Origin of the sequence: Actinophytocola sp. (genome assembly GCF_035634895.1) — a bacterium.
GTDB lineage: Bacteria > Actinomycetota > Actinomycetes > Mycobacteriales > Pseudonocardiaceae > Actinophytocola.
In genome coordinates this window covers 1-56634 of record NZ_DASQCC010000150.1, presented here as the reverse complement: position 1 = coordinate 56634, position 56634 = coordinate 1, and the positions used below count along the sequence as shown (strand labels likewise).

Annotated in this window: 57 protein-coding genes and 1 riboswitch (1 of these 58 only partly in view); of the genes, 34 read left to right on the top strand and 23 right to left on the bottom strand. The window is 71.1% G+C overall.

The window, feature by feature from the left end:
• Positions 1 to 1931 carry the 3' portion of a YhgE/Pip domain-containing protein gene (locus tag VET29_RS22265; RefSeq protein WP_324923552.1) on the top strand. Its footprint begins 10 nt before the window's first position, so only the last 1931 of its 1941 coding nucleotides appear in the window; its start codon lies beyond the left edge, outside the window; it ends in the stop codon at positions 1929 to 1931.
• Here VET29_RS22265 and VET29_RS22260 read toward each other — a convergent pair.
• Positions 1921 to 2175 (bottom strand): DUF167 domain-containing protein, encoded by a 255-nt coding sequence (locus tag VET29_RS22260; RefSeq protein ID WP_324923549.1) that lies wholly within the window; start codon positions 2173 to 2175, stop codon positions 1921 to 1923. The two genes, VET29_RS22265 and VET29_RS22260, sit on opposite strands and share 11 nt — an antisense overlap.
• 428 nt (positions 2176 to 2603) lie before the next feature.
• Between VET29_RS22260 and VET29_RS22255 the strand changes: the two genes are divergently transcribed.
• Complete coding sequence (locus tag VET29_RS22255) at positions 2604 to 4088, top strand: potassium/proton antiporter (RefSeq protein ID WP_324923547.1); 1485 nt, start codon at positions 2604 to 2606, stop codon at positions 4086 to 4088.
• Between the two features lie 93 nt (positions 4089 to 4181).
• Here the strand turns inward: VET29_RS22255 and VET29_RS22250 are convergent, their stop codons facing one another.
• From VET29_RS22250 to sthA, 4 genes are all read right to left on the bottom strand, one after another.
• Positions 4182 to 5249 (bottom strand): alpha/beta hydrolase family protein, encoded by a 1068-nt coding sequence (locus VET29_RS22250; RefSeq protein ID WP_324923545.1) that lies wholly within the window; start codon positions 5247 to 5249, stop codon positions 4182 to 4184.
• 69 nt (positions 5250 to 5318) lie between these two features.
• Positions 5319 to 5966 carry a response regulator transcription factor gene (locus VET29_RS22245; protein WP_324923543.1) on the bottom strand — a complete coding sequence of 216 codons (648 nt, stop codon included), beginning with the start codon at positions 5964 to 5966 and terminating at the stop codon, positions 5319 to 5321.
• The gene (locus VET29_RS22240) at positions 5963 to 7330 is read right to left on the bottom strand and encodes a sensor histidine kinase (RefSeq protein ID WP_324923541.1); all 1368 of its coding nucleotides are present in this window, start codon (positions 7328 to 7330) and stop codon (positions 5963 to 5965) included. The genes VET29_RS22245 and VET29_RS22240 overlap by 4 nt, the downstream gene beginning before the upstream one ends.
• 59 nt (positions 7331 to 7389) lie before the next feature.
• A complete protein-coding gene (sthA, locus tag VET29_RS22235; RefSeq protein WP_324923539.1) occupies positions 7390 to 8793 on the bottom strand; it encodes a Si-specific NAD(P)(+) transhydrogenase in 1404 nt (467 codons plus the stop codon).
• Between the two features lie 70 nt (positions 8794 to 8863).
• Positions 8864 to 8979: riboswitch (SAM riboswitch) on the top strand.
• Between the two features lie 32 nt (positions 8980 to 9011).
• On the opposite strand from sthA, the gene VET29_RS22230 reads away from it, so the two are divergent.
• The 4 genes from VET29_RS22230 to VET29_RS22215 all read left to right on the top strand — a co-directional run bounded on the left by VET29_RS22230 (position 9012) and on the right by VET29_RS22215 (position 12358).
• Entirely contained in the window at positions 9012 to 10328 is a 1317-nt protein-coding gene (locus VET29_RS22230) for an aminotransferase class V-fold PLP-dependent enzyme (protein WP_324923537.1), read from the top strand.
• Positions 10329 to 10351: 23 nt separating this feature from the next.
• Positions 10352 to 10951 (top strand): signal peptidase II, encoded by a 600-nt coding sequence (gene lspA, locus VET29_RS22225; RefSeq protein WP_414636566.1) that lies wholly within the window; start codon positions 10352 to 10354, stop codon positions 10949 to 10951.
• Positions 10948 to 11877, top strand: a complete 930-nt coding sequence (locus tag VET29_RS22220) for an RluA family pseudouridine synthase (RefSeq protein ID WP_324923536.1) — start codon at positions 10948 to 10950, stop codon at positions 11875 to 11877. Before lspA ends, VET29_RS22220 begins: the two co-directional genes overlap by 4 nt.
• Before the next feature lie 67 nt (positions 11878 to 11944).
• Positions 11945 to 12358, top strand: coding sequence for a hypothetical protein (locus tag VET29_RS22215; protein WP_324923534.1), 414 nt, complete (start codon positions 11945 to 11947; stop codon positions 12356 to 12358).
• On the opposite strand, the gene VET29_RS22210 is transcribed toward VET29_RS22215, so the two are convergent.
• The gene (locus VET29_RS22210) at positions 12355 to 13356 is read right to left on the bottom strand and encodes an AsnC family protein (protein WP_324923532.1); all 1002 of its coding nucleotides are present in this window, start codon (positions 13354 to 13356) and stop codon (positions 12355 to 12357) included. The two genes, VET29_RS22215 and VET29_RS22210, sit on opposite strands and share 4 nt — an antisense overlap.
• Positions 13357 to 13459: 103 nt before the next feature.
• Here VET29_RS22210 and VET29_RS22205 point away from each other — a divergent pair, with 103 nt between their 5' ends.
• The 5 genes from VET29_RS22205 to VET29_RS22185 all read left to right on the top strand — a co-directional run bounded on the left by VET29_RS22205 (position 13460) and on the right by VET29_RS22185 (position 19192).
• Positions 13460 to 14719, top strand: coding sequence for a CehA/McbA family metallohydrolase (locus VET29_RS22205; RefSeq protein WP_324923529.1), 1260 nt, complete (start codon positions 13460 to 13462; stop codon positions 14717 to 14719).
• A 156-nt stretch (positions 14720 to 14875) separates the two neighbouring features.
• Positions 14876 to 16270: an extracellular solute-binding protein gene (locus VET29_RS22200; protein ID WP_324923527.1), complete on the top strand. Its 1395-nt coding sequence runs from the start codon at positions 14876 to 14878 to the stop codon at positions 16268 to 16270.
• 102 nt (positions 16271 to 16372) lie between these two features.
• Positions 16373 to 17266: a sugar ABC transporter permease gene (locus tag VET29_RS22195; protein ID WP_324923524.1), complete on the top strand. Its 894-nt coding sequence runs from the start codon at positions 16373 to 16375 to the stop codon at positions 17264 to 17266.
• Positions 17263 to 18084 (top strand): carbohydrate ABC transporter permease, encoded by an 822-nt coding sequence (locus VET29_RS22190; RefSeq protein WP_324923523.1) that lies wholly within the window; start codon positions 17263 to 17265, stop codon positions 18082 to 18084. Before VET29_RS22195 ends, VET29_RS22190 begins: the two co-directional genes overlap by 4 nt.
• Positions 18085 to 18130: 46 nt before the next feature.
• Positions 18131 to 19192: an ABC transporter ATP-binding protein gene (locus VET29_RS22185; protein ID WP_324923520.1), complete on the top strand. Its 1062-nt coding sequence runs from the start codon at positions 18131 to 18133 to the stop codon at positions 19190 to 19192.
• On the opposite strand, the gene VET29_RS22180 is transcribed toward VET29_RS22185, so the two are convergent.
• Positions 19119 to 20264, bottom strand: coding sequence for a glycosyltransferase 87 family protein (locus tag VET29_RS22180; protein ID WP_324923518.1), 1146 nt, complete (start codon positions 20262 to 20264; stop codon positions 19119 to 19121). The two genes, VET29_RS22185 and VET29_RS22180, sit on opposite strands and share 74 nt — an antisense overlap.
• 68 nt (positions 20265 to 20332) lie before the next feature.
• The gene (locus VET29_RS22175) at positions 20333 to 20959 is read right to left on the bottom strand and encodes a LysE family translocator (RefSeq protein ID WP_324923516.1); all 627 of its coding nucleotides are present in this window, start codon (positions 20957 to 20959) and stop codon (positions 20333 to 20335) included.
• A 191-nt stretch (positions 20960 to 21150) separates the two neighbouring features.
• Between VET29_RS22175 and VET29_RS22170 the strand changes: the two genes are divergently transcribed.
• Positions 21151 to 21687, top strand: coding sequence for a DUF6891 domain-containing protein (locus VET29_RS22170; RefSeq protein WP_324923514.1), 537 nt, complete (start codon positions 21151 to 21153; stop codon positions 21685 to 21687).
• Here VET29_RS22170 and VET29_RS22165 read toward each other — a convergent pair.
• From VET29_RS22165 to VET29_RS22155, 3 genes are all read right to left on the bottom strand, one after another.
• On the bottom strand, positions 21656 to 22195 hold the full coding sequence (locus tag VET29_RS22165; protein WP_324923512.1) for a GNAT family protein: 540 nt from the start codon (positions 22193 to 22195) through the stop codon (positions 21656 to 21658). The genes VET29_RS22170 and VET29_RS22165 overlap by 32 nt on opposite strands.
• A gap of 524 nt (positions 22196 to 22719) precedes the next feature.
• A complete protein-coding gene (locus VET29_RS22160; RefSeq protein WP_324923510.1) occupies positions 22720 to 23145 on the bottom strand; it encodes an OsmC family protein in 426 nt (141 codons plus the stop codon).
• 116 nt (positions 23146 to 23261) lie between these two features.
• On the bottom strand, positions 23262 to 23882 hold the full coding sequence (locus VET29_RS22155) for a uridine kinase (RefSeq protein WP_324923508.1): 621 nt from the start codon (positions 23880 to 23882) through the stop codon (positions 23262 to 23264).
• Positions 23883 to 24034: 152 nt separating this feature from the next.
• Here VET29_RS22155 and dnaE point away from each other — a divergent pair, with 152 nt between their 5' ends.
• Together dnaE and VET29_RS22145 are read left to right on the top strand one after the other, a co-directional pair.
• Positions 24035 to 27631 carry a DNA polymerase III subunit alpha gene (gene dnaE, locus VET29_RS22150; protein ID WP_324923506.1) on the top strand — a complete coding sequence of 1199 codons (3597 nt, stop codon included), beginning with the start codon at positions 24035 to 24037 and terminating at the stop codon, positions 27629 to 27631.
• 519 nt (positions 27632 to 28150) lie between these two features.
• A complete protein-coding gene (locus VET29_RS22145; protein WP_324923504.1) occupies positions 28151 to 29527 on the top strand; it encodes a phosphodiester glycosidase family protein in 1377 nt (458 codons plus the stop codon).
• Positions 29528 to 29711: 184 nt separating this feature from the next.
• On the opposite strand, the gene VET29_RS22140 is transcribed toward VET29_RS22145, so the two are convergent.
• The gene (locus tag VET29_RS22140) at positions 29712 to 30371 is read right to left on the bottom strand and encodes a sulfotransferase family protein (RefSeq protein ID WP_324923502.1); all 660 of its coding nucleotides are present in this window, start codon (positions 30369 to 30371) and stop codon (positions 29712 to 29714) included.
• A 102-nt stretch (positions 30372 to 30473) separates the two neighbouring features.
• On the opposite strand from VET29_RS22140, the gene VET29_RS22135 reads away from it, so the two are divergent.
• A complete protein-coding gene (locus tag VET29_RS22135) occupies positions 30474 to 31370 on the top strand; it encodes an NADP-dependent oxidoreductase (protein ID WP_324923575.1) in 897 nt (298 codons plus the stop codon).
• Between the two features lie 24 nt (positions 31371 to 31394).
• On the opposite strand, the gene VET29_RS22130 is transcribed toward VET29_RS22135, so the two are convergent.
• Complete coding sequence (locus tag VET29_RS22130) at positions 31395 to 32654, bottom strand: adenosylmethionine--8-amino-7-oxononanoate transaminase (RefSeq protein ID WP_324923500.1); 1260 nt, start codon at positions 32652 to 32654, stop codon at positions 31395 to 31397.
• A 16-nt stretch (positions 32655 to 32670) separates the two neighbouring features.
• Positions 32671 to 32970: a glutaredoxin family protein gene (locus tag VET29_RS22125; RefSeq protein ID WP_324923499.1), complete on the bottom strand. Its 300-nt coding sequence runs from the start codon at positions 32968 to 32970 to the stop codon at positions 32671 to 32673.
• Positions 32971 to 33039: 69 nt separating this feature from the next.
• On the opposite strand from VET29_RS22125, the gene bioD reads away from it, so the two are divergent.
• The 4 genes from bioD to VET29_RS22105 all read left to right on the top strand — a co-directional run bounded on the left by bioD (position 33040) and on the right by VET29_RS22105 (position 35773).
• Entirely contained in the window at positions 33040 to 33759 is a 720-nt protein-coding gene (bioD, locus tag VET29_RS22120; RefSeq protein WP_324923497.1) for a dethiobiotin synthase, read from the top strand.
• Between the two features lie 102 nt (positions 33760 to 33861).
• Positions 33862 to 34896, top strand: a complete 1035-nt coding sequence (bioB, locus tag VET29_RS22115) for a biotin synthase BioB (RefSeq protein ID WP_324923494.1) — start codon at positions 33862 to 33864, stop codon at positions 34894 to 34896.
• The gene (locus VET29_RS22110; RefSeq protein ID WP_324923492.1) at positions 34893 to 35123 is read left to right on the top strand and encodes a hypothetical protein; all 231 of its coding nucleotides are present in this window, start codon (positions 34893 to 34895) and stop codon (positions 35121 to 35123) included. The genes bioB and VET29_RS22110 overlap by 4 nt, the downstream gene beginning before the upstream one ends.
• A 50-nt stretch (positions 35124 to 35173) precedes the next feature.
• On the top strand, positions 35174 to 35773 hold the full coding sequence (locus VET29_RS22105; RefSeq protein ID WP_324923490.1) for a DUF2567 domain-containing protein: 600 nt from the start codon (positions 35174 to 35176) through the stop codon (positions 35771 to 35773).
• Positions 35774 to 35788: 15 nt separating this feature from the next.
• On the opposite strand, the gene VET29_RS22100 is transcribed toward VET29_RS22105, so the two are convergent.
• On the bottom strand, positions 35789 to 36475 hold the full coding sequence (locus VET29_RS22100; RefSeq protein WP_324923488.1) for an LON peptidase substrate-binding domain-containing protein: 687 nt from the start codon (positions 36473 to 36475) through the stop codon (positions 35789 to 35791).
• Positions 36476 to 36484: 9 nt separating this feature from the next.
• On the bottom strand, positions 36485 to 37201 hold the full coding sequence (locus tag VET29_RS22095) for an NUDIX hydrolase (protein WP_324923486.1): 717 nt from the start codon (positions 37199 to 37201) through the stop codon (positions 36485 to 36487).
• Positions 37202 to 37409: 208 nt separating this feature from the next.
• Between VET29_RS22095 and nadA the strand changes: the two genes are divergently transcribed.
• The 3 genes from nadA to nadC are packed head-to-tail and all read left to right on the top strand — an operon-like array spanning position 37410 to position 40902.
• Positions 37410 to 38420 (top strand): quinolinate synthase NadA, encoded by a 1011-nt coding sequence (gene nadA / locus VET29_RS22090; RefSeq protein ID WP_324923573.1) that lies wholly within the window; start codon positions 37410 to 37412, stop codon positions 38418 to 38420.
• Positions 38417 to 40045: an L-aspartate oxidase gene (locus VET29_RS22085; protein WP_324923484.1), complete on the top strand. Its 1629-nt coding sequence runs from the start codon at positions 38417 to 38419 to the stop codon at positions 40043 to 40045. Before nadA ends, VET29_RS22085 begins: the two co-directional genes overlap by 4 nt.
• A complete protein-coding gene (gene nadC / locus VET29_RS22080) occupies positions 40042 to 40902 on the top strand; it encodes a carboxylating nicotinate-nucleotide diphosphorylase (protein WP_324923483.1) in 861 nt (286 codons plus the stop codon). The genes VET29_RS22085 and nadC overlap by 4 nt, the downstream gene beginning before the upstream one ends.
• 7 nt (positions 40903 to 40909) lie before the next feature.
• Here the strand turns inward: nadC and VET29_RS22075 are convergent, their stop codons facing one another.
• Together VET29_RS22075 and VET29_RS22070 are read right to left on the bottom strand one after the other, a co-directional pair.
• Positions 40910 to 41251, bottom strand: a complete 342-nt coding sequence (locus tag VET29_RS22075) for a hypothetical protein (protein ID WP_324923482.1) — start codon at positions 41249 to 41251, stop codon at positions 40910 to 40912.
• Entirely contained in the window at positions 41251 to 41826 is a 576-nt protein-coding gene (locus tag VET29_RS22070) for a TetR/AcrR family transcriptional regulator (RefSeq protein WP_324923480.1), read from the bottom strand. Before VET29_RS22070 ends, VET29_RS22075 begins: the two co-directional genes overlap by 1 nt.
• A gap of 49 nt (positions 41827 to 41875) precedes the next feature.
• On the opposite strand from VET29_RS22070, the gene VET29_RS22065 reads away from it, so the two are divergent.
• On the top strand, positions 41876 to 43183 hold the full coding sequence (locus VET29_RS22065; RefSeq protein WP_324923478.1) for a cytochrome P450: 1308 nt from the start codon (positions 41876 to 41878) through the stop codon (positions 43181 to 43183).
• Between the two features lie 52 nt (positions 43184 to 43235).
• Here the strand turns inward: VET29_RS22065 and VET29_RS22060 are convergent, their stop codons facing one another.
• A complete protein-coding gene (locus VET29_RS22060) occupies positions 43236 to 44000 on the bottom strand; it encodes a carbon-nitrogen hydrolase family protein (protein ID WP_324923476.1) in 765 nt (254 codons plus the stop codon).
• A gap of 74 nt (positions 44001 to 44074) precedes the next feature.
• Between VET29_RS22060 and VET29_RS22055 the strand changes: the two genes are divergently transcribed.
• The 7 genes from VET29_RS22055 (at position 44075) to VET29_RS22025 (ending at position 50662) form a co-directional block, all read left to right on the top strand.
• Positions 44075 to 45598 carry an ABC transporter substrate-binding protein gene (locus VET29_RS22055; protein ID WP_324923474.1) on the top strand — a complete coding sequence of 508 codons (1524 nt, stop codon included), beginning with the start codon at positions 44075 to 44077 and terminating at the stop codon, positions 45596 to 45598.
• Between the two features lie 113 nt (positions 45599 to 45711).
• Positions 45712 to 46878, top strand: a complete 1167-nt coding sequence (locus tag VET29_RS22050) for an aminotransferase class V-fold PLP-dependent enzyme (RefSeq protein WP_324923472.1) — start codon at positions 45712 to 45714, stop codon at positions 46876 to 46878.
• Between the two features lie 181 nt (positions 46879 to 47059).
• A complete protein-coding gene (gene hisD, locus VET29_RS22045; RefSeq protein ID WP_324923469.1) occupies positions 47060 to 48382 on the top strand; it encodes a histidinol dehydrogenase in 1323 nt (440 codons plus the stop codon).
• Positions 48379 to 49476 (top strand): histidinol-phosphate transaminase, encoded by a 1098-nt coding sequence (locus VET29_RS22040; RefSeq protein WP_324923467.1) that lies wholly within the window; start codon positions 48379 to 48381, stop codon positions 49474 to 49476. Before hisD ends, VET29_RS22040 begins: the two co-directional genes overlap by 4 nt.
• Positions 49473 to 50072, top strand: a complete 600-nt coding sequence (gene hisB, locus VET29_RS22035) for an imidazoleglycerol-phosphate dehydratase HisB (RefSeq protein WP_324923465.1) — start codon at positions 49473 to 49475, stop codon at positions 50070 to 50072. Before VET29_RS22040 ends, hisB begins: the two co-directional genes overlap by 4 nt.
• A 10-nt stretch (positions 50073 to 50082) precedes the next feature.
• Positions 50083 to 50241 carry a hypothetical protein gene (locus tag VET29_RS22030; RefSeq protein WP_324923463.1) on the top strand — a complete coding sequence of 53 codons (159 nt, stop codon included), beginning with the start codon at positions 50083 to 50085 and terminating at the stop codon, positions 50239 to 50241.
• Between the two features lie 16 nt (positions 50242 to 50257).
• The gene (locus VET29_RS22025) at positions 50258 to 50662 is read left to right on the top strand and encodes a DUF1992 domain-containing protein (protein WP_324923461.1); all 405 of its coding nucleotides are present in this window, start codon (positions 50258 to 50260) and stop codon (positions 50660 to 50662) included.
• 446 nt (positions 50663 to 51108) lie between these two features.
• Here VET29_RS22025 and soxR read toward each other — a convergent pair whose 3' ends face one another.
• Positions 51109 to 51570: a redox-sensitive transcriptional activator SoxR gene (soxR, locus tag VET29_RS22020; protein ID WP_324923459.1), complete on the bottom strand. Its 462-nt coding sequence runs from the start codon at positions 51568 to 51570 to the stop codon at positions 51109 to 51111.
• A gap of 78 nt (positions 51571 to 51648) precedes the next feature.
• Here soxR and VET29_RS22015 point away from each other — a divergent pair, with 78 nt between their 5' ends.
• The 4 genes from VET29_RS22015 to priA all read left to right on the top strand — a co-directional run bounded on the left by VET29_RS22015 (position 51649) and on the right by priA (position 54684).
• Positions 51649 to 52320, top strand: a complete 672-nt coding sequence (locus VET29_RS22015) for a thiamine pyrophosphate-dependent enzyme (RefSeq protein WP_324923457.1) — start codon at positions 51649 to 51651, stop codon at positions 52318 to 52320.
• Positions 52321 to 52323: 3 nt separating this feature from the next.
• Positions 52324 to 53211 (top strand): transketolase, encoded by an 888-nt coding sequence (locus VET29_RS22010; protein WP_324923455.1) that lies wholly within the window; start codon positions 52324 to 52326, stop codon positions 53209 to 53211.
• Between the two features lie 94 nt (positions 53212 to 53305).
• Entirely contained in the window at positions 53306 to 53935 is a 630-nt protein-coding gene (hisH, locus tag VET29_RS22005) for an imidazole glycerol phosphate synthase subunit HisH (protein WP_324923453.1), read from the top strand.
• A 14-nt stretch (positions 53936 to 53949) separates the two neighbouring features.
• The gene (gene priA, locus VET29_RS22000; protein WP_324923451.1) at positions 53950 to 54684 is read left to right on the top strand and encodes a bifunctional 1-(5-phosphoribosyl)-5-((5-phosphoribosylamino)methylideneamino)imidazole-4-carboxamide isomerase/phosphoribosylanthranilate isomerase PriA; all 735 of its coding nucleotides are present in this window, start codon (positions 53950 to 53952) and stop codon (positions 54682 to 54684) included.
• A gap of 2 nt (positions 54685 to 54686) precedes the next feature.
• Here priA and VET29_RS21995 read toward each other — a convergent pair whose 3' ends face one another.
• From VET29_RS21995 to VET29_RS21985, 3 genes are read right to left on the bottom strand one after another with little or no spacing between them, the layout of a single operon-like run.
• Positions 54687 to 55067: a PPOX class F420-dependent oxidoreductase gene (locus tag VET29_RS21995; protein ID WP_324923449.1), complete on the bottom strand. Its 381-nt coding sequence runs from the start codon at positions 55065 to 55067 to the stop codon at positions 54687 to 54689.
• A gap of 58 nt (positions 55068 to 55125) precedes the next feature.
• On the bottom strand, positions 55126 to 55860 hold the full coding sequence (locus tag VET29_RS21990) for an ABC transporter permease (RefSeq protein ID WP_324923447.1): 735 nt from the start codon (positions 55858 to 55860) through the stop codon (positions 55126 to 55128).
• A complete protein-coding gene (locus tag VET29_RS21985; RefSeq protein ID WP_324923444.1) occupies positions 55857 to 56582 on the bottom strand; it encodes an ABC transporter ATP-binding protein in 726 nt (241 codons plus the stop codon). Before VET29_RS21985 ends, VET29_RS21990 begins: the two co-directional genes overlap by 4 nt.
• Positions 56583 to 56634 lie beyond the last annotated feature (52 nt).

Below are 56634 nucleotides of genomic sequence, written 5' to 3'. Positions count from 1 at the left end.
CACGATTGGCGTGGTTCGAGATCAAGCGGTTCCGCACCCCACTGCAACGGCTCGCGCTCGCGTTCGTCGTGCTGGTCCCGCTCCTCTACGGCGGCCTTTACCTGTGGTCGAACTGGGACCCGTACGGGAAGCTCGACCAGATCCCGGTCGCGGTGGTCGACGAGGACGAGCCGGTGACCGTCAACGGCCAGGAGGTCAACGCGGGCAAGCTGTTCGTCGACGAGCTGCGGAAGGACCGGATCTTCGACTGGCACTTCGTCGACCGCGCCGAGGCGGCCCGCGGCCTCCACGACACCGACTACTACTTCGAGATCTCCGTCCCCTCGGACTTCTCCAGGAAGCTGGCCAGCGGCGCCGACGCCAAACCACAACGCGCCCGCATGCTGATCACGCTCGACGACGCGGGCGGCTACATCGTCGGCAAGATGGCCCAGACCGTCCAGGCGTCGCTGGAGAACAAGATCAGCGCGGCCGCGGTCAGCGCGTACTTCCAGTCGGTGTTCGACAACCTGGAGAGCCTGCGCGGCGGCATCGCGCAGGCCGCGGACGGCGCCGTCCAGCTGCGGGACGGCGCCGCGAGCGCCGAGCAGGGCAGCGCGTCGCTGTCCAGCGGCCTGACCGACCTGAAGGCCGGTGCGGACAAGCTGGCCCCGGGCGCCCAGCAGGTGTCCGACGGCGTGTCCGCCATCGCCGACGTCGTGGTGCCCGCCGCCAACACGATCGCCGACGCGCTGCCGTCGCTCACCCAGGACGCGGCGAACGCGACAGCGGCGGCCGACGCCCTGGCCGGCACGGCCGCACAGGCCGCGAGTGCGGTCGCGGGCGGGACCGGTTCGGTGCTGAGCCAGGTGACCGCGCTCGGCCAGGCACATCCCGAGCTGCGGTCGGACCCGACGTACCAGGAGCTGGTGCGGGTGACCGGGTCGGCGGCCGGTTTCGCCAACCAGGTCAACGGGTCCGCGGCCGCGCTGAAGACCACGACCGCGTCGGTGAACGGCGACGCGCAGCAGCTCGCGCAGAACGCGCCGCAGCTGCAGGCCAGGGTCCGCGACGCGGCGACGAAGATCGCCACGCTCGACGCGGGCGCCAAGGAGGTGGCGTCCGGCGCGGCGCGACTGGACAGCGGGCTGGGTACCGCGGCCGCCGGTGCGTCGACCCTGCACGACGGCGTCGCGCAGCTGTCGTCGGGCGCGTCCTCGCTGGCGAGCGGCCTGGCCGACGCGGAGGCCCGGATCCCCGTGCTGTCCGACGACCAGAAGAAGAGCAACGCCGCGACGCTGGCCTCCCCGGTGGACGTGGCGACGGAGAACCTGCACCCGGCGGTGACCTACGGGCGCGGGCTGACGCCGTTCTTCTTCGCGATCGCGCTGGTGGTCTTCGGCATCACGGCGTTCCTGATCCTGCGGCCGGTGTCCGGACGGGCCCTCGCCTCCCGCGCGGGCGACGTGACGGTCGCGCTGGCGGGCTGGCTGCCCGCGGCGACGTGCTGCGTGGTCGGCGGGCTGGTGCTTTTCGTGGTGCTGGACGTGTTCCTGGGCCTCGATCCGACGATGGCGTGGGCGATGATCGGCCTGGTGGTCCTGGCGGCGGCCACGTTCACGGCGATCGCGCACCTGTTCCGGACGTGGCTGGGCGGGGTCGCGAGCGCGGTCGTGCTGGTGTTGCTGCTGCTCCAGCTGACGACGTCGGCGGGGACCTATCCGTACGAGACGCTCCCGGGCTTCTTCCGTGCCCTGCACTGGGTCCTGCCGATGAGCTACTTCGTCGACGGGCTGCGGGTGACGATCACCGGCGGCAACGACGCCCATCTGGTGCGGGATGCGTTGGTACTGGCCGGTTTCCTGGTCGTGTCGCTGGTGCTGACCACGTTGGTGGTGCGGCGCCGACGTGAGTGGACGATCTCCAAGCTGAAGCCGGAGCTCAGCATCTGAGCAGTTCGTCGAGCCGGTCGGGCGCGTCCGGGACCTCGATGACCTTGTCCCGGCCGCGTTCCCCGGCGACGATCGTGACGTCGTGGCCGCGAATGCCGAACGCCTTGGCGATCGCCTTGCACACGGCCGCGTTCGCCCGGCCCTCGATCGCCCGCGCCGTCACCGCGACGACCAGCGCGTCACCGTACCGGCCGCCGACGGCCTCCCGCCTGGCACCGGGCTTGACCCGCACCGCGAACCTCAACTGGCACGCCTCCAGTGACAACGCCTCCAGTGGCCTCCGGTGGCCTCCGGCCCCCGGTTCCATGGTCTCACGGGGCACCGACGGTTCCGGGGGAGTTGTCCACAGGGGACGGACTCATCCACACACCGCCCGCGACTCTCGATCTTTGTCGGCCCGCCACGGTAGGCTTGCGACCGGGGGCCGGAGGCCAAACCCCAAGCTCAGCCGGGCCGTGGTGACTCAGGAGTGCCGAACCGCACGCGCGAGTCCACCGGACCGCGAACGCAACTCGGCGCAGCCCGAACAGACTCGCGCCATGACGACTGCCGTGCCAACGACGGTGCGTTGGATCCGTGATGCCGACCGGCGTGTGCCATCGAACCCCGGCACGCGCTAGGTTTTTCGTCGGGTTTTTCCGAATCGATCAGGTGCGTGGTCAGGAGGAAGGTGTGGCCCAGGAGTTGTCGGTCGTGCTCGGGGCGATCGCCGCGGTCCTGCTGGTCTCGGTGGTCGCGGTACGGGTGTCCGTGCGCCTCGGCTTCCCGTCCCTCGTGCTCTACCTCGCCATCGGCGTCCTGCTCGGCGAGGCCGGCATCGGCGTCGAGTTCGAGAACGCCTCGCTCACCGAGTCGCTCGGGCTCGCGGCCCTGGTCCTGATCCTCACCGAGGGCGGGCTGACGACCCGCTGGTCGGAGGTCCGCGCGTCCTTCTGGCCCGGCGTCGTGCTGTCCACGGTCGCCGTCGTGGTCAGCATCGCCGTCACCGGCGCCGCACTGCACCTCATCCTCGGCTTCGGCTGGCGCCTCGCCCTCCTGTGGGGCGCGGTCCTCGCCTCGACCGACGCCGCCGCCGTGTTCAGCGTGCTGCGCAACATCTCGGTCAGCCGCAGGCTGGTCGGCGCGCTGGAGCTCGAGTCCGGCATGAACGACGCGGCGGCCTACCTCGTGGTCGTGCTCCTCGCCGCCGGCAGCACGGCCACCTGGGTCGACCCGCTCCTGGCGGTCTACGAGCTCGTCGTCGGCGGCCTGATCGGCGTCACGTTCGGCTGGCTCGGCGCGTGGGCGCTGCGCCGCGCCGCCCTCCCCGCGACCGGCCTCTATCCACTCGCGACGGTCTCGGTCGCGGTCCTGGCGTTCTCCGCGGGCTCGTTCGTGCACGCGTCGGGACTGCTGGCCGCGTACATCGCCTCGCTCGTGCTCGGCAACTCGAAGCTGCCGCACCGCACCGACACCCTCTCCTTCGCCGAGGGGCTGGGCTGGCTGTCGCAGATCGGCCTGTTCGTCCTGCTGGGGCTGTTCATGTCGCCGGACCGGGTGCTGGACGCGGTCGTGCCCGGCCTGGTCGCGGGGCTGGTCGTCACGTTCCTCGCCAGGCCGATCTCCGTCGCGCTCTCGCTGACGCCGTTCCGCGTGCCGTGGCGTGAACAGGCGTTCCTGTCGTGGGCGGGACTGCGGGGCGCGGTGCCGATCGTGCTGGCGATGATCCCGATCACCGAGGGCGTCGAAGGCGCGCACCAGCTGGTCGACGCGGTGTTCGTGCTGGTCATCGTGCTGACGGTCGTGCAGGGCAGCACCCTGCCGCTGATCGCGAAGGTGCTCGGCCTGTCCAAGCCCGGTGAGACCCGCGAGGTGGAGGTCGACGCAGCGCCGCTGGACGAGCTGGGCGCGGTCCTGCTGACCTTCACCGTGCCGGACGACTCCCGCATGCACGGCGTGTACCTGCGGGAGCTACGCCTCCCGACCGGCGCGACGGTCAGCCTCCTGGTCCGCGGCGGCGTCGGCCACACCCCGGCCCCGACGACCCGCCTGCAGGAGAAGGACCAGCTGCTGGTCGTGGCCACCGAACAGGCCCGCGGCGAGACCGAACGCCGCATCCGCGCCGTCGACCGCGCCGGCCGCTTCGCCCGCTGGCGCGGCGAGACGGGCAAGGACTAGCGGCGCGATGGCGCGGTGTCGGGGTTGGCTGTGGCCGGGCGCCGTCACCTGCCCCGAGGCAGCTGTCGTGGGGCACGGTCCTCGCACGAAGACCTAGATCAGTTCCACCTCCGGGTAGGCGGGGTGGTCGAACACCGTGGTCGGGCGGCCGCGCAGGTGCAGGTCGAAGAACGCGGCGAGGTACTTTCGTTGCACCGCAAGGCTTCGCTCGGGCGCGATCGTGCCGATCGACGCGGTGAAGTCGCCGTCGAGCTGGGGCAGCAGCACCTGCGCGTCGGTGAAGCTCAGGTGCTCGGCCGTCGGCACGTACACGTCCCGCCGCCAGCCCGTCGACGCCGACCAGAACGACGCCCAGTCGTCGCTGTGTGCGTGGTTGTGCGGCACGCCGCTCGACAACCCGCCGCCCAGCAAGAGGAACGGCCGGGTCACGCCATGGACGGCGGCCTGGCCGTACCGCGGGTCCATGCTGCCGTCGAGGTTCACGCCCGCGGCGATCCGTGGCTCGGTGAGCATGGCCTCGGCGGTGGTGAACCCGCCCATCGAGTGGCCGACCATGCCGGCCTCGGTGATGTGCAGCTCGTCGAGCACGAAGTTCGTGTCCCGCACCCGTTCCCGCATCACGACCGCCGCGTCCACGCCCGGCCTCGGCGCCTCGAACCGGTCGGGGAACTGGACCGGGCTCGCCGGCGTGTGGTCCATGCCCACCACGACGTACCCGCGGCTCGCGAGGTCCTCGACGAGCGTCGTGCCGAGGAACCGGGAGTGGCCGCCACCCGGCGAGTACAGGATCACCGGCCAGCGGCCGGGCAGCCGTCCCGCACCGCTCCGGGAGTGCGTGAGGGTGCCCGCGAAGGCGGCGGTGCCGGGCGCCACCCCGGCGTGCAGGTCGTAGAAGGCGGCCACCGCGGACGGGAACTGCGGTGCGCGCGTGCCGTCGCGCACCGCCGGGTACCAGACCGACACCATCAGCTCTCGCGGCTCACCGGTCCACGGGTCGGTCCGGTCATGGTCGACGAGGTGCAGTTCCCTCGTGCCCACCGGGTACGGCCCGGTCGGCGCGGGCAACGTCATGGACACGGGCTCGGCCGCGGTCGACACCGCGGTAGGCGCCGCGAGTCCGGCGGCCACCGCGAGCCCGGCGGCGATGATCAGGGTTCTCATGGCGGCAAGCCTTCGGCACGTCCGCGCGCCGATCATCTGGCGAAAGGGAACGGCTCTGGTTGCCGAAAGTCATACGAGCCCGGCCTCGTACGCGACGATCGCCGCCTGGACCCGGTTCGCCACCGCGAGCCGGCGCAGGATCGAGGTGACGAACACCTTCACCGTGCCCTCCACGACATGCAGCCGGCGGGCGATCTCCGCGTTGGGCAGCCCGGCGCCGACCAGGGCGAGCACCTGCCGTTCGCGGGGGGTCAGCGTGTCGACGAGGGTGCGCGCGCGTGCCGCGCTGGCCAGCCGGTCGCCGCTGACCTGCTGGATGACCCGGTGCGCGACCGCGGGCGACAGGAACGCCGCGCCGCCGGCGACGGCCCGGATGCCGGCGAACAGCTCGCGTGGGTCGCCGGTCTTGAGCAGGAACCCGCGGGCACCACCACTGAGCGCGGCCGCGATGTGCTCGTCGGCGGAGAACGTGGTGAGCATCAGGACGCCGGTGCCCGGGGCGGTGCGGGTGATCTCCGCGGCCGCGGCGAGCCCGTCGAGCACGGGCATCACGATGTCGAGCAGCGCGACGTCCGGCCGGTGCGCGGCGACCAGCTCGATCGCCTCGCGCCCGTCCGCCGCCTCGGCGACCACCTCGAGCTCCGGCTCGGCGGCGAGGACCGCGCGGATGCCGGCCCTGGTCAGCGGCTCGTCGTCGGCGAGCAACACGCGGATCATCGTGGGACGGTCTCCAAGGTGGTGAGCCGGCCGTCGAGGAAGCAGAGCCGGTAGAAGAGGCGGTCGTCGGTCTGCTCGGTGGCCCAGTAATGCCGGCAGTCGGCGCCGGGCGGTGGGGCGGGCAGCGAGTGTTCCGGGTCGCCGAGGATCTGGAAGCGGGGCAACACCTTCTCGACGTCGTCCTGCGGCTGTCCGATGCGGAGCGTGGCGTAGACGGCGGGGTCGAGCCGGTTGTCGGAGCCGACGAGGAAGTACAGGCCCGCGCCGAGAACCAGGACGACGGCGGCGGCCAGTAGCGGCACCCGGACGAGCCGCCATGCCCGGGAGGGCGCGCGGCGGGTGGACGGCGGGTCGTGGGGGAGGGTCGCGGTGAGCACGAACCGCCCGTCCCTCCTGCCGGCGTCGAGCTGTGCGATCTCGCGCAGCCCGGCGAGTCCGGACCCGTTGCCCGGCCTGGCTTCCCCGTCGGACAGGCCGTTCTCGACGGTCAGTGTCGTGTGGTCGCCGGTGGTGTCGATCCGAACGGTCACCCGTTGGCCCGGCGCGTGCTTGGCCGCGTTGGTGAGCCCTTCGCGCACCACCCGATGGGCCTGCCGGGCGACCCGGGCCGGCGCCGTGCCGGTCAGCTCGACCTCCTGCCCGGCCGCCCTGGCATGGGCGACCAGGCCGACCAGGTCGTCGTCGGACTCACCGAGCAGCCGCACGATGTCATCCAACCGCTCCGTGGCCGCCGCGACCCCGGCACGCAGCTCGCCGACCCGCGCCCGCGCCCGCTCGTCAAGCCCCGGCGACACCTCCAGCGCCGCGGCCCGCAACGCGAGAAGCCCCCACTCGTGGCCGAGCGAGTCGTGCATCTCCCGCGCGATGCGGTTGCGCTCCACCAGCGCCGCCCGCTCAAGCCCGGTCGCGACCATCTCCGCGCCCTGCCGCCGGTACCGCCCGGCGAGCCACGGCACTCCCGCGACGACCAGCAGGACGAGGGCGGCCAGGAACCAGTCGTACAGCCCGAAGACCAGCCCGAACCCACCCCGTTGCACGACGTCCGCGACCACGCCGGCCAGGAGCCCGGCGACCAGCGTCCCACCGAAGGCCGCGACCACCGGCGGAACCGCCACCCGCCGCCCCGCCAGGTACGCGAGGACCGCACACGCCACGAAGGGCCACACCCGCACCGGGTCGGTGACGGTCGGGGCCAGCACCAGCGAGGGCACCAACACCCCGGCCACCGCGACCGACACCACCACGACCGGAAGGCGCCGAAAGACCGCGAACACCACCCCGACCACGGCGAGGCTCAGCGCCAGCTCGACCCACCGCCCCCAGACCTCGACACACAACGGCACGGCCACGAGCAGGAAGACCACGCGGCCATCCTAGGGAGCCGGGCCAGCGTCCGACGATCCTCGACACCGTCCCGCGCCGATCACTCCGTCAGCAGGCTGATCTGCCGCATCTTGTTCGTGGCGTCCAGCGCCGCGACCTTGTACGACTCGGCCAGCGTCGGGTAGTTGAACACCGTGTCGACCAGGTAGTCGACCGTGCCGCCGCAGCCCATGACGGCCTGTCCGATGTGGACCAGCTCGGTCGCGTTGGTGCCGAACACGTGCACGCCCAGCAGCGACCGGTCCTCCGGTGACACCAGCAGCTTCAGCACCCCGTACGAGTCGCCGATGATCTGCCCGCGCGCCAGCTCCCGGTACCGGGACACGCCGACCTCGAACGGCACCCGCTGCTCGGTCAGCTCGTCCTCGGTCCGGCCGATGTAGCTGATCTCCGGGATCGTGTAGATCCCGATCGGCTGGAGCTCGTGCATCTCGTGCACGGGCTCGCCGCACGCGTGGTGCGCGGCCAGCCGACCCTGCTCCATCGACGTCGCCGCCAGTGCGGGGAAGCCGATGACGTCGCCGACCGCGTAGATGTGCGCCACCTCGGTGCGGAACGAGCCGTCCACCTTGATCCGGCCGCGCTTGTCCGCCGCCAGCCCGGCCGCCTCCAGGTTCAGCCCGTCGGTCATGCCCTGCCGGCCCGCCGAGTACACCACCGTGTCGGCGGGGATCTTCTTGCCACTCTCCAGGATCACGACCGTGCCCCGCGGATGGCGCTCCACCGCGGTCACCGTCTCGCCGAACCGGAACGTCACCGCCAGGTCCCGCAGCTGGTACTTGAGCGCCTCGACGACCTCGGTGTCACAGAAGTCGAGCATCCGCATCCGCTGCTCGATCACCGTCACCTTCGTGCCGAGCGCGGCGAACATCGACGCGTACTCGATGCCGATCACCCCGGCGCCGACCACGATCATGGTGCGGGGAATGCGGTCCAGGCCGAGGATGCCGTCCGAGTCGATGATCGTCTGCTCGTCGAAGTCCACCGTGTCCGGCCGGGCCGGGCGGGTGCCGGTGGCGATCACGATCTTGTCGGCCGTGACCTTGCGCTCCTGCCCGCTGCCGTCGGACACCTGGATCGTGTGCGGGTCGACGAACCGGCCGAGGCCGGGCAGTATCGCGACCCCGTTGCGGGTCAGCTGGCTGCGGATCACGTCCACCTCGCGACCGACCACATGCGACGTGCGCGCGGTCAGGTCGCCGATCGTGATGTCCTCCTTGACCCGGTAGCTCTGCCCGTACAGGTCCCGCTGGGACATGCCCGTCAGGTACAGCACGGCCTCACGCAGCGTCTTCGACGGGATCGTGCCCGTCTGGATGCACACGCCGCCGATCATGTTCCGCCGCTCGATCAGCGCCACGGACGCGCCGAGCTTCGCGGCCGCGATCGCCGCCTTCTGTCCACCTGGTCCGGAGCCCAACACCAGCAGGTCGTAGTCCGCCATGCCGTCAGTCTGGCAAGGGTCACAACCGTTGGACAGTTCTGCGGGCCATCGGCTACCTTTTCTTCACGAAGGTCATGAGAGCCAGCGCGAAGCCCCGGCTAGCTGGACGGCAACCCTCCAACCGCGGTGGGGTGCCCCGGGTGAGGACCAGGCCTCCCGCGACCTGCGGGTGGGCAAGCGCGGACCCACCGGGGTCCCCGAGCCAGGAGAGCGCCTCGATGACGCTTGCGATCCCCCATGCCCGAGCCGCGGTCGAAGCACCGAGCAGCGAGCTGCCCACGGTGGCCGGCAGCCGGCTCACCGTGCCGCTGGTGGACGGCCGGCACGTCCAGTACGCCAACCTCGACCACGCGGCCAGCGCACCCTGTCTCGACGCCGTCCGGGACGCGGTGGACGAGCTGCTGCCCTGGTACGCGAGCGTGCACCGGGGCGCCGGGTTCGCCTCCCAGGTGTCCACGAAGGTGTACGAGCAGGCCAGGGAGGCGGTCCGCGACTTCGTCGGCGCCCGCCGCACCGAAGAGGTGATCTTCACCCGCAATACGACCGACGCGCTGAACCTGCTGGCCAGGGCCGTGCCGCAGCGCACGTCCGTGATCGTCTTCGACACCGACCACCACGCCGCGATCCTGCCGTGGCGCGGCCCGTACGTGTACCGCGTCACCCCGACCGCGAACGTCGAGCGCGACCTCGACGAGGCACTCGCGCGGACGCCGACCGGGCCGCGGCTCGTCGTGGTCACCGGCGCCGCGAACGTCACCGGTGAGCTGTGGCCGGTCGCCCGCCTGTCCGCCGTCGCCCGCCGGCACGGCGCCCGGATCGTCCTCGACGCCGCCCAGCTCGCCCCGCACCGCCCGGTCGACATCCACGCGCTGGACGTCGACTACGTCGCGATCTCCGGGCACAAGCTGTACGCCCCCTTCGGCGCCGGCGCGCTGGTCGGGCGGGCCGACTGGCTGCGTGCGGCGCACCCGTACCTGGCAGGCGGCGGCGCGACCCGCCAGGTCACCGAGCGGGCCGTGTCGTGGCACTACGGCCCGGAGCGGCACGAGGCCGGCTCGCCGAACGTGGTCGGCGCGCACGCGCTGGCCGTGGCCTGCCGGACGTTGAGCAGGCACTGGGACGTGGTGTTCGCGCACGAGGAGGATCTGCTCGACCGGCTGCGTACCGGGCTCGCCGCCATCCCCGGCGTGCGGCAGCTGTCGATCTTCGGCGACGACTCGCCGCGCGTGGGCGTCGTCAGCTTCACCGTCGACGGCCACGACCCCGGCCTGGTCGCCGCGTACCTGTCCGCCGAGCACGGCATCGGTGTGCGGGACGGCGCGTTCTGCGCGCACATCGCGGTCCGGCGGCTGTCCGGTGACCGCGCGTTGCGGGCGAGCGTCGGCCTCGGCAGCACCGCCGAGCACGTCGACCGCCTGCTCACCGCGCTGCGCAGCCTGGTCAGCCACGGCCCCGGCGTCGGGTACACGCTGGTCGACGGCCGGTACGCACCGGTCGACGATCCCCGTGAGCTGCCCGCCTTCCTGAGTGAGTGACCGGACCGTGGACAATGGGTTTCGTGAGCGAGCTTGCGAGCGATTCATCATCCTCGCCCGACGAGACCAGCGCCGACGCGGAGGCTGACACCGAGACACCGGTGGTGCCGCCCCTGCCGCCCCGGCGGGCATGGCTCGTCGCGATCGTCGCGCCGATCGTGCTGGCCGCCGACCTGATCACCAAGCAGGCCGCGCTGACCGCGCTCGAGGGCGAGCAGCCGGTCCGCGTGCTGGGTGGGCTGTTCTACCTGCAGATCGTGCGCAACCCCGGTGCCGCGTTCGGCATGGCCACCGGCATGACCTGGGTGCTCACGCTGATCGCGCTCGCGGTCGTCGTCGGGATCATCTGGGTGATGCCCAAGCTGCGGTCCGTCGGCTGGGCCATCGGCCTGTCGCTCGTGCTGGCCGGCGCCGTCGGCAACCTGGTCGACAGGTTCTTCCGCGCGCCCGGCGCGCTGCACGGGCACGTCGTCGACTTCCTGTCGCCGTTCGCACCCAACGGCGACGTGTTCCCGGTGTTCAACGTGGCGGACTCGTCGATCGTGTGCGGTGGCGCGCTGATCGTGCTGATGGCGTTGCTGGGCCGCGACTACGACGGCCGGCGGACGGCGGGGAAGAAATGAACTCACGCACCCTGCCCGTCCCGGACGGGCTCGACGGCATGCGCGTGGACGCCGGCCTGGCCAAGCTGCTCGGCCTGTCCCGCACGACGGTCGCCGCGATCGCCGAGTCCGGTGACGTGAGCCTGGACGGGCGTCCCGCCGGCAAGTCCGACCGCCTCACCGCGGGCGCGTGGCTGGAGATCACGCTGCCCGAGCCGGAGCGCGAGGGCGAGCCGGTGCCCGCGATCGAGGTCCCGGGTCTGGCGGTCATCCACGAGGACGACGACATCGTGGTCGTGGACAAGCCGGTCGGCGTCGCCGCGCACCCGAGCCCCGGCTGGACGGGCCCGACGGTCATCGGCGGACTGGCGGCCGCGGGCGTGCGGGTGTCGACGTCCGGCGCGGCCGAGCGGCAGGGCGTCGTGCACCGGCTGGACGTGGGCACCACGGGGGTCATGGTGGTGGCCAAGAGCGAGCACGCGTACACCGTGCTGAAGCGCGCGTTCAAGGAGCGGACGGTCGACAAGGGTTACCACGCCCTGGTGCAGGGCCACCCGGACCCGTCCGCCGGCACGATCGACGCGCCGATCGACCGGCATCCCAAGCACGACTACAAGTTCGCGGTCGTCGCGAGCGGGCGGCCGAGCGTCACGCACTACGAGACGCTGGAGGCGTTCCGCGCGGCGTCGCTGGTGGCGATCCGGCTGGAGACCGGGCGGACACACCAGATCCGCGTGCACTTCGCGGCACTGCGCCATCCGTGCGTCGGCGACCTGGCCTACGGCGCCGACCCGGTCCTGGCGAAGCGGTTGGGCATGGCCCGCCAATGGCTCCACGCCAGGAGACTCGCGTTCCACCACCCGGCGGACGGCCGGTGGGTGGAGTTCACCAGCGAGTACCCGGCGGACCTCCAGGCGGCGCTGGACCTGCTGACCGACGAGAGCTGAGAATCTCCCACAAACCCTCGCGTTCGCGTACTTTGGGCGACAACCCAACGAGGGGCGGTGGTGCGGCGTGCCGAGCGAGAAGGCGGACGGCGACCCGGTGGAGCACTTCCTCGTGGACGGTGTCGCGCCGCCGGTGATCGGCGGCGGCCCGCCGGCGCCGCCCTCCGACCTCGAACCGGACGGCCGTCGCGCGGACGACGACGCACCGAGCGAACCCGGCTTCGCCACTGGGCCGCGCCACGCCCCGGGTCGCTACGGACAACCCGCGCCGGCACAGCCCAACCACCACCAGCCGGCCGGCTTCGCGTCCGCGGGCTCCTATCCGCAGGCAGATGAGCACCGCACCGAGCCGCCGACCTCGCCGATCCCCGCCATCCAGCCACCCGGGCAGCAGCAACCCGAGAAGCGCAGATCATGGGTGTCGCGGGTGTTCCGGCTGTCCGGTGACCAGTCCGACCAGAGATCCCGGGACAGGTATTAGTTCTCGACGGTCCACGTGAGGGCGCGGGACTCCTCGTCCGGGCGCGGACTCCAGCGCACCGAGGTGACCTCCGTGTGCTCCGGCACCACGTAGACCGTGTGGCCGCCCTGCGTCTCGCCGGGTGGCACGCCGATCCGGTGCGGTGGCCGCGACGACAGCGACACCGGCGCCTTCGAGATGGTCTTCCCGTCCGGCGTCACCAGCACCAGGTACAGGTCCGGCAGCGACTGGAACGCCACGTTGCCGCGGTTGGTCAGCTCCGTGTGCACGACCACCGACCGCTCACCCTCCTGCAGCCGGTAGCCGGCGGCGGTGAACAGGTAGTCGGCCGGGTCGACGACCTCCACGAGCGTGATCGACAGCCGCTCGCCCTCCAGCCCCTCGGTCTGCAGGGCCGTGCCGACCCTGCCGTGCCGCACGTCCGGCTTCTCCGCGCGGACCGTGGGCTGTGTCACATCCTGCGGTGGTCCGTCCCCCCGGGCCCACGTCGACGTCTGCGGCGGGCCCCACATGCTGATCGGGGCCTCCACCTGAGGCATGGGCTGCTGCTGTGGAACCGGCGACTGGAACGGCTGGCTGGGTGGTCCGGTCTGGGCGGGGAAGGGGGAGCTGGGTGGTCCCGTGCGCGGCATGACCGGCTGTGGCACCGAATGCGGGCCGGACGGTCCCTGCTGCGGCTGGCCGTACGGACCGGGAACAGGGCCCGGCACGGGCATCGGCCCGGAGGGCGGGTACGGCCCGGTCGGCGTGCCCTGCACGCCGTAGGGCATCCCGTACTGCGGTGACGACGCGGCCATCATGGCCGCCGCGGCCTGGCGGAGGCGGACGGGGTCACATTCGACCCCCACGAGCAGCGGCAACCCGGTCGCCGAGAGCGCCACCAGGCGTGACGCGACCTCCCGCGGGTCCATCCCCAGTCGGGCGGCCACCTCGTGCACCGCTGCTCTGCCCATCTCGGCAACCAAGCCAAGGAGGCGGACGTCTACCGGATCCGTCACGGCTCGCACGCTACCCCGTCCACTCGACCATCGCGGCGGAAGCCGCGCCCAGCGGATGCATTCTCCTCTCTCCTGTCCCATCCGTTACTGGCAGGATCTACCCATGGGCGCCCCCAAGATCCACAGAGGCTTCTGGACCCGCGATCTGAGAGCTGACAAACACTGGCCACTGCTTCCGTTCGACGTGCCGCCGGGCTGCCGGTCCATCGCCGTCGAGCTGGAGTTCGACCAGGCGGCAGGCGCCGTGATCGACCTGGGCTGCGAGGGCGCGCGGGGGTGGCGCGGCTGGTCCGGCGGCGCCCGGCGGAGCTACGTGATCACCCCGGACGCGGCCACGCCCGGTTACGTCGCCGGCGACCTGGAGCCAGGGGAGTGGCACGTGGTGCTCGGCCTGCATCGCCTGCCCGCCAACGGCATCGACGTCACCGTCACGATCCGCACCGACGAGGACGTCGAACTGCCCGCGAAGCGCCTCGACCCGCCCGTGCCGGCGAAACCGCGGCCGCGCGGCCTGCCCGCCGCCGCCGGCCTGCGCTGGGTCGCTACCGACCTGCACGCCCACACGCTGCACTCCGACGGCACGGCGACCGTCGCGGAGCTGGCCGCCGCGGCCGTCGCGGCGGGCCTGGACGCGCTGGCGGTCACCGACCACAACACCGTCAGCCACCACGCCGAGCTGGCCGAGGTTGGTCGCAGGTATGGCATCGCGCTGATCCCCGGCCAGGAGATCACCACGGAGTTCGGCCATGCCAACGCCTTCGGCGACATCGGCTGGGTCGACTTCCGCGAGCCGGCGGCCAACTGGGTGAAGACCGTCCGCGAGCGCGGCGGCCTGCTGTCGATCAACCACCCGCTCGGCGGCGACTGCGCGTGGCGGCATCCGCTGCCGGAACACCCGCCGCTGGCCGAGGTGTGGCACTCCAGCTGGCAGTCACCGGAGTGGGGCGGCCCGGTGGCGTGGTGGCAGGCATGGGGAACGGCGGCGACCCCCATCGGCGGCAGCGACTGGCACGGCCCCGACGCCGGTGTCCGCCTGGGCGCCCCGACCACGTGGGTGGCGGTCGACTCCCACGCCCGCAACGCCGAAGAACTGGTCCCGGCCGTACTGGAAGGCCTGCGAGCCGGCCGCACCGCCGTCTCGGCGGACCGCACCGGCCCGGTCCTGCTCCCGGTCGACGGCAAGTTGATCGCACTGGACGCCCCGGGCACCCTGCTCATCGGCCCCGAGGCCACCCACAAGGTCCGCTTCGACCGCGACACCTTCGACCCACCCGGCGCCCACGGCCACATCCTGTGCAGCCACGACGGCGCCACCCTGGCCCTGGCCGGCACCCCCCGCGAGTCGCGCGTTCACACACACTGAGTCGCGCGTTCACACACAATGAGTTGCGGTTTCGTGCCGATCTTCGTGCCGCGTCGGCGTCATAGTCGCGCTCGCCACCGCGCCGGGCTAATCTCCGTCCTGTTCGGACCGCTGTTGGTGAAAAGCCAACGAACTCGATGACGAGAGGTGCCGGAGATGCGAGCTCGGCGAACTTTGGCGATTACCGCCGTCGCCACGATGGCGCTGGGGGGCTGCCTCGGGCAGCAGCAGGACTCGGACAGCGGCCGCAACGCGGACGCCAAGGACGTGACCCTCACCATCACGGCGAACGCGGTCGCCGGCGGCAAGAACGACCTCATGGCGAAGTGGATCACCGACTGGGTGATCCCGGAGTTCACCAGGCAGCAGAAGGCCAAGGGTGTCAACGCCACGGTCAAGTTCGACGGCAGCGGCGTGGACGACGGCGAGTACAAGGCCAAGATCGCCCTCGACTTCAACACCGACGTCGGCGGTGACGTCGTCGAGATCGACGGCATCTGGCTCGGCGAGTTCGCGGAGGGCGGCCAGGTCAGGCCCCTCGACGACCTCGTCGGCAAGGGCAAGGTCGACGCGTGGGACGGCTGGCCGCAGATCCCCGACGCGGTGCAGAAGCTCGGCGAGTTGGGCGGCAAGCGGTACGGCATCCCCGTCGGCACCGACGGACGCGTGATCTTCTTCAACAAGAAGCTCTTCGCGCAGGTCGGTCTGCCGGCCGACTGGCAGCCGACGAGCTGGGACGACATCACCGCCGCGGCCGTCAGCCTCAAGCAGCTCCCCGGCGTCACCCCGATCCAGCTCAACGCCGGCACCGCCATGACAGAGGCGACGACCATGCAGGGCGTCCTCCCGCTGCTCGCCGGCACCGGCACCGAGATCTACCAGGGCGGCAGGTGGCAGGGCGCCACCAAGGAGATCAAGGCGGTCCTCAACCTCTACCAGCAGGTCTACCGCGGCAACCTCGGCGACCCGGTGCTCGCGCAGGAGGCCAAGGGCCGCGACAAGTCGTTCGAGGAGTTCGCCCAGAACAAGATCGGCATCCTGTTCGAGAGCGACTACTTCTGGCGTTCGGTCGTCGACCCGACCGTCGGCGTCGCGAAGATGGCCGACCGGGACACCGCCGTCGGCTGGGCCAAGATCCCCGCCATGAACCCGGGCGCGGGTGTCGGCGGTCAGGACTACGTCAGCATGTCCGGCGGCTCGATCCGCGTGATCAACCCGAAGACGAAGTACCCGCAGCAGGCGTGGGAGCTGCTCCAGTTCATCAACTCCGCCAAGGCCACCAAGGAGCGGCTCGGCGACACCGCGCAGATCACGCAGCGCCAGGACGTCAACGAAGAGGTGCTGAAAAACGACCCGATGCTGGGCTTCATCGCCGAGAAGGTCCTGCCGATCACCCGCTACCGGCCGGGGCTCGCGGATTACCCCAAGGTGTCGACCGCCCTGCAGCAGGCGACCGCCGACATCATCGCCGGCAAGAGCGCCGACGAGGCGGCCGCCGCCTACCAGGACGCGCTGATCAAGGCCGTTGGCGAGGACAAAGTTGCGAAGTAGGGAGAGAAGCGAAGGAGCCGCCGCCGGACTGAGCGAGGAGCAGGGCTCGGGAGCGAGGAACGAGCGTCGAGCTCTGCGACGAGGGAGGGAGGCGGCCCGCGGATGAGCGGAGCGACCCATCCAACACAGCGGGACGCCTCCGGCCTCGGCGTGGCGCGGGCGGTCGGGTTCGTGTCGCCCGCGCTGCTGCTCATCGGCCTGTTCCTGGTCTTCCCGGCCCTCTGGACCATCTACATAGGACTGACGAACTACACGCTGACCGGGCCGAACTCGGTCGCGCCGTCGTTCGTGGGCCTGTCGAACTTCATGGCCGGCCTGGACGACGCGCTGTTCGGCAACGCGGTCTGGCTGACGCTGCTGTTCGTCGCCGGCTCCGCGGTGCTGGGCCAGAACCTCCTCGGCTTCGCGCTCGCGTGGGTGCTGCGGTCCGCCCGTCCGGTCGTCCGCCGCACGGTCGAGACCTTCGTCCTGCTGGCGTGGATCCTGCCCAGCGTGGTCGTCGCGTACCTGTGGACCGCGGTGCTCGACCGCGACGGCGGCACACTGAACACCCTGCTGGGCGACGGTTCCACGGCGTGGCTCGTCGAGTACCCGATGGCCTCGCTGATCGTGTTCAACACCTGGCGGGGCACCGCGTTCTCGATGATGCTGTACGGCTCGGCGCTGGCCGCGGTGCCGCCCTCACAGCTGGAGACGGCGAAGACCATCGGCGCGAGCGGCTGGCAGACCGTGCGGGACGTCGTGTTCCCGCACATCCGCGGGCACGTGCTCACCAACACGCTGCTCATCTCCCTGTGGACCGCCAACGACTTCACGCCGTTCCTGCTCACCGCGGGCGGCCCGAACCACGAGTCGGAGACGCTGCCGGTCTTCATCTACCAGCAGGCCATCGCGAACGGGGAGCTCGGCTACTCGGCGGCGATCTCGTTCCTGCTGCTGATCGTGAACCTGCTGGTGTCGCTGGGGTACCTGCTCCTGCTACGGAGGCGCGCGTGAGCTTCAACGCGATGCTGCGCCGTTCCCTCTACACCGTCCTGATCGCGGCCCTGCTGGCGTTCTTCGCGGTCCCCACGCTGTGGCTGGCGTCCGCGCCGTTCGACAGCGACCCGGGCGTCGGCCTGCGCTGGCCGGACTGGACGCTCGACAACTGGCGCGTCACCTTCTCCCACCCGTACGCGCTGGGCTCGCTGCTCAACTCGGTCCTCCTGTGCGCGGTGGCGACGATCGTGACCACGGCACTGGGCACCCTTGCGGCCTATGCCCTGTCCCGCGTCCGCATCCCGGGCCGGGACGCCCTGCTGTACGTGCTGTTGCTGCTGTCCAGCGTGGTCACCGGCACCGCGGCGATGGTGCCGATCTTCGTGATGATGCTCCAGCTCGGCCTGATCAACTCGCAGTACGCGACCGGCCTGGTGATCGCGGGCGGCATGCTGCCGGCGGCGATCTTCATCCTGAAGGACTTCATCGACTCGGTGCCGCGCTCGTACGAGGAGTCCGCGCGGGTGTTCGGCGCGTCGCCGGGCCAGGTGCTGCGGCACGTGGTCCTGCCGGTCGCGCGGCCGGGCATCGCGACGATCACGGTGTGGGCGTTCGTGCAGGCCTGGGGCAACTTCCTACTGCCGTTCCTGCTGCTGCGCGACGTGTCCGAGCAGCCGGCCGCCGTGCTGCTGCGCACGCTCAAGGACGAGGGCGGCAGCGCGAACCTCACGGTGATCCCGGTGTTCTCGCTGCTCTACGCGGTCCCGGTGGTGGCGTTGTACCTGTTCGTCAGCAAGCGGTACGGGTTCCGCTTCCACGGAGGGATCAAGGCATGAGTGGAGCTTGCGGAGCGGTCCACGGAGCGGACGAGGGGGTGTGCCGATGGCGGCCATCGAGCTGACCGGACTGTCCACTGTGTACCCGAACGGGGTGCGTGCGGTCGACGGCCTGGACCTGTCCGTCGCGGACGGCGAGTTCTTCGCGCTTCTCGGCCCGTCCGGCTGCGGCAAGACGACCCTGCTGCGCACGATCGCCGGCCTGGAGGAGTCGTCGGCCGGCACGATCTCGCTGGGCGATCGCGACGTCACCCGCGTCGACGCCGGCAAGCGCGGTGTCGCCATGGTGTTCCAGGACTACGCCCTGTTCCCACACATGACCGTCGCCCAGAACATCGCCTACCCGCTGCGTGTGCGGCGGGCGTCGAAGCAGGCGCAGCAGGACGCGGCCACGTCGACCTCCGCTGGTCTCGGTCTGTCGGCACTGCTGGCGCGGCGCCCCGGGCAGCTGTCCGGTGGCCAGCAGCAGCGGGTGGCGCTGGCCCGCGCGATCGCCATGTCCGCGGACGTGCTGCTGCTCGACGAGCCACTGTCGAACCTGGACGCCCGGCTGCGGTTGGAGGCGAGGACGTTCCTCAAGCGCCTGCAGCACGACCTGGGCCTGACCACGGTGTTCGTGACCCACGACCAGGCGGAGGCCCTGGCGCTGGCCGACCGCATCGCGGTGATGGCCGAGGGCCGGATCCGCCAGCTGGGCACACCGAAGGACGTCTTCCAGCGCCCGGCGGACACGTTCGTGGCGAACTTCATCGGCTCGACCCCGATGAACCTGCTGTCCGGCACGGTCCGTGACGGTCGGGTCGAGGTCGCGGGGGCGATGCTTGCCCCGCCGGGTGACCTGACCCTGGCCGACGGCACCCCGGTCGTGGCCGGCATCCGCCCCGAGTACCTCCAGCCCGGCGCCGAGGGCATCACCGGGGTGGTGTCGATCGTCGAGAACCTGGGCGTGACGTCGCTCGTGACCCTGGAGTGCCCCGGCGAGGTGCTGGTCGGCCTGACCGTGCCGGAACACGAGGAACCGGCGGTCGGCACGACTATGACCGCGGCTCCGGCGCCTGGACGTCTTCTGGTGTACGACGGCGAGACCAGCGAGCTACTGACGGCCTAGCCAGCACGACCAGGATCGCCAGGCCGTACCAGGAGAACTCGTTGCCCACGATGTGCTGCCACCACGCCCAGTGCAGCTCCCGGTCGAACCGGTTGGGCAGCACCCAGTGCAGCGGCGCGGCGAACAGCACCGCGCCGACGCCGGCCACGATCCGGGCCGGCCAGCGCCACTCGCGCAGCCGGGGCGCCACCCAGACGCCGGCGAGGACGATCCACACCCAGTGGTGCGACCAGGAGACCGGCGAGACCAGCAGCCCGGCGATGGCGGCCGCGAGCAGGGCGCCCAGCCTGTCGCCCTCGGCATGCGCGCGCCGTGCGCCGTACCACGCCACCGCGACGACGACCAACGAGGACGCGAGCCACAGCCCCGTGGTGAGCGTGCCGCCGAGCCCGAGCCGGTGCCAGAACCCGTTGAGCGACTGGTTGCCGGTGTAGGTCAGCCCGCCGATCCGGGCCGGGTCGTCCAGCACCGCGGACAGGTACGCCGGGGTGTCGCCGGGGGACAGGACCCACGCCACCAGCGTCGCCACGACGAACGCGGCGACCGCGGTCACCACCGGCCGCCACTCCCGCCGCGTCGCGAAGAAGAGCAGGCACGCGAGCGGCGTCAGCTTGACGGCGGCCGCGAGCCCGATCAGCAGCCCACGTGGCCACCGCGTGCGCGGCAGCAGACAGTCGGCGACGACCAGCACCATCAGGATCAGGTTGATCTGGCCGAACCCGAGCGTCAGGCGGACCGGTTCGAGCAGCACTCCGCCGACGACCACCGTGGCGACGGCGGCGGCCGTCCGGCGCGGGACGACGAGCATCGCCACGCCGACGATGGCGAGCAGCGACAGGACGGTCACCAGCGCGACGGCCACGTCCCACGGCACCAGCGCGAACCCGGTGAACAGCAGCGCGGAGACCGGCGGGTAGGTGAACGGCAGGCCCTTGGTGTGGTAGCGGTGGGCGAACGCGTCGGAGTAGAGCGAGAAGCGGTCCAGCCAGGCCTGCCCACCCGCGCGGTAGACCCGCAGGTCCATGAAGTTCCGGAAGTCGACCAGCAGCAGTAGGACGATCAACACGGCCACGACGGCCGAGAGTGCGACAACAGAGGAACGCCGCGTCACGATTTCCCCCTTGCTGGACCGTTCGGAGTCTACCGATCGGCCACCAGCCGCACGGCGAGCCCGCCGAAGATGGCCGCCGACACCCGGTTCAGCCAGCGCTGGATGCCCGGCCTGCGCAGGAGCACCCTGGCGAGCGTTCCGGCGGCGAGCCCCACGGTCGCGTCCACGGAGAACCCGATGACGATGAGGATCGCGCCCATGGCGAGGAACTGGACCGGCACCGGCCACCCGCCCTCGGTGACGAACTGCGGGAGGAACGCGACGTAGAACAGCACGACCTTGGGGTTGGAGAGGTTGACGAGCATGGCCATCAGGTAGGTGCGGCGCAGCGATCGCTGCCCGAACCTGGTCGGCGCCGTACGGGCCACGTCCTTGGCCGACCGCAGGGTGATGATCGCGAGGTAGACGAGGAAGACCGCCCCCGCGATCCGCACGGCATCGAGCGCGACGGGCGCCGCCTGCAGCAACGCACCGAGCCCGAGCGCGGCGGCGACGGTGTGCCCGACGATCCCACTGGACATGCCCGCGGCGGCGACCACCCCCGCGGCCCGCCCCCGCGCGATCCCGTTGGCCATGATGAACATCATGTCCGGCCCGGGCACGACACTGATCACGACACAGGCGACGGCGAACGCCAGCACGATCGAGAAGTCCATCCCCGCATCCTGAAACAAGGCATGCCCGTTCGTCTCGGGGATTTTCGTCGCCCGTCCGGATGGTGGAACACTGCCGCGCATGCTCGCTCTCGACCGTGGCCACCCAGTGCGGACCCTGGCGGCCACGAGATGGGTTCGGCCCACACCGACACCGGGTCCCACCTGATCGCCTTCCCCGAGGAGATTTGACCGTGCTCGAGCCCCAAGAGGTCGAGGAGATCGAGGAGTTCGCCCGCCCCCTGGTCCACGGCGGCTTCACCGGCCGGGACGAGGTCGTGGCGGTCGCCGTCGAGTACTTCGAGGACCAGTACGCGGAGGCGGACCTGGCGGCGCGGGTCGATCGGCTGTGGCAGGCCCGCGTGGCCGAGCAGGCGACCTGGCCGGCGGAGACCGATGCGGAGCGGGTGCTGGCCGTGCTGGAGTCCATGCCCGGCATCGTGGCCAGGGCCAACTTCACCTGCTGCGGCACCTGCGGCACGGCCGAGATCGGCGCGGCGGCACGGGAAGGCGACCACGGCTACGTCTTCTTCCACCAGCAGGACACCGAGGCAGCCGCATCCGGCGCCGGCCTGTACCTGTCCTACGGAACCTTCGACGGCACGGACCCCACGACGGTGGCCAAGGAGGTGGTGACGGCCCTGAACTCCGCCGGCGCCCCGACGGTGTGGAACGGCAGGGCGAACACGAGGATCCTGGTCAGCCCGCTGGAGTGGTGTCTCCGCCTGTGAGTTCGGTGCGCACCATGCGGTAGAGGACCTCGTCCCGCCACGCGCCGTCCCGGAACGTGCGCCCCTTCATCACGGCCTCACGCGTGAAACCGGCCTTCTCCAGGGCCCGCTGCTCGGCCAGGTTGTCGACCTCGGTGACGGCCTGCACCCGGTTGATCGGCGCATGCGCGAACAGGTAGCGGGCGAGAAGGTGTTGGGCGGCCGCTCCGTACCCCTTGCCACGAGCGTCCGGCCACAGGCTGATCCCGAACTCGAGGCAGTAGGTCACGTTCCCCGTCATCACCCGAAACCACGACACGAACCCGAGCGTCTCGTCATCCAGCGCGACCATCAGCACGCTCTTGTCGTCGGAGAGAAGCCCGTTCTCCGCGAACCGCCGCCGCCACTGCCCCCCGCCGACGAACCCACCCCAGTTGAACTCCCCGATGGCGGCCGGATCGTTGAACATGGCATCCAACGAGTCAAGATCCGACTCGGCCACCGGCCGCAACCGCAACCCCTCGATCATGCCAGCACGCTACGCGGAAAAACCGGGGGAGTCGCGCCCTTTCACCAGGTTGGCGGGGGTGCCCTTCGCGACGTAGAGCGTCCCAAGAGGCACCCCCACGACACCGCGAGTGCGCGTTCCGCCTCGCCCGCCCCCTTGGCGGGGCCAAGCCTGGACGTGTCCTTCCCACCACAGGCTTCGACCAGCCGGGCCAAGCCGGAGGCTGAGAGATGCTCTCCCGAACGTCCCAACCTCGCGGCCGACTCTTCCCAAGCGGGAGGCGGCCGAGCGGCCGGCTCCTTCCCGCCGCGGCGGTCCAGGCCAGTGAGGAGTCCGTGCTTCAACCGGCCAGGCCAAGACGCCGGAGGCTCAGCGGTGCCCTCCCAAACGCCCCAACCTCCCGGCCGTCTCCTCCCAACCAGCGAAGGCCCTCAAGCGTCAAGCAGCCGGACCGGATCGACCCCCGGCCCAGCCCCGCCTCCCAACGCGCCCCCGGCCCCCGGCCGCCCGGCCCGCCCGCAAACGGCCAGAAACGGCAGAGACCCTCAGACCAACGCCGCATCCAGCGTGATCGTCGTCCCGGCAAGCGCCTTCGACACCGGGCAGTTCGCCTTGGCCTCCTCGGCGGTCTTCGCGAAGTCCTCCGAGGAGATCCCCGGAATCGAGGCCCGCACGGTGAGGTGGATCCCCGTGATCCCCTCCCCGGGCTGGAACGTGACGTCGGCCTTCGTGTCGACCGTCTGCGGCGGCGTGCCCGCGCCGGCGAGGGCGTGCGAGAGCGCCATCGAGTAGCAGGTCGAGTGGGCCGCCGCGATGAGCTCCTCCGGGCTGGTCTTCCCGTTGGCGTCGTTCGCCCGGGACGCCCAGGACACCTCGTAGGAACCGATGCCGGACGAGTCCAGCGAGACGGTGCCGGCGCCCTCGAGCAGCGAGCCCTCCCAGTGCGCGTTGGCGGTGCGGATGGTTGCCATGTAAGTCCTCCTCAGTCGACTGCCGGGCAAGAGTCTGCCGCACCCGTTCGGCGGCCGCGCTTCGACGTGACCTGTCCGGCCGGCCCCGAGGTGCGTTCGCTCGAATGTTCGATAAACTACCCGTCGAGCAGCGCCGGGTGCGCCGGATCGTCCACTCGTACCGCGAAGTCGGCGTGGTCGAGCGGCCGCACGGTCGAGTGGTAGCGCTCGAAGGCAGGCAACGCCCATGCGTCGGACAACCTCCGCCGCAGGGCGGCAGGGGAGATCCACAGATGAACGGCACAGTCCAACGGCAGGCCGCGGCCGAGCAGCAGCTCGCCGTCGAGCACGAGCACGCCGGGGCGCGGCAGGTCCACGTAGTCCGCCCGCGTGGCGCGGTCGGTCGCCGCGTTCCAGAACGAGGGCAGCACCCGCCCGGACCCGCCGGGGCCGAGCGGCGTGAACACCTCGCGGGTCAGCGCGCCCACGTCGAGCCAGTCGTCGTACCGGGCGTCCGGGTCGGTCCGGCCACGCTCGAACCGCAGCGACGCCGGCCGCAGGAAGTCCGCGGCGGACACCCGCTGCACCGCCCGCCCGCGCACCCGCAGCTCGTCGGCGAGCCGGTCGGCGAGCTCCCCGGGTGCGGCCGGCGGCGCCCCGTCGACCGCCACCCTGGTCCAGTCCGTGCCCGATCGGGTGATGATCATCTCGGCCACTTCGGTGACCAGCAGATCGGGCGAGATGGGCCGGAAGCGCATGCCGTCGATCATGCCTTTCGCGCGGCGGTGCCCGCTGATCCGCGCCGTGGGCTTCGCTCGTTGTCGGTGGTCCGAGGTACAACACCCCGCATGAAGACACACCATGAGCCGGTCGTTCAACCCCGCGTCACCGCGTCGTAGGGTGGTGCCTCGTGGCGGCTGACTCGTTCGTTCATCTCCATGTGCACACCGAGTACTCGATGCTCGACGGCGCCGCCAAGGTCGCGCCGCTGATCAAGGAGGCCGCGCGGCTCGGCATGCCCGCGGTCGGCATGACCGACCACGGCAACATGTACGGGGCCGACGAGTTCTACCAGTCGGCCAAGAAGATCGGCGTCAAGCCGATCATCGGCATCGAGGCCTACGTCGCGCCCAACAGCCGCTACCACAAGAAGCCGGTCTTCTGGGGCGAGGCCCGCCAGCGCAGCTCCGACGACGAGGGCGTGGGCGGTGACGTCTCGGGTGGCGGCGCGTACACGCACATGACCATGCTCGCCGCCGACGCGACGGGTCTGCGCAACCTGTTCACGCTGTCCTCGCTCGCCTCCATCCAGGGCTACTACCGCAAGCCCCGCATGGACCGCGAGCTGATCGCCGAGCACGCGAGGGGCATCGTCGCGACCACGGGCTGCCCGTCCGGCGAGGTCCAGACCCGGCTGCGTCTTGGTCAGACCGCCGAGGCGATCCAGGCCGCGTCCGACTACCGGGACATCTTCGGCCATGAGAACTTCTTCCTGGAGCTGATGGACCACGGGCTGCCGATCGAGCGGTCGGTGCGTGAGGGCCTGCTGGACATCGGCAGGAAGCTCGACCTGCGGCCACTGGCCACCAACGACTCGCACTACGTCACCAAGGACCAGGCCGACGACCACGCCGCCCTGCTCTGCGTGCAGTCCGGCAAGACGCTGTCCGACCCGAACCGCTTCAAGTTCGACGGCGACGGCTACTACCTGAAGTCCGCCGAGGACATGCGTGAGTACTGGGACAAGGAGGTCCCCGGCGCGGCCGACTCCACGCTGCTGATCGCCGAGCGTGTCGAGTCCTACGAGGACGTCTGGGCCTTCGCCGACCGGATGCCGGTGTTCGACGTGCCGGCGGGCGAGGACCAGCCCAGCTGGCTGCACAAGGAGGTCATGCGCGGCCTCAACTGGCGCTTCCCGGACGGCATTCCCGACGGGTACGTCGAGCGGGCCGAGTTCGAGCTGAACGTGATCATCCAGAAGGGCTTCCCGGCGTACTTCCTCGTGGTCGCCGACCTGGTGTCCTACGCGCGGCGGGTGGGCATCCGGGTGGGTCCCGGCCGTGGGTCCGCGGCGGGCTCGCTGGTCGCGTACGCGCTGGGCATCACCAACCTCGACCCGATCCCGCACGGCCTGCTGTTCGAGCGGTTCCTCAACCCGGAACGCACGGCCATGCCCGACATCGACATCGACTTCGACGACCGCAGGCGTGGCGAGATGATCACCTACGCCACGGACAAGTACGGCCAGGACAAGGTCGCCCAGGTCATCACGTTCGGCACCATCAAGACCAAGGCCGCGCTGAAGGACTCGGCCCGGGTCCTGCACGGCCAGCCGGGCTTCGCGATCGCCGACCGGATCTCGAAGGCGCTGCCGCCGCCGATCATGGCCAAGGACATCCCGCTGTCCGGCATCGTGGACCCGAAGCACGAGCGCTACGCCGAGGCCGCCGAGGTCCGCACGCTGATCGAGACCGACACCGAGGTCGGCAAGATCTTCGAGACCGCCCGTGGCCTCGAGGGCCTGATCCGCAACGCGGGTGTGCACGCATGTGCCGTGATTCTGTCGTCGCAGCCGCTGATGCAGTCGATCCCACTGTGGCAGCGTGACGACGGCTCGATCATCACCGGCTGGGACTACCCGTCCTGCGAGGCCATCGGCCTGCTGAAGATGGACTTCCTCGGCCTGCGCAACCTGACGGTCATCGGCGACGCGATCGACAACATCAACAGCAACCGCGGCGAGGACGTCGACCTCGACACCCTCGGCCTGGACGACAAGAACACGTACAAGCTGCTGTCCAAGGGCGACACGCTCGGCGTGTTCCAGCTGGACGGTGGCCCCATGCGGGACCTGCTGCGCCGCATGCAGCCGACGGGCTTCGAGGACATCGTCGCGGTCGGCGCCCTGTACCGCCCCGGCCCGATGGGCATGAACGCCCACAACGACTACGCGGACCGCAAGAACAAGCGGCAGCAGATCAAGCCGATCCACCCCGAGCTGCAGGAACCGCTCAAGGACATCCTGTCCGAGACCTATGGTCTGATCGTCTACCAAGAGCAGATCATGTTCATCGCCCAGAAGGTCGCGGGCTACTCCATGGGACAGGCGGACGTGCTCCGCAAGGCCATGGGCAAGAAGAAGCAGGAGGTGCTGGACGCCGAGTTCGAGCGCTTCCAGGCCGGCATGAAGGCGAGCGACCTGCGCCCCGGCGGCTTCTCCGACGCGGCGATCAAGGCGCTGTGGGACACGATCCTCCCGTTCGCGGGCTACGCGTTCAACAAGTCACACGCGGCCGCCTACGGCCTGGTGTCGTACTGGACCGCGTACCTCAAGGCCAACTACCCGGCCGAGTACATGGCCGCGCTGCTGACGTCGGTGGCGGACAACAAGGACAAGAGCGCGGTCTACCTGTCCGAGTGCCGCCGCTCCGGCATCAAGGTGCTGCCCCCGGACGTCAACGAGTCCGGCCTGCGCTTCGCCGCGGTCGGCACCGACATCCGCTTCGGCATGGGCGCGGTCCGCAACGTCGGCGCGAACGTGGTCGACTCGATCATCAAGACGCGCGAGGCAAAGGGCAACTACACGAGTTTCACCGACTTCCTGGACAAGTCGGAGCTGGTGGTCTGCAACAAGCGGGTGATCGAGTCACTCGTGAAGGCGGGCGCGTTCGACTCGATGAAGCACACCCGCCTGTCCCTGGTCCAGGCGCACGAAGAAGCGGTGGAGGCGGTCGTCGGCCTGAAGCGCCAGGAGGCGATGGGCCAGTTCGACCTGTTCGGCTTCGGCGACGACGAGGGTTCTGCACCGTCGAGCGACTCGAGCCCGTTGGCACACCTGAAGTTCACCGAGGAGGAGTGGCCACGCAAGCAACTCCTCGCGTACGAACGGGAGATGCTGGGCCTGTACGTGTCGGCCCACCCCCTGGACGGCGCCCAACGCCTACTCCGCAAACACGCGCCGAAGCCGATCGCGGAAATCCTGGCCGACCCGCCGAAGGAAGGCGAGCTGGTCCTCTCGGGAATGATCTCCGCGATGGAACGCCGCGTGAACAAGCAGGGCGAACCGTGGTGCATCTGCACGATCGAGGACCTGGACGCGTCGATCGAGGTCCTGTTCTTCGCGAAGAGCTACTCCGTGCTGTCGCAGGACCTGGTGGAGGACGCGGCGGTAGCGGTGAAGGGCCGGGTCAACTGGCGCGAGGACAAGATGTCCGTCTTCGGCTCTGGCCTGATCCCGCTCGAGTTCTCCGAGGCTGACCTGTCAGCGGCGGCGGAGGAGGAGGAAACCCCTTTCGTCCTGCTGTGCAACCCGGTCAAGCTGAACGACGAGGTGGTGGGGGAGTTGAAGAACACCCTGACCGCTCATCGGGGTGACACTCCGGTCCATCTGCGGTTCGCCCACAAGGAAAACGGCGTGACGTTGGCCTTGGACGACTATCCGATCAAGGTGACGCCGGCTTTTCTGGGTGAGATCAAGGCGATTCCTGGTGTGACGGTGGACGCCTGATTCTGGCTGCGTGGCTTGGCCGGGGTGGGTGCCGGGCCGGGCCGGGGTTCCGGGGTTCCGGGGTGCGGGGCAGGGGTGGGCCGGGGGCGTGGGTTGGCAAGGGGGTGGGCTTGGTAGGGCCAGTATTGCTTTCCATGCCTTTCCATGCCTTTCCATGCCTTTCCATGCTTTTTCTGCCGTTCGTGATCTTTTCTTCCCTTCCTTCCCTTCCTTCCCTTCCTTCCCTTTCTGCCTTTTGCGCCTTTTGCGCCTTTTGTGTTGCTCGCTGCCTCCCAAGCTCAGTGACATTGGCGGGTTGCTGTGGTTGGGTTTGCCCGACCGCGGATCGGGACGGGGTGTCTTATGTGGACGCGTAGGTTGGTCGTACTCAGCGGAGCCGCTTTACTCGGCGCGCTCCTCACCGCGCCTGTGGCGCAGGCCCACGAGCGGGGTCTGCCGCTTGGGCCGCGTGGTCTGCCGGAGACCCGGACCACCGAGACCCTTCAGCCTGGTGTCACCCTGACCACGATCGTCCGTGGCGTGGCCGACTCTGCCGACAGCTGGACCGTGGAGATCTCGATTCCCGGTGGTGGGCCGGATCCGGACGCACCGCCGACCGCCCTGTCCACGCGTGCGGCAGCCGACCAGCTGGCCGCGGCGCTGCGGTCCGCGGGGTTCGAGCCGCGGGTCGAGGACGTCACCACTCCGCGGCTGGCGGACTTCGCGGGTGGCTCGCTCGGGTTTCGGGTCCGTGTCGGCCATCACCCCACGAAGGCTTTGGCCGACACTCAGCTTGCCGCGGTTCGGGCGGCGGGTTTTGCCGGGTCGACCGTGTTCACCGGGTGGGACGGTGCGTCCACCGACCGTGGTCCGTGGGTCGTGCGGGTGCTGACCGTCGACCCTCGGAGGTTTCGCGGGTCCCTTGCCGGTGACTTCGGGCCCGACATCGAACGGCGGGAGACCACGAGCGTTCTGGCGGCCGCGCGTGGCGCTACGGCTGCCGTCAACGCCGGCTTCTTCGTGCTGGACCCGGCTGCGGGTGCACCGGGTGACCCGGCTGGCGTCGGCGTGTACGACGGACGCCTGCTCAGTGAGGCGGTGAACGGCCGGCCGTCGCTGGTCTTCAGTCAGAACGCCCACGCGACGGTCACCCGTAACACCTGGACCGGCACCGTCTCGAGTGGGCGGCGGACGGTGCGGCTGGACGGGCTGAACCGCGTTCCCGGCCTGATCCGCAACTGTGGCGGTCTCGGCGACGCCCCCACCGATCGCCCCTTGCACGACACGACCTGCACCGATCCCGACGAGCTGGTGGCGTTCACCGCGGACTTCGGCGCCTCGACACCGGCGGGTCCGGGTGCCGAGGCGGTCGTCGACGCCCACGGCCGGGTCGTGACCGTTCGCACGCCGCGTGGCGGTCCGCTGCCTGCCGGCGCCCGGTCGGTCCAGGCCACCGGCAGCCGGGCGGCGGAGCTGACGAACCTGGCTCAACCAGGCCAGAAGCTGACGATCACGAGTCGCCTGAGCGGTGCTCGGTCCGACTACGTGATCAACGGCGGTCCGGAGCTCGTCCGCGACGGTCGTCAGCACGCGACCCCGGCCCGTGACGGCATGGTCCATCCGAACGACCCGAGTTGGTACTACGGCTGGGCCGCGAAACGAAACCCGCGGACGATAGCGGGCGTGGACGCCCGCGGCCGGGTCGTGCTGATCACGGTGGACGGGCGGTCTACGTCGAGCCTGGGCCTGTCGATAGCCGAGTCCGCGGCGGTGGCCCAGGCCCTGGGCATGCGCGACGCGATCAACCTGGACGGTGGCGGCTCAACCACCATGGTGGCCAACGGCAAGGTGATCAACACCCCGTCCGACGCGACCGGCGAACGGCCGGTGGGCGACGCGATCCTCGTGCTGCCGTGACCAGTGCGGTGTCCACCGCGCTAGTGTCCCGCGCCGGAAATCAGGCAACCAATTCGGCGGCCCAGCTTCCTGCTGGCGGCGTTGCCGGTTCGCCCAAGTACGACCCAGTACGAGGGCGAACCGGCGCCTTGCCAGCAGAAACCTGGATCCACCGACTTGATCACCGCATTTCCGGCGCGGGACACTAGTCGAAGTCACCACCCCTGCGCACGGCCTGGTCGACATTGTCCCGGAACGAGCCCGCGTCGTTTCCGTGCGGAAAGGGCACGTTTGGCACCCTGACGTCGAGAAAGTTGCACAACGGCGCCCAGCCCAGCTCGACCTCGTACACGAGCAGCCGCTCGGCGGCCACCCCGGCACGCACGGAGTCGTTGTGCCGCAGGAACTCCGCGATGGTGTCGGCTTCGTCCAGATCTCGGCGGAACCCCCTGGTGGCCATGGCCGCCGACAGGGGTGCGAGCGCCTCGACAAGCCCGGAACCACCCGCCGACGTGAGCCGCTCGACGCGCTCTCCCTTGTCCTGACCGAGAATCGTGGCCCGTGCGCTCCGGTACCAAGCCCGCGGCTCCCGGACGGTGAGCACGACCTTCGCGTGTGGCCACAGCTCGGTCGACTCCCGCCACAGCAGACAGCTGGGCAGGTCCAGGCAGGCCCGGTATCCGTCGAGAAGCTCGGGCAGGACGGTCGTGCCGCCACCCAACGCGCGAGCCCACCCGGCCGCGGTGTCGGGCCGCTTGAGCACCTCACTCATGTGATGGCAGGGCCCGAACCCGAGCAGCTCCAGGGCCCGTTTCAACGAAGCCGTCCCGGTCCGCCCATACCCGGCCCCGATGACGTCGACCATCGGCAACCCCCTTGCTGACTGGCTCGATCTTGTCACGCGATGGCGTTCGCGCTACTGGCCGACTTCGATGATCGGGGAGAGGATGGCCCCATGACGAAGACGATGCGGGCGATCAGCGTCCAGCGGTCCGGTGGCCCGGAGGTGTTGGCCGAGGTCGAGGTGCCCCGACCCGAGCCGGGGCCCGTGGAGATCCTCGTGCGCGTGCATGCCGCCGGCGTCAACCCCACCGACTGGAAGTCGCGGGCCCGTGGTGAGACGCGCGGCGGAGCGGCTCCCTACATCCCGGGCTACGACGTCTCGGGTGTCGTCGAGGCGGTCGGACCGGGTGTGCAGCTCTACCGGCCGGGTGACGAGGTGTTCGGCATGCCGCTCTTCCCGAAGCCCGCCGGCGCCTACGCCGAGTACGTCGTCGCGCCGCCCCGCCACTTCGCGCGCAAGCCGGCGAGTCTCGACCACGTGACCGCCGCCGGGTTGCCGCTCGCCGGGCTCACCGCCTGGCAGTCCCTTGTGGACTACGCGAACGTCCAACCAGGACAACGCGTCCTGGTCCATGCCGCGGCCGGCGGGGTCGGGCACCTCGCGGTGCAGATCGCCAAGGCGCGCGGCGCCCACGTCATCGGCACCGCCAGTGCCGCCAAGCACGACTTCGTCCGCGGGCTCGGCGCCGACGAGCTGATCGACTACCGCACGACGGACTTCACCCGGGAGACCGGCGACCTGGACGTCGTCATCGACACCATCGGTGGTGACTACGCCGCCCGGTCACGCTCCGTGCTGCGTGCCGGCGGCGTCCACGTCGTGCTGGCCAACCCGACGGACGACGCCTTCATGCTCGTCGAACCGGACCACGCGGGCATGGTCGCCCTGGTCGACCTCGTCGAGAAGGGCCAGCTGGCTGTCACCCTCGACTCTGTGTTCCCGCTGGCCGAGGCCGCCAGGGCGCACGAGCACGGTGAGCGGGGCGGTGCCACGGGCAAGATCGTCCTGACGGTGGTGTAGACCCGCGACGAGACACCCTGCGAGCTAACCGCGACTGGCCGCGGCCAGCATGCCCTCGGTGATCAGCGCCAGGTCGGCGGGGGCGGTGACGTACGGCGGCATCGTGTAGATCAGGTCCCGGAACGGACGCAGCCACACGCCCGCCGCCACCGCCGCCTCGGTCGCCGCTGCCATGTCCACCTCGTGGTCCAGCTGCACGACCCCGATCGCGCCCAGCACGCGGACGTCCCGCACGCCCGGCAGCGTGCGTGCCGGTTCGAGGCCGGCCGCCAGTCCGGCCTCCAGGCGCCTGACCGTGCCCTGCCAGTCTTGCGACAGCAGCAGCTCGATCGAAGCGCAGGCCACGGCCGACGACAGCGGGTTGCCCATGAACGTCGGACCGTGGGCCAGGACCGGGACCGAGCCGCGGGAGATGCCGTCGGCCACGCGCGACGTGCACAGGGTCGCGCCCATCGACAGGTAGCCGCCGGTCAGAGCCTTGCCGACGCACATGATGTCCGGCGCGACCGCGGCCTGGTCGGCGGCGAACAGGGTGCCGGTGCGGCCGAAGCCGGTCGCGATCTCGTCGAAGATCAGCAGCACGTCGTTGGCCAGCGTCAGCTCGCGCAGGACGTGCAGGTAGCGCGGGTCGTGGAACCGCATCCCGCCCGCACCCTGCACGACCGGCTCGACGATCACCGCGGCCAGCTCGTCCGCGTGCTCCTCGATCATCGAGGCGAGGTGGGCGACGTAGTCGTGCTCGAAGCCGGCCGGGGGAGTGTCCGCGAACACCTGCGCCGGCAGCACACCACGCCACAGGCTGTGCATGCCACCGTCCGGGTCGCAGACGCTCATCGGGTGGAACGTGTCGCCGTGGTAGCCGCCGCGCCAGGTCAGCAGGCGCCGCTTCTCGGGGCGGTCCAGGGAGCGCCAGTGCTGCAGCGCCATCTTGACCGCGACCTCGACCGACACCGAGCCGGAGTCGCACAGGAAGACGTGCTCCAGCCCGGCGGGCGTGATCTCGACCAGCTTCGTCGCCAGCCGGACCGCGGGCTCGTGGGTCAGGCCGCCGAACATGACGTGGCTCATCCGGCCGGCCTGGTCCGTCAACGCCTTGTCCAGCACGGGGTTCCGGTACCCGTGGATGGCCGCCCACCACGACGACATGCCGTCGACCAGCTCGCGTCCGTCGGCGAGCCGCAACCGCACGCCGGCCGCCGACTCGACCACCAGGGGGTCGACGACGCCGGGCATGGGGCCGTAGGGATGCCAGACGTGTGCCCGGTCGAGTGCGATGAGATCCACCCGCGGAGGTTAACTCTCAGCGGCACTCGGTCCGGCCGCGCCGCAGCCGGTAGGAGGACAGCGTGGTGGCCAGCTCCACGTCGGTCGGCTCCACGAGCACCGTGCCGTCCGGGGCGACGATCACCGGGATGTTGGTCCGCCCACCCGCGATCTCCATCGCCCGCGCCTGCACGGCGGGGTCGGCCTCGGTGTCGTACTCCACGAAAGGGACGTTGTGCCTGCGTAGCCACGTCTTGGCACGCCGGCAGTCGCCACACCATTCCGCGCCGAAGACTTGGGTCTGATCCGTAGCAGACCCCCCGTCGCCCAGGATCACGGGTGAGACCCTAACCGAGACCGGGGCGGCTTGGGTTGCGGCAAATGGGTGGGACTAAATTTACGGCCCGTGAGTTTCATGGTGCTCACAGGTACCGGAACGGGCGTCGGCAAGACGGTCGTGGCTGCTGCCGTGGCCGCGCTCGCCGTGCACCGGCGGCGGAGCGTCGCGGTCCTCAAGCCGACACAGACCGGACTAGCACCCGGCGAGCCCGGCGACGTCGACGAGGTCACCCGCCTCGCCGGCGACGACGTCACGACCTGGGAGCTTGCCCGCTTCCCCGACCCGCTCGCCCCTGCCACGGCGGCGCGCAGGGTCGGCATCATGCCCGTCACGCCCAAGCAGGCCGCCGCGGCCGCCGTCGAGCTGTCCCGCGGCCACGACCTGGTGCTCGTCGAGGGCGCGGGCGGCCTACTGGTGCGGATGGACGACCACGGCGGCACGCTCGCCGACGTCGCCTGGTCCGCCGGCGCGCCCGTGCTGATCGTCGCCAACGCCGGCCTCGGCACCCTCAACGAGACCGCCCTGACCGCGGAGGCCCTGCGGCGCAGGGGCATCGAGTGCGCCGGCGTGGTGGTCGGCTCGTGGCCCGCCAAGCCGGACCTCGCCGCCCGCTGCAACCTCGACGACCTGCCGGTGGTCGCCGGCGCGCCGCTGGTCGGCGCCCTCCCGGCCGGGGCCGGCACCCTCAACCGGATGAAGTTCCTGGACATGGCCATCCAGTCGCTGGCCCCGTCGCTGGGCGGCGAGTTCGACGCGACCGGTTTCGCCGCGACACACGCCGCCTAGCGTCGCTCGAGGAACGATCGCGCGTGACGCACATCGCGTGTCCACGTGAGCCGGTTGCGGCAGACTGGCCCGGAAGCACCCGATCACGGATGGAGGCCACCGGTGACCGCAGCTGCCGAACGGACGGAAACGACGGCGGAGACCGACCCACTCGCCATCGCCCGGGAGCAGGTGCTCGAACGCGGTGTCGGCCTGACCGAGTCGCAGATTCTCGACATCCTCCACCTCGACGACGACCGGATCCCCGAGCTGCTCGCGCTCGCCCACGACGTGCGGATGCGCTGGTGCGGTCCGGAGGTCGAGGTCGAGGGCATCGTCAGCCTCAAGACCGGCGGCTGCCCCGAGGACTGCCACTTCTGCTCGCAGTCCGGCCAGTTCCCCTCGCCGGTGCGGTCGGCGTGGCTGGACATCCCCGGCCTGGTCAGGGCGGCCCGGGAGACCGCGGCCACCGGCGCGTCGGAGTTCTGCATCGTCGCCGCCGTACGTGGCCCGGACAAGCGGCTGCTGTCCCAGGTCCGCGACGGGATCAGGGCCATCCGTGAGGACGGCAACGACATCCAGATCGCCTGCTCGCTCGGCATGCTCACCCAGGCGCAGGTCGACGAGCTCGTCGAGATGGGCGTGCACCGCTACAACCACAACCTCGAGACCGCCCGCTCGCACTTCCCCAACGTGGTGACCACCCACTCGTGGGAGGAGCGGTGGGACACGCTCAAGATGGTGCACGTGGCCGGCATGGAGGTCTGCTGCGGCGGGATCATCGGCATGGGGGAGACGGTCGAGCAGCGCGCGGAGTTCGCGGCGCAGCTCGGTGAGCTGGACCCGCACGAGGTCCCCATGAACTTCCTCATCCCGCAGCCCGGCACCCCGTACGAGAACTACGAGATCGTCGAGGGCAAGGCCGCGCTGCGCACGATCGCCGCGTTCCGGCTCGCGCTGCCCCGCACGATCCTGCGGTTCGCCGGCGGCCGCGAGCTGACCCTCGGTGACCTCGGCGCCGAGCAGGGCATGCTGGGCGGCATCAACGCCATCATCGTCGGCAACTACCTGACCAACCTCGGTCGGCCCGCCCAGCAGGACCTGGACATGCTGGCGGAGCTCAAGATGCCCGTCAAGGCGCTGAGCGAGCATCTGTGAGCGGAGCCGGCCACGGGCCCGACGCGGGCGTGAGCTTCTGTACTCACTGCGGCCGCCCGGCGGGTGAGGGCGACCACGCCCGGTGCTCGGGAACCCAGGCCGACCTCGACCCGCCGCGCTTCTGCGCGGCCTGCGCGCGCCGCATGATCGTGCAGGTGACGCCGTCGGGGTGGACCGCCAGGTGCAGCCGCCACGGTGAGCGTTCGTCGGTCGACGCCGGGTACTAGTCTTTGTGGCTACGGGTCGTGTTCGCGGCCGGGACCAGTGGGAGGTCGGCGTGTCGGAACAACCGGTCGGGGAGCAGCACGCGCCGAACCGGGAGCCCGAGTACCCGACCTTCCCGGCCCCCGAGTGGCAGCCGCGGACGCCGCGGGTGGTCGTCCGGCGTGACCTGCTGCCGGCGGTCAGCGTGCTGTCCACGGTCGCGTTGCTCGGTCTCGCCGTCGGCTGGCTGTGGTCACGGCTCGCGCCGCCGCAGCGCAAGGTCATCACCCAGGACGGCCAGGCGGCGACGCTGACCGACGAGAGCTACCACCGGTTCGACGGCCTGGTGATCTTCATGCTGCTGTGCATCGCGGCGGGGATCGTCACCGGCGTCGCGGTCTGGTACCTGCGGGAACGCCGCGGTCCCGTGGTCATGCTGGCGGCCGCCGGGGGCGGCGCGCTCGGCGGCTGGCTCGCCCAGTCGGTCGGCAGGTCGTGGGCGGACGGCCGCTGGCCGGTGCCCCAGAGCATGAAGCCGCTGGACATCGTGTCGGTGGCGCCGGTGCTCGAGTCGCACTGGGGCCTGATCCTGTGGCCGCTGATGACCGCCCTGGCATACGGCGTCCTCGCCGCGATGAACGGCATGGACGACATGGGCCGCCGGCTCGGCTAGTGGGTGCGGGAACGGTCAGTTGCCCTGCTGGGGTATCTCCACCGGGGGAGCGGGAACCGCGTTCAGGGTCGCCAGAATCCCGGCCTCCCGGCTGATCAGCCGGGTCACCAGCCGCAGCCGGTGCAGCGGGCGGGTCTCCTCCAGGATGCGCTGGCGGTCGTCCAGTGGCAGCAGGCAGTCCGTCGTCAGCAGATGGGCCAGCGCGGCCACGTCCACGTCCTCCGCGGGTTCGGTCCACTCGCCCTGTTTCCATGCCGCCTGGCAGTACCGCCGGTAGGCCGCCCGCGCCGCGGCGACCAGCGAGTCGATGGTCTGTGAGATCGTGCGCTGACCCGGGACCACCGCGGGGGTGTCCGGCAGCCACTCGACCTCGCCGATCAGGTACGGCGCCGCGGCGTGGTCCAGTGCCAGCAGCCGGAACCGCTGCTCGCCAACGGTCACGATGTCGAACCGACCGTCGGGCAGCCGGGAGGCCTGGCGCAGCACCGCCGTACACCCGATCGGTTTGACCTGGTCGAGTGAGGTGACTTCCACCTCCGCGGACGGGGTGAGCGCGACGACGCCGAACCGCTTCTCCGGCACGGCACCCGTCATCAGGTCGACGGTCAACTGTCGGTACCGCGGCTCGAAGATGTGCAACGGCAACGGCACTCCGGGCAGCAGCACCGTTCGTAGCGGGAAGAGCGGAAGCGGTAAGGGCACGGACCCAGGCTAGGTCGCCGCGGCTCCTCGCGCTTGGTTCGGCGGCCTGAACACTGCGAACGGGTCAGTCACCGAGATCCCTCGTTGGGTGAAACGGAACAGTGCGGCAGGGCGACCGCCGGCCCGTCCAGGTGGCGCTGTGTCACCAGTGGGCTCGAGCAGGCCGCGCCGGGACAGCACCCGCTGCAGGTTCGTCGCGGACACCCGGTACCCCAGCGCCGCCGAGTACAGCGACCGCAGCGCCGAGACCGTGAACACCGGTGGCGCGAGCGCGAACCCCAGGTTCGTGTAGGACAGCTTGGCCCGCAGCCGGTCACGTGCTCGACGCACGATCGCCTCGTGGTCGAACGCGGTGCGGGGGAGCGCGTCCACCTGGTGCCAGGCGGTGTCCGACGGCAGCGCCGGGTCGTTGTCGGACGGTACGAGCCCCAGGAACGCCGAGGCGATCACCCGCCCGCCCGGCACCCGGTCCGGCGCGCTGAACACGGCCAGCTGCTCGACGTGCGCCAGCTGCCGGACGTCGACCTTCTCCTCGAGCTGGCGCCGGATCGACGTCTCGATGTCCTCGGTCGCGCCGAGCCGTCCGCCTGGGAGTGACCACCGGTGCGCGTGCGGTTCCTGAGCGCGTTCCCAGAGCAGGACCTGGAGTGATCCCGCTCGCACCTGGAGCACCGCGGCCAGCACTTCGTGGTCAGCCACGGTTAACACGGTGGTAGCATGAGGCATGTTTTCGATCCTAAGGCGAAAACCTCTGGAGAGGAAACCGACAGGCGGACCGTAGCCCACCAGTGGAGCGAGAGCGACGTGAGCGGGCGACGTCTGGACTGACGAGCACGGCGGCCCCGGCGGGGTAGGAGCCCGGGCCTCCGCGCGCAGGAGGGAAGACGGCGTCGTTAGCGGAGGAGCGAAGCGAACCATGAACACAGCGGGAACGATGGCCGCGACGTTGGAGCAGGATCTGACGCCGTACACCGGGGTCGAGCCGGACGCGGCGTGGCGCGACGAGGTGCGCGCGCTCGCGAGGGAACGCGACGCCGTGCTGCTCGCGCACAACTACCAACTGCCGGAGATCCAGGACATCGCCGACCACACCGGCGACTCGCTCGCGCTGAGCCGCATCGCGGCCGCCAGCGACGCGTCCACGATCATCTTCTGCGGCGTCCACTTCATGGCCGAGACCGCGAAGATCCTGAGCCCGGACAAGACCGTGCTCATCCCCGACGCCCGCGCCGGCTGCTCGCTCGCCGACTCCATCGACGCCGCCCAGCTGCGTGCGTGGAAGGCCGAGCACCCGGACGCCGTCGTCGTGTCCTATGTGAACACGACCGCCGAGGTCAAGGCCGAGACCGACATCTGCTGCACGTCCTCCAACGCCGTCGACGTGGTCCGCTCGATCCCCGCCGACCGCGAGGTCCTGTTCCTGCCGGACCAGTTCCTCGGCGCACACGTCAAGCGGGAGACCGGCCGCGAGAACCTGCATGTCTGGGCCGGCGAGTGCCACGTCCATGCCGGCATCAACGGCCCTGAGCTGGCCGCCCGCGCCGCCGCCAACCCGGCCGCCGACCTGTTCGTGCACCCCGAGTGCGGCTGCGCGACCTCCGCGCTCTACCTGGCCGGCGAGGGCGTGGTCCCGAAGAACCAGGTCAAGATCCTCTCCACCGGTGACATGGTGACCGAGGCCCGCGCCACCAAGGCGAGCACGGTGCTGGTCGCGACCGAGATCGGCATGCTGCACCAGCTGCGCCGCGCCGCGCCGGAGATCGACTTCCGCGCGGTGAACGAGCGCGCGTCCTGCCGGTACATGAAGATGATCACGCCGGCCGCGTTGCTCCGGTCGCTGCGCGAGGGCCGCGACGAGGTGCACGTGGACGCGCGGACGGCCGCGCGTGCCCGCGGCGCGGTGCAGCGGATGATCGAGATCGGCAAGCCCGGTGGTGCGGAATGACCTCGCGGCCGGGCGCGACCACGTCCGCGCTCTGGGAGGCGCAGGCCGACCTGGTGGTCGTCGGCACGGGCGTCGCCGGGCTGACCGCCGCGCTGCGTGCCCGTGAGCTGGGCCTGAACGTTCTGGTCGTGACCAAGGAGGCCGCGGACGGCGGCAACACCCGCTGGGCGCAGGGTGGCGTCGCCGTGGTGCTGGGCGACGTCGCGGACGACTCGATCGCCCGGCACGTCGACGACACGCTGGTCGCGGGCGTCGGCCTGTGCGACGTGGTGGCGACGTCGCGGATCATCGGCGCCGGACCCGCGGCGGTCGCGTGGTTGCGGGAGCGCGGCGCGGTGTTCGACGTCGAAGGTGACCGGCTCGCCAGGACCCGCGAGGGCGGCCACACGGCGTTCCGCGTGGTGCACGCGGGCGGTGACGCGACCGGCGCCGAGGTGGAACGCGCGCTGGTCGAGGCGTCACGGGACGACCGCGTGCCGATGCTGGAGAACCACACCGCGGTCGACACGCTGCGGACCCCGGCCGGCGAGGTCGCCGGACTGCTGGTGCTCGACGGCGAAGGCCGGCCGGGAGTCCTTGTGGCGCCGGCGGTTCTGCTCGCGACCGGCGGCCTCGGCCAGCTGTACCAGGCGACGTCGAACCCGGCCGTCGCGACCGCGGACGGCGTGGCGATCGCGTTGCGGTCCGGGGCGCCGGTGGCGGACCTGGAGTTCGTGCAGTTCCACCCGACCGTGCTGTACACGGGGTCGGGCGCGCGCGGCCGGTGCCCGCTGGTCACCGAGGCGGTGCGCGGCGAGGGTGCGGTGCTGGTCGACTCCCGTGGTGACCGCGTGATGGCCGGCGTGCACCCGCAGGAGGACCTGGCGCCGCGGGACGTGGTGTCCGCGGCGATCACCCGCCGGATGAGCGCGCTGGGCGACGACCACGTGTACCTGGACGCGACACACCTGTCCGCGGCGGAGTTCCGGCGGCGGTTCCCGACGGTGCTGGCCGCGTGCCGCACGGTCGGTGTCGACCCGTCCGTGGCGCCGATTCCCGTCGCCCCGGCGGCACACTTCTCCTGCGGCGGCGTGGTGTCCACAGTGGAGGGTCGGACGCCGGTGCCCGGCCTGTACGCGGCCGGCGAGGTGGCACGCACCGGCCTGCACGGCGCGAACAGGTTGGCGTCCAACAGCCTGCTCGAAGGCCTGGTCGTCGGCACGCGGGCCGCGGAGGCCGTGGCGGCGGACCTGGCGCTCGGTTTGCCGGCGGAGCGGCGGCTGGCCGCGTGCCCGCCGGTGCCGGTGGTGCCGGTCGCGGACCGCGACACGCTGCAGCGGGTGATGAGCCGCTACGCCGCGATCGGCCGGGACGCCGAGGGCCTCGCGGTCGTCGGGTCGGTGCTGGACGTGTCGGCGGTCGACCGTCCGCTCGGCACGCGGGAGCTGGTCGAGGACGCGGCGCTGACGCTGACGGCCCGCGCGCTGATCGCCGCGGCGGCGGCCCGTGAGGAGTCGCGAGGCTGCCACGTTCGCGACGACTTCCCCGTGCCGGCAGGAGAATGGGCGAGGAGCCTGACGGTGCGCCTGACACCGTCCGGCCAACCGATGATCGCGGAACGAGTACTGGTGGAGGGGGCGGCGTGAACGGGGGTATCGGGGATATTGACCAGGACGACCTGCTTCGGGTGGTGAGGACGGCGCTGGAGGAAGACCTGCGCTACGGGCCGGACGCGACCACCGCGGCGACGGTGTCGGCGGATGTCGTGGCGACGGCGACGATCTCGCCACGCGCTTTCGGGACGGTGGCCGGCATCCCGGCCGTGCGCGCGGTCTTCGACGAGGTCATCGGCGCCTACGAGGTACTGTCCACAATGGACGAAGGGACGAAGGTCCGGCCCGGCGACGACGTACTGGTCGTCCGCGCTCCGGTTCGGGCGTTGCTGACCGCCGAGCGTACGGCGCTGAACCTGCTGTGCCACCTGTCCGGCGTGGCGACGGCGACGGCGGCGTGGGTGGCGGCGGTGGCGGGTACCGACGTGCGGATCCGTGACTCGAGGAAGACGTTGCCGGGCCTGCGTCTGCTGGAGAAGTACGCGGTCCGCCAGGGCGGCGGTGTCAACCACCGTCTCGGCCTCGGCGACGCCGTGCTCATCAAGGACAACCACGTGGCGGCGGCGGGCTCGGTGACGGCGGCGCTGCGTGCGGCGCGTGCCCAGGCGCCGGAGCTGCCGTGCGAGGTGGAGGTGGACACCCTCGACCAGCTGGAGGAGGCGCTGGCGGAGAAGGCGGAACTGGTGCTGCTGGACAACTTCACGCCGGAACGGTGTGTGGCGGCGGTGCGGCGGGTCGCGGACCTCGGCGCCCCGACGAAGCTGGAGGTGTCCGGCGGCCTCAAGCTGGCGGACGCACGGGTCTACGCCGAGACCGGCGTGGACTACCTGTCCGTCGGCGCGCTGACCCACTCCGCGCCGGCCCTGGACCTGGGGCTGGACCTGGGATAGCGCGGGGTCAGTCGGAGCCGGCGAACCTCTTCGCGAGGTCGCGGAGCCGGGCCACGGCCTCGGCGGCCTGTGTGCTGTCGATCCCGCTGATGGCCAGGTTGGGCAGGCTGCTCAGGTTCTCCACCTGGTCGGCGAAGCGCAGGTACTCCCGGTGCGCGTGTTCCCGGCACGCGAGGCAGGTCACGCTCTCCGGGCGTGGCGACGTCATCGCGTAGGGCACCCGCAGCGCACACCCCGTGGTGACGAGACCCGGCGTGTCGGGCACGACCCCGAGCAGCGACGTGACCGCGCTGCGGAACCCGGCGCCCGCCTCCACCACTCGCTGTGCCACATGGATGTGCGGATCCATCACGCCTCCGAGACCGCGCGCAGGTCGGCCAGGCCGCGCAGCAGGTCCTGTCCGTCCGGGGTGGCCGTCGGATCGAGCAGCCACTGCATCGACAACCCGTCGCACACGGCCATCATCCAGCTCGCCACCGCCGTGCAGCGTGGGTCGGCCGGGGTGGTGTCCAGTGCCTTCCCCACGATCTCGCTGACCCGCTCCCGCACCCCGCGGTACATCCCGGCGAGCTGTTCGCGCAGCTCGGGATCTCGCTCCGCCTGCGCCACCGCCTCCACGAACGAGACCAGCAGAGCCCGCCGGCCGCCGAGGTTCGCCAGCAGCGCCACCCACGTCCGGTGCGCCCGTTCCAGTGGCGACGCCGCCGGGTCCGCCAGCGCGATCTTCGTGAGCTGCGCGGCCCAGTCCTCGAACACGATGCCCAGCGCCGCGTTCAGCAACCCCGCCTTCGACCCGAAGTGGTACCCGATCGAGGCGAGGTTCGTGCCCGACGCGGCGACCAGGTCACGTGCGGTGATGTGCGCGTATCCCTTGTCCTCCAGCAGTTGCCGTGCCGCGGCGAGGAGCTGTTCCCGGTGACCCACCAGCTGATCGTAGTTGTGACGGCCATTTATACGCGCGTATAAACACGACATGGCCATGGTCGAGGCACCCCCAGCCCTGCCGCCCGGACCGAACCTGCCGCCGCTCGTCACGACCGTCCTGTTCATGACCGCGCGCCGCCGGGTTCTCACCCGCTGGCGCGTCCGCTACGGGGACGTCTTCACCTCACGCGTCGCCGGTGGGCGGACCGTCGTCACGCTCTGCCAGCCGGTGCACATCCGCCAGGTCTTCGCGGGCGCGCCAACGGTTTTCCACGCCGGCGAGGGCAACGGCGTGCTGGCGCCGGTCATGGGCAGACACTCGCTGCTGATCACCGACGAGGACGAGCACCTGCGTGCCCGCAAGCTGCTCATGCCCGCCTTCAACGGCGCCGCGCTGCGTGGCTACCGCGACCTGATGAGCGAGCTGGCCGCCGGTTGCGTCGACAGCTGGCCGGTAGGCACGCCGTTCCCGGTCCACCCGCGCATGAACGCGGTGACGCTGGAGATCATCCTGCGGGTCGTCTTCGGCATGTCCGACGGCCCGCGCCTGGCAAAGCTGCGGCCCCGCCTGGGCCGCGTCACCGACATCGGCCCGCTGACCGTGCTCGGCTGGAGCTACCCGAAGCTGCGCAACTTCGGCCCGTTCCGCCGGAACTGGGAGAACCTGCGCGCGGTGGACCGCGTGCTGTACGCGGAGATCACCGACCGGCGCGCCGTCGGTGACCTCTCCGAGCGCGGCGACGTGCTGTCCAGACTGCTCACCGCCGCCGGCGACGAGATGACCGACCTCGAACTGCGCGACCACATGGTCACGCTCCTGCTGGCCGGCCACGAGACCACCGCGACCGCCCTGGCCTGGTCGTTCCACGAGCTGGCGCGCCGCCCGGACATCCTCCGCAAGGCGCAGCAGGCGGCCGACGACGGTGACGACGGGTACCTGGAGGCCGTGGCGAAGGAGGCCATGCGCCGCCGCCCGGTGATCCAGAACGTGGCCCGCAAGCTGACCGAACCGACCGAGGTCGCCGGCTACCTCCTGCCGGCGGGCACGGTCGTCGCGCCGAGCATCTCGCTCGTCCATCGCGACGCGGCCGTGCACGCCGACCCCAGGGACTTCCGCCCGGAACGGTTCATCGGCAAGCAGCCGGAGTCCGGCACGTGGATCCCGTTCGGCGGGGGAGTCCGCCGCTGCATCGGCGCCGGCTTCTCGCTGCAGGAGGCCACCGCGGTCCTGCGGGAGGCGCTGACGCGCTACGACATCCGGCCCGAGCACGAGCGCCCGGAGGCCGTGAAACCCCGCAACATCACGCTGGTCCCGGCCGAGGGCGGCCGCATCGTCGCGACGCCCCGCAGACGATGACGGTGCCGTAACCGTCGCAGGGGTGCCCTTTCGCGACGGTTCGATGCCGGCGTCACAGCCGCCGGTTCGCCAGCACCGGGATGTTCGCGCGCGTCCGCTCGACGAGCGTGAGGTCCAGGTCCACCACCAGCAGTTCCGGGTCCGCGCCGGCGGACGCGACCACCGACCCGTCCGGCGCCGCGACCAGGCTGTGCCCGACCCCCGTCGGCGCCGTCGTCGGCACGCCGGGGTCCGCCTGCCCGCATGCCACCACGAAGCACGTCGAGTCCAGCGCCCGCGCCCGCACCAGCAGCTCCCACTGCTCGACCTTCCCCGGCCCTGCGCCCCACGAGGCCCCGAGCAGGATCACCGAGGCGCCCCGGTCCGCCAACCCCGTGAACACCCCGGGAAACCGCACGTCGTAGCAGGTCGCGATGCCGACGTCGGCGAGCACCACCAGCTCGTCACCCGGCGCTACGGTCCGTGACTCCTGGAAGCCGAACGCGTCGTACAGGTGGATCTTGTCGTAGCCGACGTGCCGGTCACGCGCTGTCGCCAGCAGCGTGTTGAACACCCGCCCGTTCGGCGCCGGCGTGAACATCCCGGCCACCACGAGCACGTCGTGGGACGACGCGATCTCCCGCACGCCCGACGCCCACGGCCCGTCCAGCGGCTCCGCCAGTGGGCCCAGTGACGTGCCGAAACACGCCATCGTCGCCTCCGGGAACAGGACCACCGACGCCCCGTCCGCGGCGGCCGCCTTCACCTGTTCCGCCACGAGAGTCAGGTTCTCGTCGGGCGACGGGGTGGACGTGATCTGGCTCAGGGCGACACGCACGGCGACGACCTCCGGAAGTGAGAATCGTTAATCCCTCCACGCGAGGATATGTCGCCCGGCTAGGGTCGGGCCTCGTGCCCAACAAGTCGCGTCTTCTCGTGCCGCTCCTCGCGGTCGCGCTCGTGGGCGCCTGCACCGGCGATCCGGCCCCGCCGGCCTCCGGCGATCCCGACGGCAGGTCGCTGGTGATCGCCGTCGCCGACGAACCGGCTGACCTCAGCCCCCTCGCGGGCTACGCCGAGCACGGCGCCGCGAAGCTCTACGACGGGCTCGTCGAGCACCAGGCCAACCTCTCGCTTCGCCCCGCGCTCGCCACCGAGCTGCCGACGCCGGCCACCGACGGCCTGTCGTGGACCGTCTCGCTGCGCCCGGGCGTCACGTTCACCGACGGCTCGCCGTTCGAGGCGCAGGACGTCGTGGACACCTACCACGCGCTGCTCGACCCGGCGCGGAAGTCGCCGGTGCGCCAACGGTTCTCGATGCTCAAGAACGTCGTGGCCCTGAACACCGCGACCGTGCGGTTCGACCTGTCCGCGCCGTACGCGCCGTTCGCCGACCTGCTCACGCTCGGCATCGTGTCCAGCGAGTCGCTCGACACCCAGAGCCCGGTCGGCACCGGCCCGTACCGGCTCGCCACGTGGCAGCGCGGCCAGCGGATGGTGCTCGAGGCCAACAAGTCCTACTGGGACGAGGCGCCGGCCGTCACCAAGGTCACCGTCGAGTTCGTCCCAGACGACGCGACCCGCGCCAAGCAGCTGACGAAGGGCAAGCTCGACGGCGCCGCGCTGCCGCCGGAGCTCGCGGTGAAGTTCGAGGACGCCGACGGCATGCGGGTGGTCGCCCACAGTGCCGCGGACGTGCGCGCGGTCCTCATGCCGGCCGGCGACCCCGTCACCGGCGACGCCGCCCTGCGGCTCGCGTTGAACTACGCGGTCAACCGCGACGCGATGGTGGAGAACGTGCTGGCCGGCAAGGGTCGTGTCGCGTACACGCCGATGCCCGAGGTGCTGGCCGAGTTCGCCGAGCCGGACGCGGTCTTCGACTACGACCTGCCCCGCGCGCTCGACGCGCTGTCATCGGGCGGCTGGAACCCCGGCGCCGGCGGCGTGCGGGTCAAGAACGGCGCGCAGGCCGCGTTCCCCCTGCGGTACGAGCAGGGTGACACGGTCGCCGCAGGCATGGCCGAGGCGTTCGCGACCGACGCGCGCGCGGTCGGCGTGCAGGTCACGCCCGAGGCGACGACCGATCCGGCCGCGCTGGCGGCCGGCCCGTCGGTGGTGAGCTTCGGCGACCCGTTCGACCCGGACACCGCGCTGTACCCGGTGCTGCGGTCCGGGCTCGGGGGGTATGACAACGAGGCCGTCGACACGGCGCTGGACACCGGGCGTACCGCGACCGACCCGGCCGAGCGGGCCACGATGTACCGGAAGGTCCAGCGTGCGTGGGTGACCGCGCCGGGCATGGTGGTGCTCGCCGCCCCGAACCACACCTACGTCATCCGGGAGAGCTGGGACGGGTACCAGCCGGTGGTCGACGCGGCGGGCGCGGACGCCACCTGGGGCGCGTGGTGGAACCTGGAGGACTGGACGCCGCGCTGAGCGGAGCTTGCGGAGCGAAAAGACATTGCTGAGCGGAGCTTGCGGAGCGAATCGTCGATGTTGAGCGGAGCTTGCGGAGCGTTCCGGCGCGACGGAGCGGGTGAGGAGACGGCATGATCGACCTCGAGGCCGTACGCGCGCAGACGCCGGGCTGCCACCGGGGTGTGTTCCTCGACAGCGCGGGCTCGTCGCTGCCGCCGGTGCGGGTGCTGGACGAGGTCGTCAACCACCTGCGCCGCGAGGCCGAGGTGGGTGGCTACCGGGCCGCGGAGGAGCGTCTCGACGACCTCGAGGCCGGCTACGCGGTGCTCGCGTCGGTGCTGGACTGTCATCCCGACGAGGTCGCCTTCACCGACAGCGCGACCCGGTCGTGGCTGGCCGTGTTCGACGCGATCCCGCTGGCCGCCGGCGACCGGATCCTCTGCACGGAGGCGGAGTACGCGGGCAACGCCATTCCGCTGCTGCGCCGTGCCGAGGAGGTCGGCGCCGTCGTGGAGGCGATCCCGTCGGACGCCATGGGCGCGGTGGACGTCGCGGCGCTCCGCTCGTTGCTCGACGAGCGGGTGCGGCTGGTGTCGCTGGTGCACGTGCCGACCAACGGCGGCCTGGTGAACCCGGTGGCGCCGGTGGTCGAAGCGGCGCACGAGGTCGGCGCGCTGGTGATGCTGGACGCGTGCCAGTCGGTGGGGCAGGTCCAGGTGACGGGCCTCGGCGCGGACATCATCACGGGCACGGGCCGCAAGTGGCTGCGCGGGCCGCGTGGCACGGGTTTCCTGGTGGTGCGCCGGCCGGTCCTGGAGTCCCTGCACCCGCGACAGGTCGACCTGCACAGCGGCACGTGGGTCGGGCCCGACCGGTACGAGCTGCGGGACGACGCCCGGGTCTTCGAGCTGTGGGAGTCGAACATCGCCGACCGCCTCGGCCTGGTCGCGGCGTTCCAGTACGCGCTCGACCTGGGCATCGACGCCATCGCCGCCGCGGTCGCCGACCGCGGCGAGCACCTGCGCAGGGGCCTCGCGGAGCTCCCGGGCGTGACCGTCCACGACCTGGGCTCGCAACGGTGCGGCCTGGTGACCTTCTCGGTTTCGGGAGTGCCCGCCGCCGAGGTCCGCGACCGCCTGCGCGAGAAGGGCGTCACCGTCACCGTGTCCGGTGTGACCTCGACCCGCTACGACATGACCCGGCGCGGTCTGGACGAGATCGTCCGGGCCTCGCCGCACTACTTCGTGAGCCCGGCCCAGCTGGACGAGGCCGTGGCGGCCGTGGCCGAACTGGCCTGAACGGAGCTTTCCGGCGAGGCTTTTGTGGACGGTCGCCCGGGACCCGGGTCGCGACAACCCGTCACGGGTCGGGAACCGTGCGTCAGGACCGGATCGTCCGACCGGCGGAGTGGGCCGTTCGGGGGCACGCGGGACCGCTTAGGCTGTGGGTGTCGCTGTGAGAATTCGTGAAGGGAAACCGATGCTGAGCCGCACCGACCTGCGTGGTCGAGTCCCGTCGCCGGCCGAGCTGCGCGCGCTGCTGCCGCGCGCCGACGTGGACGTGGACGCGGTGCTGCATCAGGTCCGCCCCCTGGTCGACGACGTGCGGGAGCGTGGCGTCGAGGCCGTGCTGGAGCTGTCCGAGCGGTTCGACGGCGTCCGCCCCGCGAAGATCCGGGTGCCCCTGCGGGAGCTGACGTCCGGTCTCGCGTACCTCGAACGGCCCGTCCGCGAGGCGATCGAGGAGTCGATCGAGCGCGCCCGCCGGGTGCACGCCGACCAGCGCCGCACCGACGTCACCACCCAGGTCGTGCCGGGCGGCACGGTCACCGAGCGCTGGGTGCCGGTCCGCCGCGTCGGCCTGTACGCGCCGGGCGGGCTCGCGGTGTACCCGTCGAGCGTCGTGATGAACGTGGTGCCGGCGCAGATCGCGGGCGTCGAGTCGCTCGTGGTGTGCTCGCCGCCGCAACCCGAGTTCGGCGGGCTGCCGCACCCGACCGTCCTCGCCGCCGCCGAGCTGCTCGGCGTGACCGAGGTGTGGGCGGTCGGGGGAGCGCAGGCGGTCGCACTGCTGGCCCACGGCGGCACCGACACCGACGGGACCCCGCTGGAGCCGGTCGACCTGGTCACCGGTCCCGGCAACGTCTACCTGACCGCCGCCAAACGCCTGCTGCGCGGCACGATCGGCATCGACTCCGAGGCCGGGCCGACCGAGATCGCGGTCCTGGCCGACGAGACCGCCGACCCGGTGCACGTGGCCGCCGACCTGATCAGCCAGGCCGAGCACGACACCCTGGCCGCGAGCGTCCTGGTGACGCCGTCGGTCGAGCTGGCCGACGCGGTCGACGCGGAGCTGGCCCGCCAGGTCAAGGCCACCAAGCACACCGACCGCGTCACGACCGCCCTGCAGGGCGCCCAGTCCGGCTGTGTGCTGGTGTCCGATGTGGACGCCGGAGTGTCCGTCGTGGACGCGTACGCGGCCGAGCACCTCGAGGTGCAGACGGCCGACGCCGCGGCTGTCGCGGCACGGGTCCGGGCCGCCGGCGCGATCTTCGTCGGCCCGCACAGCCCGGTCTCGCTCGGCGACTACTGCGCCGGCTCCAACCACGTGCTGCCCACCGGCGGCTGCGCGCGGCACTCGTCGGGCCTGTCGGTGCAGACGTTCCTGCGGGGCATCCACGTCATCGACTACTCGGCGGACGCGCTTCGCGAGGTCGCCGGCAAGGTCGTCGCCCTCGCCAACGCCGAGGACCTGCCGGCGCACGGCCAGGCGGTCACGGCGCGGTTCGGGGGTACGGCGTGATCGGGGCTGAGGTCTCGCTTTCGGACCTGCCGTTGCGTGACGACCTGCGCGGCCGCTCGCCCTACGGCGCGCCGCAGCTGGACGTCGAGTTCCGGCTCAACACCAACGAGAACCCGTACCCGCCGCCGCCCGAGCTGGTCGCCGACCTGACGCGGGCGGTCGCCGAGGCGGCCGCGTCCCTGCACCGCTACCCCGACCGGGACGCGGTGGCGCTGCGAACCGACCTCGCGGCATACCTGTCGTCGGCCACCGGTGTCCCGCTCGCGGTCGAGAACCTGTGGGCCGCCAACGGTTCCAACGAGATCCTCCAACAGGTCCTCCAGGCGTTCGGCGGTCCGGGCCGCACGGCGATGGGCTTCGAGCCGTCGTACTCGATGCACCCGATCATCGCCACCGGCACCCGCACGGACTGGGCGCCGACGCCGCGCCGCTCGGACTTCACGCTCGACACGACCACCGCGGCCGCCGTCCTCGCCGACCGCAAGCCGGACATCGCGTTCGTGACCAGTCCGAACAACCCGACCGGCGGCTCGATCCCGCTGTCCGGGCTGCGTGCGCTGATCGAGGCCGCGCCGGGCCTGATCGTGGTGGACGAGGCGTACGCGGAGTTCTCGTCGCGGACGAGCGCGGTGACGTTGCTGGCCGAGTACCCGGCGAAGCTGATCGTGTCGCGGACGATGAGCAAGGCGTTCGCGTTCGCCGGCGGGCGTCTCGGCTACCTGGCCGCGGCCCCGGCGATGGTGGACGCGCTGCTGCTGGTCCGGTTGCCGTACCACCTGTCCGTCGTCACGCAGGCCGCGGCGCGGGCGGCACTGCGGCACGCCGACGCGACGCTGGCGTCCGTGCACAAGCTGGCCGACGAACGCGACCGCGTGATGGAGTCGTTGCGCGGCCTGGGTTTCGAGGTGGTGCCCAGCGACGCCAACTTCGTCCTCTTCGGACAGTTCACCGACGCGGCCGCGACGTGGCGGTCCTACCTGGACCACGGGGTCCTGATTCGGGACGTGGGGATCCCCGGACACCTGCGGGTCAGCATCGGCACACCGGCGGAGAACGACGCGTTCCTGGCCGCCAGTAAGGAGATCGTCAGGTGAACCGGATCGGTCGCGTCGAGCGGACGACCAGGGAGTCGTCGGTGGTCGTGGAGATCGACCTCGACGGCGCCGGCAAGGTGGACGTGTCCACCGGCGTCCCGTTCTACGACCACATGCTGACCGCGTTCGGCGCCCACGGCATGTTCGACCTGACGGTGCAGGCAAAGGGCGACATCGAGATCGACGCCCACCACACCGTCGAGGACGTGGCCATCGTCCTTGGTGAGGCCATCGGCAAGGCCCTGGGCGACAAGCATGGCATCCGCCGTTTCGGCGACGCCTGGATCCCGATGGACGAGACCCTGGCCCACGCGGCGGTGGACGTGTCCGGCCGCCCGTACTGCGTGCTGACCGGCGAGCCGGAGCTGATGACGGCGTTCGTGGTCGGCAACAACTACCCGACCGTGCTCAACCGGCACGTCTTCGAGTCCCTCGCCTTCCACGCGAGGATCGCACTGCACGTGCGCGTGATCCACGGCCGCGACCCCCACCACATCACCGAGGCCCAGTACAAGGCGGTAGCGAGGTCACTACGCGCCGCGGTGGAAGCGGACCCGAGGCAGCACGGAATCCCGAGCACAAAAGGCACCCTCTAGGCTTCCGCGCATGTCCAAGGAAGTAGTAGTCATAGGCCTGCTGGCGATAGCCGGCTTCCTGGTGGGCGGCGTGTACTCGACGTACAAGACCGCGAAGGTGATGGCCGTGATCCTGGGCCTGGCCGCGGCGGTGGCCGTAGGCGGCGCGGTGGTCTGGATGGCCTCGTAACGGGCAGAATGGCCCCATGACCGACAGAAAGCCACCAGACATGCCGGTCGAGACCTGGGTCGACTGGCAGATCCGCCAAGCCCAGGAACGCGGCGAGCTGGACAACCTCCCGGGTGCGGGAAAGCCGCTGCCGAAACGCCAGGGCGGCACCGTGGAATGGGTGGTCCAGAAACTCCGCGAAGAGAACCACGACACCAGCGCACTACTCCCGCCATCCCTGGCGATTCCGAAAGAAGTGGCGGCCCTCCCGGAACGCCTGACCAGGATCCGCACGGAACAAGAGGTCCGTGAGGTCGTCGAGGACATCAACAAACGCATCCTCGAAGTCCACCGGGCCCCACAGGTTGGCCCCCTACTGCGGATGGGCCCACTGGAGGTCGACGAGGTAGTAGAAGACTGGCGCGCCGCAAGGCAATCCTGACCGCCCCCGGCCACGAGGCCCCACAGGCGCGTCCGCGAGCCGCCACCCCATCCGGTTACCGTGCTGGGATCCCAGCAGGCCCTCAAGCCCGCATTGCCCAGCCAACAAGCCCGCCTTGCCCGGCCAACAAGCTGAACCAGCCGTTGCCCACTCGCCAGACGCCACCGCGATCCCTACTGGCGTTCAACCGCGCCTGCTATCTCAGCCATGTTCCCGCGCTGCCGGCCGCCCTTCGGCCTCCAACCCGCGCCTGCTGTCTCAGCCAAGCTGCCACGCTGCCGCTCACCCCTCGACCCAACCGCGCCTGCCATCTCAGCCATGTTCCCGCGCCGCCGCCCGCCCCTCGGCCTCCAACCGCGCCTTGCCAACCCCTCCCCACCCCGCCCCGCCCCCTCCCCACCCCGCGCCCACCCCCGGCCCCGCACCCAACCCCCAACCCGGAAAGATCAGATCCCACCCTCAGAGGAGGCCTTCAACCGAGGCGCCCCAGGCCCATAAGCCGCCAACAGGTCGTCCCGGTTGATCAGATGACAGGACTTCAACGACAAACACCCACACCCGATACAAGCCGTCAATCGATCCCTCAACCGCTGCATCGCGTCGATCCGGGCGTCCAACTCACTTCGCCACACATGGGACAGTCGCGCCCAGTCCGCCTTGGTCGGCGTACGCCCCTCGGGCAAAGTCCCCAGCGCGTCGCGGATCTCCTCCAGCGACAGCCCCACCCGCTGCGCGGTCCGGATGAACGCCAGCCGCCGCAACACCGCGCGGGCGTATTTCCGCTGGTTACCGGCGGTGCGCTCGGACAGGATCAACCCCCGCTCCTCGTAGAACCGCAGCGCGGTGTGCGGCACGCCACTGCGCCGCGAGACCTCGCCAATCGTCAGGTGATCGGGCAGCTTCGACACGGCCCGAACACTACCCGGGACCTCCACCAAGGTCGAGGTCCTTGACCTCCAGCGCGCTGGAGGTCGCATGCTCGTCACATGACAAAGACACTCGATCTCGCCGCGTTGTTCCGGCGGATGACCGGCGACGAGAAACACGAATGGGCCGCGGCGTCCACTGTGGACGTTCTCCGAGTGCTCTACGACCGGGTGCTGAACATCGACCCCACCACCGCCGACCATCCCGACCGTGACCGGTTCCTGCTCTCCAAGGGCCACGGCCCGATGGCCTACTACGCGATCCTCGCGGCAAAGGGGTTCATCGATCCGGCCGTCCTCGACGACTGGACCACCTTCGCCTCGCCGCTCGGCCAGCACCCCGACCGCAACCTCGTGCCCGGCGTCGAGATCAGCAGCGGCTCACTCGGCCACGGCCTGCCCCTCGCCGTCGGCACCGCACTCGGCCTCCGCGCCCAGAACCGGGTCAAGCCAAGGGTTTTCGTGCTCGTCGGCGACGGCGAGCTGGACGAGGGCAGCAACCACGAGGCCATCGCGCTCGCGACCCGCCTGCACGTCACCAACCTGACCGCGATCGCCGTCGACAACAGCTCCGCGAGCCATGGCTGGCCCGGCGGCATCGCCAACCGCTTCGCCGTCGAGGGCTGGCACGCGACCACTGTGGACGGTCGTGACCACGACGCTCTCCACGCCGCGCTCACCGCCCGCCAGGACGGCCCGAACGCCGTCGTGGCAACGATTCGGGAGGCGTGACCGATGCGACAGACCTTCGTGGACACCGTCAGCGCCGCACTCGACCACGACCCGCGGCTCGCGGTCGTCACCGCCGACATCTCCCGGGACGCCTTCGCGCCGGCGCGCGACCGCCACCCGCACCGCGTGCTCAACGTCGGCATCCGCGAGCAGGCCATGGTCGGCGTCGCGGGGGGACTGGCGCTCACCGGCCTGCGTCCCGTCGTGCACAGCTACACGCCGTTCCTCGTCGAGCGGCCGTTCGAGCAGATCAAGCTCGACCTCGGCCACCAGGACGTCGGCGCGGTGCTCGTCAGCATCGGCGCCTCCTACGACGACCCGGTGTGGGGCCGCACCCACCAGGGCCCCGGCGACGTCGCGCTGCTCGACACCCTGCCCGGCTGGACCGTGCACGTCCCCGGCCACCCGGACGAGGTCGCTGCGCTCCTGCCCGCCGCGCTCGCCGGCGACGACCACGGCGCGGGCCGCGTCTACCTGCGGCTCTCGACGCGGCAGAACGCGCGGGCCCACCCGGCGACCGGCCGGTTCTCCGTCGTGCGCGAGGGTGCGCGGGGCACGGTCGTCGCCGTCGGGCCGACGCTCGACAACGTCCTGGCCGCCACCGCCGACGTGGACGTCACCGTGCTGTACGCCTCGACCGTCCGGCCGTTCGACCACCGTGGCCTGCGGGCCGCCGGCCACGCGGATGTCGTGCTCGTCGAGCCGTACCTGGCCGGCACCTCCGCGCACGAGGTCGCGCACGCCTTCGACGACGTCGCCCACCGGCTGCGTGCGCTCGGCGTGCGGCGGGACGTCGAGGTCCGCGCGTACGGCACCGCCGAGGAGCACGACGCCGTCCACGGTCTCGACGCCGAGAGCATCGCGAGGTCGATCCGCGATTTCCTCCGGTGAAGCCGCACGGCGGCACCCTCTGGCACACCACCGTGGGCGAACGCGGTGTCGGAGCGCACCTTCGCGTGGTGACCCTTGCGGCTAGCCTGTTGGGGTGGCACGAGTCGTCGTACTGGACTATGGATCAGGCAACCTGAGGTCGGCCGAGCGTGCGTTGCGGCGGGTCGGCGCGGACGTCGAGGTGACCGGCGACCTCGCCGCCGCGCTCGAGTGCGACGGGTTGTTCGTACCCGGCGTCGGCGCGTTCGCGGCGTGCATGGCCGGGCTGCGCGGTGTCGCAGGCGACCGCGTCATCGGCCAGCGGCTCGCCGGCGGCCGGCCGGTGCTCGGGGTGTGCGTGGGCATGCAGATCCTGTTCGACCTTGGCATCGAGCACGGCGTGCGCACTGAGGGCTGCGGCCAGTGGCCCGGCACGGTCGAGCGGCTCGACGCCGAGATCGTGCCGCACATGGGGTGGAACACGGTCAGCGCGCCAGCCGACTCGGTGCTGTTCGACGGGTTGGACGCCGACACCAGGTTCTACTTCGTGCACTCGTACGCGGTCCAGCGGTGGGAGCTGGAGTCGTCGCCACCCATGCCGGTCCCCAAGGTCACGTGGGCGACCCACGGCGGCGACTTCGTGGCGGCGGTGGAGAACGGTCCGCTGGCCGCGACACAGTTCCACCCGGAGAAGTCCGGCGACGCGGGGGCTCACCTGCTCACGAACTGGCTGAAGAACCTGTAGGTACGCTGCTGCGCGTGACCTTCACCCTCCTTCCCGCGGTCGATGTGCGCGATGGCAAGGCCGTTCGCCTGTTCCAGGGCCAGTCCGGCACGGAGACCGGCTACGGCGACCCGTTGGCGGCGGCGCTGGCCTGGCAGGAGGCCGGCGCGGAGTGGGTGCACCTGGTCGACCTTGACGCGGCGTTCGGTACCGGTGACAACCGCGCGTTGACGGCGGAGATCGTGTCCAGGCTGGACGTCTCCGTGGAGCTGACCGGCGGAATCCGCGACGACGCCTCGCTGTCAGCCGCACTGGCGACGGGGTGCGCGCGGGTGAACCTGGGCACGGCGGCGGTCACGAACCCGTCGTGGTGCACGGAGGTGATCGCGTCCCATGGCGATCGGGTCGCGGTGGGACTGGACGTCCGCGCCGGCGACTCCGGCGGCTGGCGCGTGGCGACGAAGGGCTGGACCGAGGACGGTGGCGACCTGTGGGCTGTGCTGGCGCGCCTGGAGAGCGACGGCTGTGCCAGGTACGTGGTGACGGACGTGAGTAAGGACGGGACGCTCGAAGGGCCGAACCTGTCGCTGCTGCGCGAGGTGTGCGAGCGGGCGAAGGCGCCGGTGGTGGCGTCAGGCGGGGTGTCGAGCCTGGCCGACCTGCGTGCGCTGGCCGGGTTGGCGCCGCTGGGGGTCGAGGGCGCGATCATCGGGAAGGCGCTGTACGCGGGCGAGTTCACGCTGCCGGAGGCGTTGGCCGCGGTTCGCTGATCTCAGCGGTCGACGCTGATGGCCAGGCAGACGGTGCCGTGCCGGCCACGGAAGAGCTTGCTGGCGCCGATGGTGACGCGCCCGGCGACGCCGTACTTCTTCCTGAGCAGCCGGCGACCGCGCTCGGTCCCGTCGTCGTCGAGGATGCGGGCGGTGCCCTTGACCGTCTCGCCGCGTGGCCTGCCCCGCAGGTCGCACTCGGAAAGCTCGACGGCGGGGTTGTTCCGCACCCGCTTGACCTTGCCGGCCGTGGTCTGCGTCCAGACGATCAGGTCGTCCCCGTCGCGCCCCACCCACACGGGGGTGGGCACGGGCGTCCCGTCCTTACGGAACGTCGTGACCAGAAGGTAGCTACCGCGCCCAAGCCGCTCCACATCCGACATATCCGGAACAGTACCGATCAGTAACTGTGACCGCTCTCAGCGCGGCGTCCCGAGGCCGTCAGGGAGTGCGGCGGCGAAGGGTCGCGGCGCCCAGGACAAGGGCCAGAACGCCGCTACCAGCGACGATCACGAGATTCCGCGCGAACACCCCATCGAGTTCATTCGAACGTGTGACTGATTCGAGCGCGTCCACGGCATAAGATAGCGGCATCACGTTCGACAGCCATTCCAGCACCGGGGTCATCGAGCTCCGCGGTGCGAACAATCCACAAAGGAGGACCTGGGGCATCACGATCGCCGGCATGAACTGCACTGCCTGGAACTCGGTGCGGGCGAACGCGCTCGCCAGCAGCCCGAGTGCGGTGCCGAGCAGCGCGTCCAGCACGGCGATCAGCATGAGCAGCCACACCGAACCGTCGATCTCCAACCCGAGCCACGTCAGCGAGATCCCGGTCGCCACGAGGACCTGGATGACCGCGACCAGGCCGAACGCGATCGCGTAGCCGAAGAGCAGGTCGAGCTTGCCGATCGGCAGCGTCATGAGGCGTTCGAGCGTGGCGGTCGTGCGCTCACGCAGCGTGGTGATCGACGTGACGATGAACATGATCGCGAACGGGAACACGGCGAGCAGCGCGGGGGCGGCCACGCTGAACGCCCGCTCCGAGTTGAACACGTACCGAAGGAGGACCAGCAGCAACGACGGAACCAACACCATCATCGCGACCGTGCGGCGATCGTGGCGCAGCTGGGTGAGTATGCGCCGGGCGGTGGCCAGCGCGAACGTCACGTTCATGCGGGGGTCTCCTGTTGGCGGACCAGCTTGAGAAACGCCTGTTCGAGGTCATCGGCGGCGGTGGCCGCGCGCAGGGCGTCCGGGGTGTCGTCGGCGAGGATGCGGCCCTCGCGCATGAGCAGCAGGCGTTCGCAGCGGGCTGCCTCGTCCATGACGTGGCTCGACACCAGCAGCGTGACGCCACGCGCGGCGAGCTTGTGGAACAGCGCCCACAGCTCCTCGCGCAGCACGGGGTCGAGCCCGACCGTGGGCTCGTCGAGCACGAGCAGGTCCGGCCGCCCGAGCAGGGCGACGGCGAGACTCGCGCGGGTGAGCTGTCCGCCGGACAGCTCACCGACGATGTGGTCGGCATGCGTGCCAAGCCCGACCTCGTCGATGACGCGAGCGACGTCGCCGGCAGGTGCGCGCAAGATCGAGGCGAAGTAACGCAGGGACTCGCTGACGGTGAGGTCGGCGTAGACGGACGGGTTCTGTGTCGCGTAGCCGATCTTGTCGCGCAGCGGGGCGCTGCCCGCGGGTTCACCGAGCACGGTGACCGTGCCCGACTCGACGACCTGCACGCCGACGACCGCGCGCATGAGTGTCGTCTTGCCACAGCCGCTGGGGCCGAGCAACCCGGTGATGGACCCACGGGGCACGGAGAAGCCGACGCCGTGCAGCACGACCCGTCCCCCACGCCGCACCCACAACCCGTCAACGACGACGGCAGCAGAATTAGCCATGCGTTTAATTCTGCGCCCGTTGAAGATGTCAGTCAACTGTGAATGTCTTCGG

Excerpts from the sequence above, each read along its gene's own strand:
- VET29_RS22250 (WP_324923545.1), bottom strand. The coding sequence starts at position 5,249 with ATGAGAACCCTGATCATCGCCGCCGGGCTCGCGGTGGCCGCCGGACTC.
- VET29_RS22245 (WP_324923543.1), bottom strand. The coding sequence starts at position 5,966 with ATGATCCGCGTGTTGCTCGCCGACGACGAGCCGCTGACCAGGGCCGGC.
- sthA (WP_324923539.1), bottom strand. The coding sequence starts at position 8,793 with ATGGCGGACTACGACCTGCTGGTGTTGGGCTCCGGACCAGGTGGACAG.
- VET29_RS22230 (WP_324923537.1), top strand. The coding sequence starts at position 9,012 with ATGACGCTTGCGATCCCCCATGCCCGAGCCGCGGTCGAAGCACCGAGC.
- VET29_RS22220 (WP_324923536.1), top strand. The coding sequence starts at position 10,948 with ATGAACTCACGCACCCTGCCCGTCCCGGACGGGCTCGACGGCATGCGC.
- VET29_RS22205 (WP_324923529.1), top strand. The coding sequence starts at position 13,460 with ATGGGCGCCCCCAAGATCCACAGAGGCTTCTGGACCCGCGATCTGAGA.
- VET29_RS22200 (WP_324923527.1), top strand. The coding sequence starts at position 14,876 with ATGCGAGCTCGGCGAACTTTGGCGATTACCGCCGTCGCCACGATGGCG.
- VET29_RS22195 (WP_324923524.1), top strand. The coding sequence starts at position 16,373 with ATGAGCGGAGCGACCCATCCAACACAGCGGGACGCCTCCGGCCTCGGC.
- VET29_RS22185 (WP_324923520.1), top strand. The coding sequence starts at position 18,131 with ATGGCGGCCATCGAGCTGACCGGACTGTCCACTGTGTACCCGAACGGG.
- VET29_RS22175 (WP_324923516.1), bottom strand. The coding sequence starts at position 20,959 with ATGGACTTCTCGATCGTGCTGGCGTTCGCCGTCGCCTGTGTCGTGATC.
- VET29_RS22165 (WP_324923512.1), bottom strand. The coding sequence starts at position 22,195 with ATGATCGAGGGGTTGCGGTTGCGGCCGGTGGCCGAGTCGGATCTTGAC.
- VET29_RS22160 (WP_324923510.1), bottom strand. The coding sequence starts at position 23,145 with ATGGCAACCATCCGCACCGCCAACGCGCACTGGGAGGGCTCGCTGCTC.
- VET29_RS22155 (WP_324923508.1), bottom strand. The coding sequence starts at position 23,882 with ATGCGCTTCCGGCCCATCTCGCCCGATCTGCTGGTCACCGAAGTGGCC.
- VET29_RS22140 (WP_324923502.1), bottom strand. The coding sequence starts at position 30,371 with ATGGTCGACGTCATCGGGGCCGGGTATGGGCGGACCGGGACGGCTTCG.
- VET29_RS22135 (WP_324923575.1), top strand. The coding sequence starts at position 30,474 with ATGCGGGCGATCAGCGTCCAGCGGTCCGGTGGCCCGGAGGTGTTGGCC.
- VET29_RS22095 (WP_324923486.1), bottom strand. The coding sequence starts at position 37,201 with ATGCCTCATGCTACCACCGTGTTAACCGTGGCTGACCACGAAGTGCTG.
- nadA (WP_324923573.1), top strand. The coding sequence starts at position 37,410 with ATGGCCGCGACGTTGGAGCAGGATCTGACGCCGTACACCGGGGTCGAG.
- VET29_RS22085 (WP_324923484.1), top strand. The coding sequence starts at position 38,417 with ATGACCTCGCGGCCGGGCGCGACCACGTCCGCGCTCTGGGAGGCGCAG.
- VET29_RS22075 (WP_324923482.1), bottom strand. The coding sequence starts at position 41,251 with ATGGATCCGCACATCCATGTGGCACAGCGAGTGGTGGAGGCGGGCGCC.
- VET29_RS22065 (WP_324923478.1), top strand. The coding sequence starts at position 41,876 with ATGGCCATGGTCGAGGCACCCCCAGCCCTGCCGCCCGGACCGAACCTG.
- VET29_RS22050 (WP_324923472.1), top strand. The coding sequence starts at position 45,712 with ATGATCGACCTCGAGGCCGTACGCGCGCAGACGCCGGGCTGCCACCGG.
- hisD (WP_324923469.1), top strand. The coding sequence starts at position 47,060 with ATGCTGAGCCGCACCGACCTGCGTGGTCGAGTCCCGTCGCCGGCCGAG.
- VET29_RS22030 (WP_324923463.1), top strand. The coding sequence starts at position 50,083 with ATGTCCAAGGAAGTAGTAGTCATAGGCCTGCTGGCGATAGCCGGCTTC.
- VET29_RS22025 (WP_324923461.1), top strand. The coding sequence starts at position 50,258 with ATGACCGACAGAAAGCCACCAGACATGCCGGTCGAGACCTGGGTCGAC.
- VET29_RS22015 (WP_324923457.1), top strand. The coding sequence starts at position 51,649 with ATGACAAAGACACTCGATCTCGCCGCGTTGTTCCGGCGGATGACCGGC.
- VET29_RS22010 (WP_324923455.1), top strand. The coding sequence starts at position 52,324 with ATGCGACAGACCTTCGTGGACACCGTCAGCGCCGCACTCGACCACGAC.
- VET29_RS21995 (WP_324923449.1), bottom strand. The coding sequence starts at position 55,067 with ATGTCGGATGTGGAGCGGCTTGGGCGCGGTAGCTACCTTCTGGTCACG.
- VET29_RS21990 (WP_324923447.1), bottom strand. The coding sequence starts at position 55,860 with ATGAACGTGACGTTCGCGCTGGCCACCGCCCGGCGCATACTCACCCAG.
- VET29_RS21985 (WP_324923444.1), bottom strand. The coding sequence starts at position 56,582 with ATGGCTAATTCTGCTGCCGTCGTCGTTGACGGGTTGTGGGTGCGGCGT.